At 67.0% G+C, this 55,637-nt stretch carries 58 protein-coding genes and 1 pseudogene (1 of these 59 running past the window's edge); 36 read left to right on the plus strand and 23 right to left on the minus strand.

Going from position 1 to position 55,637, the window contains the following annotated elements:
- The 12 genes from PHI64_RS08550 to PHI64_RS08605 all read left to right on the plus strand — a co-directional run.
- A partial coding sequence (locus PHI64_RS08550; protein ID WP_299881562.1) for a transporter substrate-binding domain-containing protein occupies positions 1-212 on the plus strand: 212 nt, incomplete at its 5' end.
- A 63-nt stretch (positions 213-275) separates the two neighbouring features.
- Positions 276-1,355 carry a porin gene (locus tag PHI64_RS08555; protein ID WP_299881565.1) on the plus strand — a complete coding sequence of 360 codons (1,080 nt, stop codon included), beginning with the start codon at positions 276-278 and terminating at the stop codon, positions 1,353-1,355.
- A 36-nt stretch (positions 1,356-1,391) separates the two neighbouring features.
- Positions 1,392-2,468, plus strand: coding sequence for an asparaginase (locus PHI64_RS08560; RefSeq protein WP_299881568.1), 1,077 nt, complete (start codon positions 1,392-1,394; stop codon positions 2,466-2,468).
- A 165-nt stretch (positions 2,469-2,633) separates the two neighbouring features.
- A complete protein-coding gene (locus PHI64_RS08565) occupies positions 2,634-3,374 on the plus strand; it encodes an amino acid ABC transporter permease (RefSeq protein WP_299881571.1) in 741 nt (246 codons plus the stop codon).
- Between the two features lies 1 nt (position 3,375).
- Complete coding sequence (gene gltK, locus PHI64_RS08570) at positions 3,376-4,065, plus strand: glutamate/aspartate ABC transporter permease GltK (protein ID WP_299881573.1); 690 nt, start codon at positions 3,376-3,378, stop codon at positions 4,063-4,065.
- Between the two features lie 15 nt (positions 4,066-4,080).
- Positions 4,081-4,809: an amino acid ABC transporter ATP-binding protein gene (locus PHI64_RS08575; RefSeq protein WP_299881576.1), complete on the plus strand. Its 729-nt coding sequence runs from the start codon at positions 4,081-4,083 to the stop codon at positions 4,807-4,809.
- A 168-nt stretch (positions 4,810-4,977) separates the two neighbouring features.
- Complete coding sequence (locus tag PHI64_RS08580; protein ID WP_299881578.1) at positions 4,978-6,945, plus strand: ATP-binding protein; 1,968 nt, start codon at positions 4,978-4,980, stop codon at positions 6,943-6,945.
- On the plus strand, positions 6,942-8,279 hold the full coding sequence (locus PHI64_RS08585) for a sigma-54 dependent transcriptional regulator (protein WP_299881581.1): 1,338 nt from the start codon (positions 6,942-6,944) through the stop codon (positions 8,277-8,279). The genes PHI64_RS08580 and PHI64_RS08585 overlap by 4 nt, the downstream gene beginning before the upstream one ends.
- Before the next feature lie 126 nt (positions 8,280-8,405).
- Complete coding sequence (locus PHI64_RS08590; protein WP_299881584.1) at positions 8,406-9,539, plus strand: ABC transporter substrate-binding protein; 1,134 nt, start codon at positions 8,406-8,408, stop codon at positions 9,537-9,539.
- Positions 9,540-9,819: 280 nt separating this feature from the next.
- Positions 9,820-10,173 carry a hypothetical protein gene (locus PHI64_RS08595; protein ID WP_299881587.1) on the plus strand — a complete coding sequence of 118 codons (354 nt, stop codon included), beginning with the start codon at positions 9,820-9,822 and terminating at the stop codon, positions 10,171-10,173.
- Positions 10,174-10,190: 17 nt separating this feature from the next.
- Positions 10,191-10,649, plus strand: a complete 459-nt coding sequence (locus PHI64_RS08600; protein ID WP_299881590.1) for a GNAT family N-acetyltransferase — start codon at positions 10,191-10,193, stop codon at positions 10,647-10,649.
- Between the two features lie 82 nt (positions 10,650-10,731).
- Entirely contained in the window at positions 10,732-11,142 is a 411-nt protein-coding gene (locus PHI64_RS08605) for a PH domain-containing protein (protein WP_299881593.1), read from the plus strand.
- Positions 11,143-11,553: 411 nt separating this feature from the next.
- Here the strand turns inward: PHI64_RS08605 and rsmI are convergent, their stop codons facing one another.
- Positions 11,554-12,435 carry a 16S rRNA (cytidine(1402)-2'-O)-methyltransferase gene (gene rsmI / locus PHI64_RS08610; RefSeq protein WP_366945163.1) on the minus strand — a complete coding sequence of 294 codons (882 nt, stop codon included), beginning with the start codon at positions 12,433-12,435 and terminating at the stop codon, positions 11,554-11,556.
- A 17-nt stretch (positions 12,436-12,452) separates the two neighbouring features.
- Between rsmI and PHI64_RS08615 the strand changes: the two genes are divergently transcribed.
- The 5 genes from PHI64_RS08615 to PHI64_RS08635 all read left to right on the plus strand — a co-directional run bounded on the left by PHI64_RS08615 (position 12,453) and on the right by PHI64_RS08635 (position 14,973).
- Positions 12,453-12,860, plus strand: a complete 408-nt coding sequence (locus PHI64_RS08615; protein WP_299881784.1) for a YraN family protein — start codon at positions 12,453-12,455, stop codon at positions 12,858-12,860.
- A complete protein-coding gene (locus PHI64_RS08620; RefSeq protein WP_299881596.1) occupies positions 12,850-13,230 on the plus strand; it encodes an HIRAN domain-containing protein in 381 nt (126 codons plus the stop codon). The genes PHI64_RS08615 and PHI64_RS08620 overlap by 11 nt, the downstream gene beginning before the upstream one ends.
- Positions 13,231-13,302: 72 nt before the next feature.
- Positions 13,303-13,896 (plus strand): phosphoheptose isomerase, encoded by a 594-nt coding sequence (locus PHI64_RS08625; protein ID WP_299881599.1) that lies wholly within the window; start codon positions 13,303-13,305, stop codon positions 13,894-13,896.
- On the plus strand, positions 13,893-14,522 hold the full coding sequence (locus tag PHI64_RS08630) for a BON domain-containing protein (protein ID WP_299881602.1): 630 nt from the start codon (positions 13,893-13,895) through the stop codon (positions 14,520-14,522). The genes PHI64_RS08625 and PHI64_RS08630 overlap by 4 nt, the downstream gene beginning before the upstream one ends.
- Before the next feature lie 19 nt (positions 14,523-14,541).
- Complete coding sequence (locus PHI64_RS08635) at positions 14,542-14,973, plus strand: four-helix bundle copper-binding protein (protein WP_299881605.1); 432 nt, start codon at positions 14,542-14,544, stop codon at positions 14,971-14,973.
- Between the two features lie 20 nt (positions 14,974-14,993).
- Here the strand turns inward: PHI64_RS08635 and PHI64_RS08640 are convergent, their stop codons facing one another.
- From PHI64_RS08640 to PHI64_RS08655, 4 genes are all read right to left on the minus strand, one after another.
- Positions 14,994-15,401 carry a PPC domain-containing DNA-binding protein gene (locus PHI64_RS08640; RefSeq protein WP_299881609.1) on the minus strand — a complete coding sequence of 136 codons (408 nt, stop codon included), beginning with the start codon at positions 15,399-15,401 and terminating at the stop codon, positions 14,994-14,996.
- Positions 15,402-15,458: 57 nt separating this feature from the next.
- Entirely contained in the window at positions 15,459-17,447 is a 1,989-nt protein-coding gene (locus PHI64_RS08645) for a protein kinase (RefSeq protein WP_299881612.1), read from the minus strand.
- 12 nt (positions 17,448-17,459) lie between these two features.
- A complete protein-coding gene (locus PHI64_RS08650) occupies positions 17,460-18,332 on the minus strand; it encodes a DUF3365 domain-containing protein (protein WP_299881615.1) in 873 nt (290 codons plus the stop codon).
- A 197-nt stretch (positions 18,333-18,529) separates the two neighbouring features.
- Positions 18,530-19,984, minus strand: a complete 1,455-nt coding sequence (locus PHI64_RS08655; protein WP_299881618.1) for a PLP-dependent aminotransferase family protein — start codon at positions 19,982-19,984, stop codon at positions 18,530-18,532.
- A 172-nt stretch (positions 19,985-20,156) separates the two neighbouring features.
- Here PHI64_RS08655 and PHI64_RS08660 point away from each other — a divergent pair, with 172 nt between their 5' ends.
- The gene (locus PHI64_RS08660) at positions 20,157-20,543 is read left to right on the plus strand and encodes a hypothetical protein (protein WP_299881621.1); all 387 of its coding nucleotides are present in this window, start codon (positions 20,157-20,159) and stop codon (positions 20,541-20,543) included.
- Positions 20,544-20,578: 35 nt separating this feature from the next.
- Here PHI64_RS08660 and PHI64_RS08665 read toward each other — a convergent pair whose 3' ends face one another.
- From PHI64_RS08665 to PHI64_RS08715, 11 genes are all read right to left on the minus strand, one after another.
- Positions 20,579-20,827, minus strand: a complete 249-nt coding sequence (locus PHI64_RS08665) for a hypothetical protein (RefSeq protein WP_299881624.1) — start codon at positions 20,825-20,827, stop codon at positions 20,579-20,581.
- 173 nt (positions 20,828-21,000) lie between these two features.
- Complete coding sequence (locus PHI64_RS08670) at positions 21,001-21,441, minus strand: nuclear transport factor 2 family protein (protein ID WP_299881627.1); 441 nt, start codon at positions 21,439-21,441, stop codon at positions 21,001-21,003.
- Complete coding sequence (locus PHI64_RS08675) at positions 21,438-22,223, minus strand: SDR family NAD(P)-dependent oxidoreductase (protein ID WP_299881630.1); 786 nt, start codon at positions 22,221-22,223, stop codon at positions 21,438-21,440. Before PHI64_RS08675 ends, PHI64_RS08670 begins: the two co-directional genes overlap by 4 nt.
- 8 nt (positions 22,224-22,231) lie before the next feature.
- Positions 22,232-22,759 carry a DUF3833 domain-containing protein gene (locus PHI64_RS08680; protein WP_299881633.1) on the minus strand — a complete coding sequence of 176 codons (528 nt, stop codon included), beginning with the start codon at positions 22,757-22,759 and terminating at the stop codon, positions 22,232-22,234.
- Positions 22,756-24,009 carry an MFS transporter gene (locus tag PHI64_RS08685; RefSeq protein ID WP_299881636.1) on the minus strand — a complete coding sequence of 418 codons (1,254 nt, stop codon included), beginning with the start codon at positions 24,007-24,009 and terminating at the stop codon, positions 22,756-22,758. The genes PHI64_RS08680 and PHI64_RS08685 overlap by 4 nt, the downstream gene beginning before the upstream one ends.
- Complete coding sequence (locus PHI64_RS08690) at positions 24,006-24,536, minus strand: chalcone isomerase family protein (RefSeq protein WP_299881640.1); 531 nt, start codon at positions 24,534-24,536, stop codon at positions 24,006-24,008. The genes PHI64_RS08685 and PHI64_RS08690 overlap by 4 nt, the downstream gene beginning before the upstream one ends.
- Positions 24,520-25,749, minus strand: coding sequence for a cyclopropane-fatty-acyl-phospholipid synthase family protein (locus tag PHI64_RS08695; protein ID WP_299881643.1), 1,230 nt, complete (start codon positions 25,747-25,749; stop codon positions 24,520-24,522). Before PHI64_RS08695 ends, PHI64_RS08690 begins: the two co-directional genes overlap by 17 nt.
- Positions 25,746-26,519: a DUF1365 domain-containing protein gene (locus PHI64_RS08700; RefSeq protein WP_299881646.1), complete on the minus strand. Its 774-nt coding sequence runs from the start codon at positions 26,517-26,519 to the stop codon at positions 25,746-25,748. Before PHI64_RS08700 ends, PHI64_RS08695 begins: the two co-directional genes overlap by 4 nt.
- Complete coding sequence (locus tag PHI64_RS08705; RefSeq protein WP_299881649.1) at positions 26,519-27,859, minus strand: FAD-dependent oxidoreductase; 1,341 nt, start codon at positions 27,857-27,859, stop codon at positions 26,519-26,521. Before PHI64_RS08705 ends, PHI64_RS08700 begins: the two co-directional genes overlap by 1 nt.
- A gap of 71 nt (positions 27,860-27,930) precedes the next feature.
- A complete protein-coding gene (locus tag PHI64_RS08710) occupies positions 27,931-28,491 on the minus strand; it encodes a glutathione peroxidase (protein ID WP_299881651.1) in 561 nt (186 codons plus the stop codon).
- 13 nt (positions 28,492-28,504) lie between these two features.
- A complete protein-coding gene (locus PHI64_RS08715; RefSeq protein WP_299881654.1) occupies positions 28,505-28,714 on the minus strand; it encodes a hypothetical protein in 210 nt (69 codons plus the stop codon).
- Positions 28,715-28,798: 84 nt separating this feature from the next.
- Here PHI64_RS08715 and PHI64_RS08720 point away from each other — a divergent pair, with 84 nt between their 5' ends.
- Entirely contained in the window at positions 28,799-29,734 is a 936-nt protein-coding gene (locus tag PHI64_RS08720; RefSeq protein WP_299881657.1) for a MerR family transcriptional regulator, read from the plus strand.
- On the opposite strand, the gene gluQRS is transcribed toward PHI64_RS08720, so the two are convergent.
- Positions 29,725-30,654: a tRNA glutamyl-Q(34) synthetase GluQRS gene (gene gluQRS, locus PHI64_RS08725; RefSeq protein WP_299881660.1), complete on the minus strand. Its 930-nt coding sequence runs from the start codon at positions 30,652-30,654 to the stop codon at positions 29,725-29,727. The two genes, PHI64_RS08720 and gluQRS, sit on opposite strands and share 10 nt — an antisense overlap.
- Before the next feature lie 245 nt (positions 30,655-30,899).
- Here gluQRS and PHI64_RS08730 point away from each other — a divergent pair, with 245 nt between their 5' ends.
- Positions 30,900-32,786, plus strand: a complete 1,887-nt coding sequence (locus PHI64_RS08730; RefSeq protein ID WP_299881663.1) for a sensor domain-containing diguanylate cyclase — start codon at positions 30,900-30,902, stop codon at positions 32,784-32,786.
- A 19-nt stretch (positions 32,787-32,805) separates the two neighbouring features.
- Here the strand turns inward: PHI64_RS08730 and PHI64_RS08735 are convergent, their stop codons facing one another.
- Together PHI64_RS08735 and PHI64_RS08740 are read right to left on the minus strand one after the other, a co-directional pair.
- On the minus strand, positions 32,806-33,672 hold the full coding sequence (locus tag PHI64_RS08735) for a spermidine synthase-like protein (protein WP_299881665.1): 867 nt from the start codon (positions 33,670-33,672) through the stop codon (positions 32,806-32,808).
- Positions 33,673-33,725: 53 nt separating this feature from the next.
- Positions 33,726-34,199, minus strand: a complete 474-nt coding sequence (locus tag PHI64_RS08740; RefSeq protein WP_299881668.1) for a transcriptional repressor — start codon at positions 34,197-34,199, stop codon at positions 33,726-33,728.
- Positions 34,200-34,266: 67 nt separating this feature from the next.
- Here PHI64_RS08740 and hisI point away from each other — a divergent pair, with 67 nt between their 5' ends.
- The 15 genes and pseudogenes from hisI to PHI64_RS08815 all read left to right on the plus strand — a co-directional run bounded on the left by hisI (position 34,267) and on the right by PHI64_RS08815 (position 50,505).
- Positions 34,267-34,707 (plus strand): phosphoribosyl-AMP cyclohydrolase, encoded by a 441-nt coding sequence (hisI, locus tag PHI64_RS08745; protein ID WP_299881671.1) that lies wholly within the window; start codon positions 34,267-34,269, stop codon positions 34,705-34,707.
- Positions 34,704-35,933 (plus strand): zinc metallochaperone GTPase ZigA, encoded by a 1,230-nt coding sequence (gene zigA, locus PHI64_RS08750; RefSeq protein WP_299881674.1) that lies wholly within the window; start codon positions 34,704-34,706, stop codon positions 35,931-35,933. Before hisI ends, zigA begins: the two co-directional genes overlap by 4 nt.
- The gene (locus tag PHI64_RS08755; protein WP_299881677.1) at positions 35,926-37,011 is read left to right on the plus strand and encodes a GTP-binding protein; all 1,086 of its coding nucleotides are present in this window, start codon (positions 35,926-35,928) and stop codon (positions 37,009-37,011) included. Before zigA ends, PHI64_RS08755 begins: the two co-directional genes overlap by 8 nt.
- Before the next feature lie 101 nt (positions 37,012-37,112).
- Positions 37,113-39,065, plus strand: a complete 1,953-nt coding sequence (gene thrS, locus PHI64_RS08760; protein WP_299881680.1) for a threonine--tRNA ligase — start codon at positions 37,113-37,115, stop codon at positions 39,063-39,065.
- Positions 39,062-40,393, plus strand: coding sequence for a dihydroorotase (locus tag PHI64_RS08765; RefSeq protein ID WP_299881683.1), 1,332 nt, complete (start codon positions 39,062-39,064; stop codon positions 40,391-40,393). The genes thrS and PHI64_RS08765 overlap by 4 nt, the downstream gene beginning before the upstream one ends.
- A gap of 8 nt (positions 40,394-40,401) precedes the next feature.
- Positions 40,402-40,799 (plus strand): annotated as a pseudogene (locus tag PHI64_RS08770) (6-carboxytetrahydropterin synthase).
- Between the two features lie 31 nt (positions 40,800-40,830).
- On the plus strand, positions 40,831-42,921 hold the full coding sequence (locus PHI64_RS08775) for a TonB-dependent receptor (protein ID WP_299881686.1): 2,091 nt from the start codon (positions 40,831-40,833) through the stop codon (positions 42,919-42,921).
- A 47-nt stretch (positions 42,922-42,968) separates the two neighbouring features.
- On the plus strand, positions 42,969-43,697 hold the full coding sequence (locus tag PHI64_RS08780) for an ABC transporter ATP-binding protein (protein ID WP_299881690.1): 729 nt from the start codon (positions 42,969-42,971) through the stop codon (positions 43,695-43,697).
- A complete protein-coding gene (locus tag PHI64_RS08785) occupies positions 43,694-45,106 on the plus strand; it encodes a DUF3526 domain-containing protein (protein WP_299881694.1) in 1,413 nt (470 codons plus the stop codon). The genes PHI64_RS08780 and PHI64_RS08785 overlap by 4 nt, the downstream gene beginning before the upstream one ends.
- Positions 45,103-46,488 carry a DUF3526 domain-containing protein gene (locus PHI64_RS08790; protein ID WP_299881696.1) on the plus strand — a complete coding sequence of 462 codons (1,386 nt, stop codon included), beginning with the start codon at positions 45,103-45,105 and terminating at the stop codon, positions 46,486-46,488. Before PHI64_RS08785 ends, PHI64_RS08790 begins: the two co-directional genes overlap by 4 nt.
- 37 nt (positions 46,489-46,525) lie before the next feature.
- Complete coding sequence (locus PHI64_RS08795; RefSeq protein WP_299881699.1) at positions 46,526-47,266, plus strand: ZIP family metal transporter; 741 nt, start codon at positions 46,526-46,528, stop codon at positions 47,264-47,266.
- Between the two features lie 17 nt (positions 47,267-47,283).
- Positions 47,284-47,937, plus strand: coding sequence for a DUF1826 domain-containing protein (locus PHI64_RS08800; RefSeq protein WP_299881702.1), 654 nt, complete (start codon positions 47,284-47,286; stop codon positions 47,935-47,937).
- A gap of 5 nt (positions 47,938-47,942) precedes the next feature.
- Complete coding sequence (locus tag PHI64_RS08805) at positions 47,943-48,605, plus strand: ABC transporter ATP-binding protein (protein ID WP_299881705.1); 663 nt, start codon at positions 47,943-47,945, stop codon at positions 48,603-48,605.
- Entirely contained in the window at positions 48,602-49,891 is a 1,290-nt protein-coding gene (locus tag PHI64_RS08810) for an FtsX-like permease family protein (protein WP_299881708.1), read from the plus strand. Before PHI64_RS08805 ends, PHI64_RS08810 begins: the two co-directional genes overlap by 4 nt.
- 11 nt (positions 49,892-49,902) lie before the next feature.
- The gene (locus PHI64_RS08815; RefSeq protein WP_299881711.1) at positions 49,903-50,505 is read left to right on the plus strand and encodes a DUF3299 domain-containing protein; all 603 of its coding nucleotides are present in this window, start codon (positions 49,903-49,905) and stop codon (positions 50,503-50,505) included.
- A 21-nt stretch (positions 50,506-50,526) separates the two neighbouring features.
- Here PHI64_RS08815 and PHI64_RS08820 read toward each other — a convergent pair whose 3' ends face one another.
- From PHI64_RS08820 to PHI64_RS08830, 3 genes are read right to left on the minus strand one after another with little or no spacing between them, the layout of a single operon-like run.
- Positions 50,527-51,267: a fumarate reductase iron-sulfur subunit gene (locus PHI64_RS08820; protein ID WP_299881716.1), complete on the minus strand. Its 741-nt coding sequence runs from the start codon at positions 51,265-51,267 to the stop codon at positions 50,527-50,529.
- Positions 51,268-51,322: 55 nt separating this feature from the next.
- Positions 51,323-53,302 (minus strand): fumarate reductase flavoprotein subunit, encoded by a 1,980-nt coding sequence (locus PHI64_RS08825; RefSeq protein WP_299881719.1) that lies wholly within the window; start codon positions 53,300-53,302, stop codon positions 51,323-51,325.
- A 2-nt stretch (positions 53,303-53,304) separates the two neighbouring features.
- Entirely contained in the window at positions 53,305-54,168 is an 864-nt protein-coding gene (locus tag PHI64_RS08830; protein WP_299881721.1) for a fumarate reductase cytochrome b subunit, read from the minus strand.
- 294 nt (positions 54,169-54,462) lie between these two features.
- Between PHI64_RS08830 and PHI64_RS08835 the strand changes: the two genes are divergently transcribed.
- Positions 54,463-54,915, plus strand: a complete 453-nt coding sequence (locus PHI64_RS08835) for a YaiI/YqxD family protein (RefSeq protein WP_299881723.1) — start codon at positions 54,463-54,465, stop codon at positions 54,913-54,915.
- A gap of 8 nt (positions 54,916-54,923) precedes the next feature.
- On the opposite strand, the gene PHI64_RS08840 is transcribed toward PHI64_RS08835, so the two are convergent.
- Positions 54,924-55,637: the 3' portion of a cation diffusion facilitator family transporter gene (locus tag PHI64_RS08840; protein ID WP_299881726.1), read on the minus strand. Its footprint extends 261 nt past the window's final position; only the last 714 of its 975 coding nucleotides appear in the window; its start codon lies beyond the right edge, outside the window; it ends in the stop codon at positions 54,924-54,926.

The following is a 55,637-nucleotide window of genomic DNA, read 5'->3' on the forward strand; positions in this document are numbered from 1 at the left end:
CCTACGGCTGCATGATGAGAAAGGACGACCCGGGTTTCAAAAAGCTCGTCGATGCCGCCATCGCCAAAACCATGACCTCCGGCGAAGCCGAGGCCATCTACAAGAAGTGGTTCACCCAGCCCATCCCCCCCAAGGGCCTGAACCTCAACTTCCCCCCCTCCGACGCCATGCTCAAGCTGTTCAAGGCGCCCAACGACAAGGCCTTCGAATAAGCGCATCGCTCATGCGCCCCCTCCCCCAACCCCTCCCCCCACTTGCACGAGACCAATAAAGTCATGAAGACCGCTCAGCACCTCAGCCTGGCTGCCGCAGCCACCCTCTCCGCCTTGGCCAGCCTGCCGGCCCAGGCCACCGACGTGGTGGTGTATGGCCGCCTCAACGCCACCTTCGAGAACGTTCGTGTCGAAGACGGCCACTCCCGCAACGTCGTTAATGACAACGCCTCGCGCATCGGCTTTCGCGGCACCGAAGACCTGGGCGGCGGCAACGCCGTGATCTTCCAGATCGAGAGCCGCATCCGTGTGGACGGCAGCGACTCCGGCACCACCCTGGCGACCCGCGACAGCTGGGTCGGCCTGCGCACCCCCCAGGGCACCCTGCGCCTGGGCCGCACCCTGGGCCCGATCTACTACGCCACCTATGACCACATCAGCATGCACAACCACGATTCCGGCTACTCGTCGGACGCGCTGCTGTCGTCGGCCATCCTCGGCAACTCCAATGCCGCCGGCGGGCGCATGAACAACACCATCTGGTACACCAGCCCGAAGATCGCCGACTTCACCCTGGAGGCCGCCTACGCCCTGCTCGACGAGGCCCCGGTCGCCAGTGGCTCCAAGCGCACCCCCCACCACCTGGGCCTGGTGGCCAACTACGACCGCGGCCCCCTGCACGCCGCCGTCAGCTACGCCTCCACCCAGAACACCACCGACCTGGACAGCGCCGCGCCGATCCGCTTCAACAACGACCGCGCCGTGACCGCCGGCGGCTCCTACAACTTCGGCCCGCTGGTGGTCGGTGCCCTCTACGAGCGCTCCAAGCGCAGCACCCTCACCGAAGACCTGACCCGCAACTACTGTCGTGTGGCCCTGATGGCCCCGGTGGGCGCCCACGAGTTCCACCTCAACGTGGGCATGGCCGGCGACTACAGTGGAACCAACGACACCGCCGGCAAGCAGTACACCGTCGCCTACAACTACAACCTGTCCAAGCGCAGCAAGCTGTACGCCTACTACACCAAGATCGACAACGACAGTGCCCGCAGCGCCGGCGGCGGCGGTGCTTACAGCTTCCTCGGCTCCCCGGCCGGGCTGGACATCAGCTCCGTCGCCCTCGGCATCCGCCACAACTTCTGATCGCCCCCCACCCCCAACCCAGCAAGGAACCCGATCATGACTCTCTTCAGCCTCCGCCCCATCGCCCTCTCCTGTCTGCTCGCCGCCGGCCTGGCCGGCAGCCTGGCAGCCCACGCCGCCGACAAGCCCCGCGTCGTCATCCTGGCCACCGGCGGCACCATTGCCGGCGCCGGCGCCAGCGTGGCCAACAGCGCGTCCTACCAGGCCGCCAAGGTGCCGGTGGACAAGCTTATCGCCGGTGTGCCCGAGCTCAAGAACCTGGCCGAGGTGCGCGGCGATCAGGTCTTCCAGATCGCCTCCGAGAGCTTCACCAACGAACACCTGATCACCCTCGGCAAGCGCGTCGCTGCCCTGGCCCGCCAGGCGGACGTGGACGGTATCGTCATCACCCACGGCACCGACACCCTGGAAGAGACCGCCTACTTCCTGAATCTGGTGCTCAAGACCGACAAGCCGGTGGTGGTGGTGGGCTCCATGCGCCCGGGCACTGCCATGTCGGCCGACGGCATGCTCAACCTCTACAACGCGGTAGCCGTGGCCGGCAGCAAGGATGCCGCCGGCAAGGGTGTGCTCGTCACCATGAACGACGAGATCCACACCGGCCGCGACGTAAGCAAGACGGTCAACATCAAGACCGAAGCCTTCAAGAGCCCCTGGGGGCCCCTGGGCATGATCGTCGAAGGCAAGACCTACTGGTTCCGCGCCCCCGCCAAGCGCCATACCACCGGCACCGAATTCGACATCGACCGCCTCGACAAGCTGGCCCCGGTGGAGATCGCCTACGGCTACGGCAACGCCACCCCCACCGCCTATAAGGCCTTCGCCGAAGGCGGTGCCCGGGCGGTGATCCATGCCGGCACCGGCAACGGTTCGGTCAGCGGTGCGGTGGTGCCCACCCTCCAGGAACTGCGCGGCAAGGGCGTGCAGATCATCCGTTCGTCCCGCGTGGTGGGCGGCGGTTTCGTGCTGCGCAACGCCGAACAGCCGGACGACAAGTACGACTGGGTGGTGTCCCACGACCTGAACCCGCAAAAGGCCCGCATCCTCGCCGCCGTGGCCCTGACCCGGACCAACGACAGCAAGGAACTGCAGCGCATGTTCATGGAGTACTGATCGGGCCGGGGGCGGGTCAGGCACCCTGGCCCGCCCCCTGTGGGGTCGAATTCATTCGACCTCCGCACACAGATCCCGCGACAGCCCCCTGATTGGCGTCCGAGGTCGAATGAATTCGACCCCACAGATCGATCCACCAGGATCACCGCTCCGAAAGGAACAAGCATGAGTTACCAATGGAACTGGGGCATCTTCCTGAGCCCCGCCGCCTCCGGTGACGGCACCTACCTGAGCTGGATGCTCTCCGGCCTGCAGACCACCATCCTGCTGTCCCTGTCGGCCTGGGTCATCGCCCTGGCACTGGGCAGCCTGATGGGCGTCTTGCGCACCGTGCCGGGCAAATGGCTGTCCGGGCTGGCCGCCACCTATGTGGAGGTTTTCCGCAACATCCCGCTGTTGGTGCAGCTCTTCATCTGGTACTTCGTATTGCCCGAAGTGCTGCCCTTCGGCCTCGGCGAACGTTTCAAGCAGGATCTCGACCCCGTCACCCAGCAGTTCGTGTCGGCCATGGTGTGCCTGGGCTTCTTCACCTCCGCCCGCGTCTGTGAACAGGTGCGCTCGGGCATCAACGCCCTGCCTCGCGGCCAGAAGAACGCCGGCCTCGCCCTGGGCTTCACCCTGCCCCAGACATACCGCTACGTGCTCCTGCCCATGGCCTTCCGCCTGGTGGTGCCGCCGCTGACCTCCGAGTTCCTCAACATCTTCAAGAACTCCGCGGTGTGCTCCACCATCGGCCTGCTCGAACTCGCCGCCCAGGGCCGCCAGCTCGTGGATTACACCGCCCAGCCCTACGAATCCTTCATCGCCGTGACTGCCCTCTACCTGCTCATCAATGTGGTGGTCATGACCCTCATGCGGCACGTGGAAAACAAGACCCGCGTGCCCGGCTATCTGGGAGGTAAGTGACATGCATGACTTCGACTGGTCCTCGATCCCCGGCGCACTGCCTTTTCTGTGGGAGGGCATGAAGGTGTCCCTGGAGATCACCGCCATCGCCGTCGTTTTCGGCATTCTGTGGGGCACTGCCCTGGCCATGATGCGGCTGTCTCCGGTGAAGCCTCTGGCGATGTTTGCTGCCGGCTATGTGAACCTTTTCCGGGCCATTCCGCTGGTGATGGTGCTGCTGTGGTTCTTCCTGATCGTGCCCCAGGTGCTGCGCGGCGCCTTCAACCTCGACCCCAACACCGACGTGCGCCTCACCTCGGCCATGATCGGCTTCGCCCTGTTCGAGTCGGCCTACTACTCCGAGATCATCCGCGCCGGCATCCAGTCCGTGCCCAAGGGCCAGGTCTCCGCCGCCTCGGCCCTGGGCATGAGCTACGCCCAGGCCATGCGCCTGGTGGTGCTGCCCCAGGCCTTCCGCAACATGGTCCCGCTGCTCCTCACCCAGGCCATCGTGCTCTTCCAGGACACCTCCCTGGTCTATGTCTCGGCCCTGGCCGACTTCTTCGGCGCCGCCTACAAGGTAGGTGACCGGGACGGCCGCCTGGTCGAGCTGCTGCTCTTTGCCGGTGCCGTGTATTTCGCCATCTGCTTCGCGGCCTCCCAACTGGTGCGCCGCTACCAAAAGAAACTCAACGCCCACGTGGCGCACTGACCTCAGGAGCCCGACATGATCTCCATCGACAACGTTTCCAAGCACTACGGCAGCTTCCAGGTTCTCACCGATTGCACCACGCAGGTGAAGAAGGGCGAAGTGATCGTCGTCTGCGGCCCCTCGGGCAGCGGCAAATCCACCCTCATCAAGTGCGTCAATGGCCTGGAACCCTTCCAGGCCGGCACCATCACCGTCAATGGCGTGTCGGTGGGCGACCCGAAGACCAACCTGTCCAAGCTGCGCAGCCACGTCGGCATGGTCTTCCAGCACTTCGAACTCTTCCCCCACATGAGCATCACCGACAACCTCACCATCGCCCAGGAGAAGGTGCTCGGCCGCAACAAGGACGAAGCCCGCGACAAGGGCCTCAAGCTCCTCGACCGGGTCGGCCTCAAGGCCCACGCCGCCAAGTTCCCCGGCCAGCTCTCCGGCGGCCAGCAGCAGCGTGTCGCCATCGCCCGCGCCCTGGCCATGGACCCTATCTGCATGCTCTTCGACGAGCCCACCTCCGCCCTCGACCCGGAGATGATCAACGAGGTGCTCGACGTGATGGTCGAACTCGCCCAGGAGGGCATGACCATGATGTGCGTCACCCACGAGATGGGCTTCGCCCGCAAGGTCGCCAACCGGGTGATCTTCATGGACAAGGGGCAGATCGTCGAGGACGACAGCAAGGACGCCTTCTTCGGGGCTCCACGCTCCGAGCGGGCACGCCAGTTCCTGGCCAAGATCCTGCAGCACTGAGACGATGTGTGCGTGGGGTCAGGCCGGCCAGCGGACGGACGGTGGGGTCGAGTGCCTTCGACCTCGGACTCTGGCCAGGGGTCTGTCTGTGATCAACGTGGGGAGGTCGAATGAACTCGACCCCACGAAAAGGCCCACCCCACCCCTTTTTATGCAAGCCACCGCCGTGTGATCACCCCTAACACCATGTCCGAGCCCGCCGCAGCCCCTTCAGCCCCCGCCGCCGCCCAAGCCCCCGTCGGCGGCACGGGGCTGCCGCCGTCCCGCTCCCTGTCGCCCAATCCCTTCATCGTCGCGGCCATTCTGCTGGTGATCGGGTTGATCGGCTTCGGCGGCTACCGGGCCAGCGAATACCAGGGCATGCAGACCCTGCGCACCGACGCGGGCCACCGACTCGACCTGTTTGCCGCGGCGGTGGACGGCATCGTCAATCGCTATGCCCACATCCCGGCCACCATCCAGCTCAACGAAGAGGTGCTGGGCGTGATGCAGCGCAAGCCGGGGCCGGCCAGCATCGTTGCGGCCAACCGTTTTCTGCAGCGCCTCAACGGCCACATCGGCAGCATCGCCATCTTTGTGGTGAACGAGCGCGGCATCGTCATCGCCTCCAGCAACTGGAACGACCCGGACAACAGCTTCGTCGGTGAGGATCTATCCTTTCGCACCTACTTCCTTGAGGGCCTGGCCGGGCGGGTCGGGCGGCACTTCGCCATCGGCATCACCCGGGGCGAGCCGGGCTACTTCGTCTCCCACCCCATCCGCCAGGGCAACCGGGTGGTGGGGGTGGCAGTGATCAAGATCAGCCTGGCCCAGCTCGAATCCGCCTGGGATCTCCTCGGCGCCCCGGCCCTGATCGCCGACGGCAACGGCGTGGTGATCCTCTCCTCGGTGCCTGAGTGGCGCTACACCGCCCTGTCGCCGCTGCCCATCGACACCCGGGTGGAGATCAAGATGAACCGGCTGTACAACGACGGCCCCATCGGCGACTTCCCGGTCAGTGTCGACTCCGACCCCGGCCACGAGGGCCAGATCGTGCACATGAACCTGCGAGCCCCGTCCTCCAGCAGCCCGCGCCCCCGCAGCCATGCCGAAGTGGCCGGCAGCTATCTGGTGCATGGGCGCGGACTCAAGGACGTGGGCTGGCGCCTGCTGATCTTCTCGGACCTGCGCCCGGTGCGTGCCCAAGCCTTCGGGCACGGCGCCCTGGCGGCGATAGCCACTGGCTTCGTGCTGCTCCTGCTGCTGGTGGTAGCCCAGCGCCGCCGCATCATCCGCCAGAAGCTGGAAGCCAAGGAACTGCTGGTGCAGGCCAATGCCCAGCTCGAAAGCAAGGTGGCCCGCCGCACCAAGGCCCTCACCGACACCAACGCCCGCCTGCGCAAGGAGGTGGCCGAACGCCAGCAGGCCGAGCAGACCCTGCGCGCCGCCCAGAACGAACTGGTGCAGGCGGCCAAGCTTGCCGTGCTCGGCCAGCTGGCCGCCGGCATCACCCACGAACTGGCCCAGCCCCTCGGTGCCATGCGCACCCTATCGGGCAATGCCGTGGAGTTCATGAAGCGCGGCAACCTGGCCACCGTCGAGCAGAACCTGGGCATCATCGCCCGCCTGGCCGACCAGATGGGGCGCATCATCACCCCGCTCAAGACCTTCGCCCGCAAATCGCCGGCCATCCCGGCCCCTACCGACGTGGCCCACGCCGTAGGAGCGGCCCTGTTCCTGCTCGACCAGCGCCTGAGCAAGTCGGGGGTCACCGTGGACAATCGCTGCGAAGCCGAACAGGCCATTGCCTGGTGTGACCAGAACCGCCTGGAGCAGGTGCTCATCAACCTGATCCGCAACGCCGCCGACGCCATGGCCGACAGCGAACACAAAACGCTCACCATCGAAGCCACCCCGGGCGCCGACGGCAGCCTGGAGCTGAGCATTGCCGACACCGGCTGCGGCCTGCCCGATGCCGGCGCCCTCTTCGAACCTTTCTTCACCACCAAGCCCGCCGGCGAAGGCCTCGGCCTGGGGCTCGCCATCTCCCGCGACATCGTGCGCGAGTTCGGCGGCGATCTGCACGCCGAGAACCGCCCCGAAGGTGGAGCGCGCTTCATCCTGAACCTGCCTGCCGCACCGAAAGAACAGCCATGAGCCCCGAACTCCGCGCCCTCATCATCGAAGACGACCCCGACGTGCGCCTGGGCTGCGAGCAGGCCATGATGCTGGCCGACATCCCCGTGGAGGGCATCGGCTCGGCCGAAGAAGGCCTGCAGCGCCTCAAACCGGGCTTTCCCGGTGTGGTGGTCACCGACATGCGCCTGCCCAAGGCCGACGGCATGGAGGTGCTGCACCGCTGCCAGGCCATGGATTCCGATCTGCCGGTGATCATCATCACCGGCCACGGCGACGTGACCCTGGCCGTGGAAGCCATGCGCAGCGGCGCCTACGACTTCATCCAGAAACCCTTCTCGCCGGAGCTGCTGGTAGACGTGGTGCGCCGCGCCCTGGAAAAGCGCGCCCTGACCCTGGAAGTGCTCGACCTTCGCCGTCGCCTGGAACAGCGCGAAGGCGCCGAGGCCAAGCTCATCGGCCGCTCCCCTCAAATGGCCCGGGTGCGCCAGCTGGTCACCGACGTGGCCGGCACCAGCGTGGATGTACTGGTGCGTGGTGAGACCGGCACCGGCAAGGAGCTCATTGCCCAGTGCCTGCACGAACTCTCCCGGCGCAAGGACGGCCCCCTGGTGGCCCTCAACTGCGGCGGCCTGCCCGACAACCTGCTCGACAGCGAACTCTTCGGCCACGAGGCCGGCGCTTTCACCGGCGCCCAGAAGCGGCGCATCGGCAAGATCGAGTACGCCAACAAGGGCACCCTCTTTCTGGACGAGCTGGAAAGCATGCCCATGGGCGTGCAGATCAAGCTGCTGCGGGTACTTCAGGAGCGCGTCGTGGAACGCCTGGGCTCCAACCAGCAGCTGCCGGTGGATTGCCGGGTGGTCGCCGCCACCAAGGACGACCTGAAGGACCGGGCCGAGCGCCAGACCTTCCGCGCCGACCTGTACTACCGCCTCAACGTGGTGACCATCGACCTGCCCCCCCTGCGGGAACGCCGCGAGGATATCCCCATGCTGCTGGAGCACTTCCTGCTGCAGGCCGCCCGCCGCCACGACCGCCCCCTGCCCACGGTGCCGCCGGAGCAGATGCGCAAGCTCATGGCCCACACCTGGCCCGGCAACGTGCGGGAGCTGCGCAACGTGGCCGACTGCATCGTGCTGGGGGTGGGCAAGGATCTGCTGGGCACCGCCGACGGCGACACCCCGCCGGCCTCCCTGGCCGAGTCGGTGGAGAGCTTTGAACGCAGCCTCATCGCCGCCGAGCTGCGCCGCCACGGCGGCAGCCTGGCCCGTAGCGCCGAAGCCCTGCGCATCCCCAAGACCACCCTCCACGACAAAATCCGCAAATACGGGCTGCAGGGAGGCGAGAGCTGAGACATTTAGCACAACAGCATGCGCACTGAGACATAGCGCACATTGCACCGCAACATCCGATCACAGCAGTTAGCTTTCCCATACTTCATACTGCCGCCATCAACAAATGCGATGAGGGCATAAGCAATGAAGAGGGCGACGCGGCGGCTGCTCGGCGGCCTGTTGGCAAGCAGCGTGCTGATATGGGGCACGGCACGCGCCGAGACGGTGATCATCGGCCAGTGCGCGCCCCTCTCCGGCAGCCTGGCCTCCACCGGCGAGGCCATGGCCCTGGGGGTGCGCATCGCCATTGACGCCGCCAACGCCGCCGGTGGCGTCAATGGCCACACCCTCAAGCACGTGCTCAAGGATGACGGCTACCAGACCGCCGAAACCCTGCGCCTGACCCAGGAACTCATCCGCAAGGACAAGGCCGCCGCGCTGATCGGCTATGCCGGCACCGGCAACATCGCCGAACTGCTCAAGCAGGGCGTACTCTCCGGCGGCGGCATCGCCCTGGTGGCGCCCTACACCGGCGGCGAACCCCTGCGCACCCCCTTCAACCCCTGGATCTTCCACATCCGCGCCAGCTACGGCGACGAAACCGAGGCCATGGTGCGCCAGTTTGTCGGCACCGGCCTTAGCCGCATCGCCGTGTTCCACCAGAACGACCCCTTCGGCCAGGCCGGCCTGGCCGGCGTCGAAAAGGCCCTGGCCCGCCACGGCATGAAGGTCGTCAGCAAGGGCAGCTACGAGAAGAACACCGAAGACGTGGCCCGGGCCGTCGAGGACATCGCCCGCGGCGTACCCCAAGCCGTGATCATGATCGGCGTGGTTCGCCCCACCGCCGCCTTCGTCAAGGCCTACCAGACCGCCCACCCGGGCACCCAGCTCTTCAGCATCTCGGTGGTCAACGGCCGCGAACTGCACCAGCTGGCCGGCGGCGACGCCGCCCGGGGCGTCGGCATCACCCAGGTCATGCCCTCCCCCTTCAGCGGCGTCAGCCGCATCGCCCGCGACTACCACCAGGCCCTCAAACGCTTCGCCCCCGAAGACACCCCTTCCTACACCAGCTTCGAGGAATACGTCGGCGCCCGCGTCCTGATTGAGGCGATCCGCCGCAGCAAAGGCACCCCCACCCCGGCGGCGGTGATGCAGTCGCTGGAGAACCTGGATCTGGACCTGGGGGGATTCAAGCTGCGCTTCAACCCGGGGGAACGGGTGGGATCACGCTATGTGGAGGTGACGTTGGTGGGGAGGGATGGGAATCATGTGCGGTGAGGGGTGGCCGGGCCAAAACGCGTGACGCGAGCCGAGACGGTGCGCTTGTGTGGGTTGGAATTCAATCGACCTTGGACTCCCGGCCACCGACTTGCTCATGATTCAACGATCGTTGAACCTGGCAGCATCCTGCGTCAACCAGAACCATGCCGCCCTGCTGCTTTACCCGACACCGGGGTTTCAGCCATATAAAATCAAGAAACGGACGGACAAACGCGGAAGCCGGCCCCATTGATTATGCTATTTTCGCTTAATTGAAATAGCATTTTTGCAAAGAGAGATGTTCCGCACGATTCTTCTGTTTTCTGCAGGGTTTGGGTTCGGCAATGCGCTTTTGCTGAGCGCTCTGCGCGAGTTTGGCAAGCATGAAATATGGAGTTTTGCCGGTCTTTCTGTCCTGGTGTCAGGTTTCGTTGGCTTCGCGTTCGGTTTCTCCTTTGACCGGCCAACCAGTTCCCTGCTAGTACGCAGCGTATTCGTAGCGATCGCTGTGTGGTACCTCTGGAGCCTCTTGCTGACCTACGGAATGGCATTGATCGGATTGCCGGCAATCGCCGTTGTCGTCATCACGCTCTTCGCCGGCCGGCTCCTCGGAGACCGCCTTACGTCAAGGCCTTGCGCTTTTTCCTCGTAGTTTTCTGCCTGAATACGATGAGCATCACCACAAGGGAAGCACACCCCACCGACATTACTGCGGTCGCAGAGTTGTTCGATTTGTATCGCCAGTTCTATGAACAGCCATCCGATCTGCCCCTGGCGCAGCAGTTCATCGTTGATCGGCTGAGCAACCGGGATTCGGTCATTCTTGTAGCCGAGTCCGCTTCGTCAGGCTTGCTTGGCTTCAGCCAGCTTTACCCTTCCTTTTGTTCCGTCGAGGCAAAGCCAATTTACGTGCTCTACGATCTCTTCGTATTGCCATCCAACCGAAAGGCAGGGGTCGGTCGCCTGCTTTTGCTTGCAGCCGAGGCAAAGGCAGCGGTCGAGGGCAAGGCACGCATGGACCTCACCACGGCTCGCACGAACAGGGCGGCACAGTCTCTTTACGAGTCACTGGGCTGGATGCGCGATGAAGTTTTCGTCGCCTACACTCGACGCATCAATCAGTCATGAGCGCTTCAGGCTGTGATGTGCCGCGCTCTGGCCTACTGCGTCAGTGCAAAATAGCCTCTTGAACACAGCGAGGAGCCTTTCCATGCTGTTCCGCTCGAAGATCGACCTTTGGTTGGCCATCGTCCTGATCGGCGCGGTGATCATCGCACTCGCTGCAGCATTCGCAACCCTGCAACGCGCTTCTGGCGCAGCACTCCTGCCGGTGATCATCATCGCCATCGGGGCCGTTCTACCAATCTGGACTCTCGCATCCACGATCTACATGATCGAAAACGAGGCGCTGCTTATACGCAGCGGGCCCTTCCGCTGGCGTATTCCCGTCTCGTCCATCACGCGCGTTGAGCCAAGCAACTCCGTCCTTTCGGGGCCTGCCCTCTCTCTCACACGTTTGCGTGTCGAGTACGGCACGGGGCAGTCCATCCTCATATCGCCGGCCGACCGGCAGGGTTTCCTGCGTGCGATAGCCAGCGCCAAGAGCGCGAGTACGACCTGATCGTTCGCTCCACCCTATGTTCGCCAGCCAGGTACGCCGTCTGTCGCGAGCAAGTCAGCTCAAACGTTATGAAACCGGATAGCCCCATGCGGAGACTACCTGATTGTAGAGGGCGCCTTCTTCACCTTCGTACTTTCCTTAGGTCACCAGACTTTGTCGCTATACAAAGCCACACTCCGTGATGACACAGGCACTTGGTGCGAGGAGACGCCCATCTTCGGCGAAGACACGCAGCACTTGGACGGCGCTAACGGCAAGCACTACTACGTGCAATTTCCATTCATCCCGGATGAGGAATTCTGGCCTGTGTTTCGAACCTATGAACAACTCAGGCTCGCTCAGATCGCTCATTTACGCCGCGCATAGACCTGCCCCCCCGATCAGGCTTTCGAAAATGGTCGTGGCAGGACTTCAGCCCCCCTCCCTCATCGCCAGCGCCCTCTCATACAGCGCATTCTTCGACTCCCCCGTAATCGCCGCTGCCAGCTTGGCGGCCTGCTTCACCGGTAGCTCGGCCAGCAGCAGGCCCAGCACCCGCTCCGCCTCGGGCGACAGGCCTTCAGCCACTGGCGCGGCCGACACCAGCAGCACGAACTCGCCCCGCGCCCGGTTGGCGTCGGCGGCGAGCCAGGCGGGGCCTTCGGTGATGGGCATGCGCACGATCTGCTCGAACATCTTGGTCAGCTCGCGGGCCACCACCAGCTCGCGGGTCGGCTCGAAGACGGCGGCCAGATCGTCGAGGGTTTCGGCGATGCGGTGGGGGGCCTCGTAGAACGCCAGGGTGCCGGGCACGCTGCGCAGGCCTTCCAGGCTGGCGCGGCGGGCGGCGCTCTTGGTGGGCAGGAAGCCGTGGAAGTGGAAATGCCCGTCGGCCAACCCGGAGGCGGACAGGGCCGTGATCACTGCGCTGGCGCCGGGTACCGGGACGACGGGAAAACCCGCGTCCTGCACCCGGGCCACCGCACGGGCGCCGGGGTCGGAGACGGCCGGGGTGCCGGCATCGGTGATCAGGGCCACCTGTTTGCCCTCCTCCAGCATGCGGATCACCAGCCCGGCGGCGGCCTGTTCATTGTGTTCGTGCAGGGCCACCAGGCGGGTCTTGATGCCGAAGGCATCGAGGAGGCGCTGGCTGTGGCGGGTGTCTTCGCAGGCCACCGCATCCACCGCCCGCAGCACGGCCAGCGCGCGCAGGCTCATGTCCTGCAGGTTTCCCAGGGGCGTGGCCACCACATACAATGACGATGTCTTATTGAGCGGAGACACGGAAGATGCGTCGGACGGAGCGGAAAGCATGGCAGGCCTGGGAGGGAATGGCGGGGGAGCCCGATTGTGGGGGCCGGGGGGCGCCGACGCAAGCCGAACACCTGCGCCGGGGCGAAGCGGCCGAGGCCCTGGCCGCCGCCCACCTGGAGCGCCACGGGCTGCACATCCTGGTGCGCAACCTGCGCTGCCGGGGCGGCGAGGTGGACCTGATCGCCCACGACCGGCGCAGCGTGGTCTTCGTGGAGGTGCGCCTGCGCAGCAACAGCCGCTTCGGCGGCGCCGCGGCCAGCATCACCCCGAGCAAGCAGCGCCGGGTGATCCTGGCCGCCCACTACTGGCTGGCGGGGGCCGGGCGGGCCTACGCCAGCGCGCCCTGCCGCTTCGACGCCATCCTGCTCGACAGCCTGGACCCGGCGCGCATCGAGTGGCTGCAGGGGGCCTTCGATGCGGGTTAGGGGTGGACTCAGGCTGATCCTGGCCGTCGCCCTGCTGATCAGCCCGCCGGCCCCGGCCCAGACTGTCCGGGTGCTGGTGCAGAGCTCGCCCCTGGCCGGCTTTCAGTATTACGGCGGCAAGATCCTGTGGGATGAGATGCGCGAGGGCGACCGCCTGGCCCTGATCCGCGAACCGGACAACCCCCATGACGCCCATGCGATACGCGTGGAGTGGCGTGGCGAGAAGCTCGGCTATCTGCCCCGGGCCGAGAACCGGGACGTAGCTCGGGCCATGGACCGGGGCACCCCGGTGAGCGGGCGCATCGGCCGCCTGGTACAGCACCCCAACCCCTGGAAACGCCTGCGGGTGGACGTGCTGGTGGGTTTGTAAGCGGATCTCTCGCACCGGGCGGGCGCGGCGGGCGGAATGCTAGAATCGGGGGCACTTTCCCCGGAGTTCGTGATGGATCTTGTTGCCCGCATTGCCCAGCAGTTTACCGACAGTGCCCAGACCAAGCTGGCGTCCCTGGAGTTCATGGCCGAACCCATTGCCGCCGCCATCGAGGCCATGACCCACAGCCTGATGGCCAACGGCAAGATTCTGGCCTGCGGCAACGGGGGTTCTGCGGCCGACGCCCAGCATTTCGCCGCCGAGCTGCTCAACCGTTTCGAGATGGAGCGCCCGCCCCTGGCGGGCATCGCCCTGACCACCGACAGCTCCACCCTTACCTCCATCGCCAACGACTACGACTTCACGCAGATCTTTTCCAAACAGGTGCGCGCCCTGGGCCAGCCCGGCGACGTCCTGCTGGCCATCTCCACCAGCGGCAACTCTCCCAACGTAATCGAGGCCGTCCATGCCGCCCACGAGCGCGAGATGCGCGTGGTGGCCCTGACCGGCAAGGGCGGCGGCGCCATGGCGGAACTCCTCGGCCCCGATGACATCCATCTCTGCGTTCCCTCCGATCGCACCGCCCGTATCCAGGAGGTCCATCTGATCACCCTGCATTGCCTGTGCGACGGCATCGACTGTCTCTTTCTTGGAATCGAAGAATGAAACCCATCCGCAAGACTCTCGCCTGGACGGCTCTCGCCATCGGCACCCTGAGCGTCGCCCAGGGCTGCATCCCCGTCATCGTCGGTGGCACTGGCGCGGCCGTGGCCATGGCCACGGACCGGCGCAGCTCCGGCGCCTACGTGGAGGACGAAGGCATCGAGTGGAAGACCAACAACCGGATCAACGATCGACTCGGCGACAAGGTGCATGTCAACGCCACCTCCTTCAACCGCAAGCTGCTGCTCACCGGTGAGGCCTTCAACGAGGCCAGCCGTGAGGAGGCTGGGCGCATCGCCGCGGTGGTCGAAAACGTGCGCGAAGTGGTCAACGAACTGCGCGTCGCCCCCACCAGCACCTTCTCAGCGCGCAGCAACGACAGCTACATCAGCTCCAAGGTCAAGGCCCGCTTTGTGGACCAGAAGGATTTCCGCGTCCAGCAGGTCAAGGTAACCACGGAAGCCAGCACGGTATACCTGATGGGTCTGGTCACCGAGAAGGAAGGCAATGCCGCCACCGAAGTGGCCCGGACCACCGCCGGGGTACAGAAAGTGGTGCGAGTCTTTGAGTACATCTCTGAAGAAGAAGCCCGGCGACTCGACAACATCACCGGTTCATCCACCAAGTAGATCCCCCTGAGATTCCACCATGAACCGTCGTGACGCCCTTTTTGCCACTGGCGCCCTGCTTGCCGCCGGTGCGGCCTCGGCAGCTGCCGACCACAGCCATCATCATCACGAAGGCGCCCACCCCTGGCAGGCGGTGCTCGACACCGCCGGCATCTGCATCGAGAAGGGCGAGGTATGCCTGACCCACTGCATCATGCTGATGGGCGAGGGCGACAAGAGCATGGCCGCCTGTGCCAGCAGCGTGCGCGAGATGCTCGCCTCCTGCCGTGCCCTGATCACCCTGGCCGGGGCCGAATCAAAGTTCGCTCCCAAGCTTGCTGCCCTGTGCGTGGACGTGTGCAAGGCCTGCGAGGCCGAGTGCAAGAAGCACGCCGACAAGCACAAGGCCTGCAAGGAATGCATGGAAAGCTGTGCCGAGTGCGCCAAGGCCTGCAAGGCCAAGGTGGCCTGAATATCCGCCAAAGCCCCGCGTCAGCCGCCCGGCTGGCGCGGGTACACGCTCAGCTCTGCATAACCGGTCCCCAAGTCCGGCTCACGCATGAAGCTCCAGTCGGGCAGCAAACCCAGCAGCACTTCCGCCGTGGTCCGCACCGTGCATCCGTAGGCCAGATGCCCGCCCACCACGGCCCCCGTGGCCGTCGCCATGGCCGCATGCAGGTGAGCGCCATTGGCGGCGATGCTCCCCGAGAGGGTGAGCAGTTCCAGCTTGCCCTCCAGCACATCCACATCCTCCGCGCCGGCACGGCGCAGATGGGCCTTGTCGAGGCTGCCGATGCCGGCCACCACGAAGGCCGCAGAAAAACCTTCGGCAAAGACGACGCACTCCAGCGCCCGGCGCAGATCCTGTCCCGGGGTCAGACGCAAGGGCCGCATTTCCATTCCTTTACTCCCCTTCAATCCACGGCGTGGCCCGCCGCTGGCCGTCCCGGGTCGGGCTCAGAACCCCGCATCGCTCAGGAAACGCAGGCGCTCCCCGTCCTTGTCCAGATGGCTGGCCAGGGCCCGGCACAGGGTGTCGAGACTGTTGGCGGTGCGCGACTCGCGCCGCACCAGCACCTTGGCCATGGGGCCCATGTGGCGGGCAAAGAGCTTTTCGATGCGGGCCAGGTCCGCCTCTGGAATCACCGCGGAGGCGCTTGCAACGCCGGTGCCAAGGCCTGCGCTGCTGCGCGGGGACGGTGACAGGGACGGCAGCCCGGAGCCGGCCATGGCGCTGGACAGGAAGGCCGAGCGCGGCGCCGGATCGGGGATCAGATCAGCCAGGCTCTGCAGCAACTCGGGCAGGCTGGCGGCTCGCGGCACCGTGCGACGCACCAGGATGCGGGCCATCGGGCCGATGTGCTGAGCCAGGATGCGCTCCGCGCTGTCGATGGCGGCCGGGGTGATGTCGGCGCCGGCCGCAGGGCGACTGAGAGAGGGCTCGCTGCCGGCGGCAGCCAGATGTTCACCGCTCCACAGGTACAGATCGTGGTCCCGGGCCTGGGGGTCGCGGCGCAAGCCCATGTGCCGAAAGCACTCCCCCGCATTGCGCTTGAGATGCTGGACCACCTCGTAGTAGGCCCGCGCCACCAGCACCTGCCCTGGCTCGGAAAAACGCATCACCCGGAAAGCCGTGGTAATGCCGTCGCCGAGGATGCGCGAGCGGCCGTTGGGGTCGGGGGCAATGCGCACAGGGCCCAGGTTGATGCCCAGGTGCACACCCAGGCCTTCACTGGCCGCCACATCGCCCAGCTGCACCGCCGTACGCAGAGCATCCTCCGGGTCGCCCACGTAGCACACAGCGCAGCCTTCCTTGGTATTCACCGCCAGGCGCGTGGTGGGCGGGACAGGCGCAATAGCCTGGCTGAGCATGCGCACCAGGCGAGTGCGCTTTTCGGCCTGAGCGGCCAAATCGTCAGCCGGCGAGACAACATCGGCAAACAGCACGGCGCCAATGAAGGTCCGGGCCTCGGATGCTGACAACCCCAGGGGCAGCGGCGCCTCGACGGGCGGGTCCACCGCTCCTTCTCCCCCCGTGGGCGGCGCCAGACAGGCCCGGCGGAAATCGGCCACCTGACGGGGGCGCTTGTTCTCGTCGGGGTTCAGCGCCCAGTCGATGGCGTTGAGCAGGCCCAGGCCAAACACGTCCACGTTGCCGATGCCCGCCGCCGGGGGCATGCCATCCTCGCGCAGGCGGGCAAAGGCTTCGATGGGCAGCTTGCCGGTGACCATCCAGTACATCACCCCGGCAAACGCATACAGATCGGTCCAGGGCCCCTGCTTGCCGTGGCGGTGATACTGCTCGGCCGGCGCAAAGCCGGGGGTCACCACCGCGGTGAGGGCCTGCTCCTGGCCCTCGTCGGTCTCCACCCGCCGCGCCGAACCGAAATCCAGCAGCACCGGCGTGCCGTCGGCACGCATGTAAATGTTGCCGGGCTTGATGTCCCGGTGCAGAAAGCCGGCCCGATGAATGGCCTCAAGGCCGTCGAGCAGGGGCCGCACGATGTTCAGCAGGGTCGCCCGGTCAAGGGGCAGGCGGCCGATCAGCCAGTGGTGCAGCGGCTCGCCGGTCTCGTACTCCATCACCATGTAGGCGGTTTCGTTGGCCTGAAAGTAGCGCAGCACGCGGACGATGCCCGGGTGATGGAAGCTGGCCAGGGCCCGGCTCTCCAGCAGGAATCGCTTGAGACCCCACTCGAAGCCCTTGACCGACCTGGCCGAGCGCGGCCGCACGGCGCAGTCACCGCCACGCACGGCGAGATCCTTGGGAACGTACTCCTTGATCGCTACCCGACAATCCAGGTGGGCGTCGTGGGCCAGATAGGTAATGCCGAAGCCGCCACCGCCGAGCACCCGCTCGATGCGGTACTCGTTGAGAACGTAACCCCCCGGCAGGGCAAGTTGTTCGTCCTGCCCCTCGTGGGGAGCCTGGGTGGTATCGCTCATGGGGCGGGAAGGTCAGGAGTCGATCATCTGCATGGCCTTCTCGAGACTGCGGCGCATGCGGTTGAAGGAACTGGCCAGCACCGCCACCTCGTCCTTGCCCCCTTCAGGAAACTCCGGCTGGTCGAAATCACCGGTGCTGACCTTGTCGGCCGCCGCCGACATGCGCGACACCGGCTGGATGATCAGCCAGGTCAGCATCAGGTTGAGCACCACGAAGACCGCCGCGAAGACCGCCGCCAGTGAGCCCATGAAGGTGCGGAAAGCCTGGTCGGCGTTTTCGAGGGGCACCGACATGGGCACCGACACCACCTGGGCGCCCACCACCTCATTAAGTTTCCAGCCAAAGCCGTTGGCCGTGCCATAGACCTTGGTCATGCTCGCCGGCGCCACGTCCGGCGTGCTGTGACAGGGCAGACAGGCCGCCGTCTCGATGCGGATGGGGTGGGCGATGTAGAGGGTCGGGCCGGTAGGCGTGTCGCGCTGACCGGAGATTTCCTTGCTGTCGGGGCGGTTGCGGAAGCTGTTGACCAGGTCGGCCTCCCAGTCAGCCGCCCGGTCACGGGGGTTGGTGGGGTTGAGGGTGGCTTCCTTGTAATCGTAGTTGGGGTACTTCTTGCGCAGCTGGGCAAGGGTCTCGGTGGCGGCATAGGCGGGCACCGTCTGGGGCAGGAACTGCTTGTCCATCAGCGGGTTGAGATGGGGGCGGACCTGGGCCACGGTGTAACCGCGCACCGCCATCGCCGCCTCCATTACAAGCCGGGCTTCGCCCAGCACCTGCTCGCGGGCATGGCGGTGGAGCAGATCGTGGGAGATGTAGCCCGCCACGCCAAAGCCGGCAAGAAACACCGCCAGCAAGACCAGATTGAATTTGAGTCGCAAGCCCATGGCTGTAGTCCCCAGGTACGGCCAAGCGGCCCGATGGCAAAGCAACATTTTGTCACATCGCGAAGAAAACAAGGGACTCTTGCACACTCACAACGCGTTTTCTGCCTCCCCTCCCGTGGCGGCGAGCCGCGCTGCAGGCCGCTCCTGGGGCAGCCGCCACCATCCCTACGTCATTCCTCGGCGCCGCCCCTCAGTCCTCAGACGGAGGCCACGATCTCTCCCAAGCGGGCCAGGGCGGCGTCGATCTGCGCCGAGCAGGGATAACCGCAGCTGACGCGCAGAAAGCGGTCGAAGCGCTCGGAGTTGGAGAACAGCAGGCCCGGCGCCACCCGGATGCCCTCACGCAGGGCCGCCTCGAACACCCTCCGGGACGAGCAGCCCTCGGGCATCTCCACCCACAGCAGCATGCCGCCACCGGGCATATTGAGGCGGGTGCCGGAGGGAAAGCGAGCGGCCACTGCCTCGGCCGTGCGCTCGCGCTGCGCTTTGAGCTGGCGACGCAGACGCACCAGGTGGCGGTCGAAGGCATGCCCGGCCATGAATTCACCGATGGTGATCTGGGCCAGCGCGTCGTTGGGCCGGCTCTGGGCATGCTTGAGCATGCGGATACGGTCCTGCCAGCGCCCGCCAGTCATCCAGCCCACGCGCATGCCCGGGGCCAGGGTCTTGTGGAAGGAGCCGCAGTGGATCACGTTACCGCTCCGGTCCCAGGCCTTGCAGCACGCCAGGGGCTGGTCGCTGTCACTCAGGGCGCCGTAGATATCGTCCTCCACCAGGGGCACCTGGTGCGCCTCGCACAAGGCAACCAGACGCGCCTTTTCCTCATCCGGCATCACGCAGCCCAGGGGATTCTGGAAATTGGGCACCACCACTACCGCGGCGATCTGCCCGTGGGTCTGGAAGGCCAGCTCCAGGGCCTCCACAGACAGGCCGCGACTGGGGCTGGTAGGGATCTCCAGGGCCCGCAGACCGAGGCTCTCGATGACTTGCAGGAGCCCGAAGTAAGTGGGCGACTCGACCGCGATCACGTCGCCGGGGCGGCTCACCGCACGCAGGGCAAGGTTGATGGCCTCGGTGCAACCGTGGGTCACCAGGATGTCATCCGCCGTCAGATGCATGCCCCCGGCCAGGGCACGGCGCGCCAGCACCGCCCGGAAGCCCGGGTCGCCCTGGGGCGGCACCGGGCTCACCAGCACCTCCGGGTGTCGGCGCAGAGCACGCAGGGCGGCCGTCTTGAGGGCCTCCTGGGGGTAGGCCTCAGGCGCCCCGAAAGCCAGGGCCAGGTTGGTGTGCACCGGATGGCGCTCGCACTTGGTGACAAAGTCGGAGACCCGGTCATGGATGCCGGCGAAGGCCGTCGGATCGGGCACCAGGGCCGCCGCACCCGGATCGGGCTCGCTGACCGGCTGCAGGCGGGCGCGCCGGGGACGCTGCACGAAATAGCCCGAACGCGGCCGCGCCTCGAGCAGACCTTCATCCTCCAGGGTGCGGCAGGCCTGCAGCACCGTGGACAGGCTGACCCCGTGCTGGCGCACCAGGCTGCGCAGGGAAGGCAGGCGCTGCCCCGGCGGCAGCACGCCGGACTGGATAGCCCGCCGATAGTGGGCTGCCACGCGGGAGTAAAGCAGGGTATCGGGGCGCTCGGTTTGCATGGCGCGATGATCTCCGAAGCCGGGCACAGGCCACAGGTACAGATGGGTGAGAAGCACACCATAACAGGCCTAAATAAAGGCTGCTGAACCGATACAGAAAGGCGGCCGCTGTGCCTGACGAAGCGCGCAGTGAATCCGTAATCTGCAGCCATCCCCACTCCCGGAGCCCGCCATGGACCCGACACCCCGACAACCGGACGAGACACTGCGCATCGGGCCAGCCCAGCGCCATCAGTACCAGGCCACGGCCGGCAGCCTGCTGGTGGTGGAGGAAGGCCTGTTGATCCTGGAATTACCGCCCCGCTGGACCGGCGTACAGATGCTCACCCCACGCCACCAGATCGAAGCAGGTTGCTGTCATGTGCTGGAGGAAAGCGGCTGGATCACGCTGACTGCCCCCCGGGGCGCCAGCCTGCGCCTGGTGCCGGAAAGAAGCCGGAATGAAAACGTGCTGGCCTTGCTGTTGGCGCGGCTACGCTGGCTGCGCACCCTGGAGAACCGTCTGATCGCGGCCGGAGCGGAGGCCCTGCGCCTGAGGCTGGAACGGCGGGAAAACTGAAAGGGGTCGACAGGCGGCCCGTGGATAGCTCGCGCTCAGCGGCCTCCGCCGGCGTGCTTCACGCCGTAGCCGCCATCGATATCCCACTCAGCCAGGATCTCGGCGGCCTGGCGGGCCAGCTCGGGGTCGGCAAAGCCCTCCCTGGACGGCACACGGACAAAGCTGCGAAGCAGGCGCCCGTTCTTGGCAAAGAGGTCGTACCAGCCATCCCACTTGCTGTCGTCGTCCCGACGCAGGACAGCGTAGGGTTGATAGGAAAAGTCACCGTGCATCTGCAGAGTCATGTTGAAGCTCCCTTCGACCCATGGACATACAGGCGCATCGCCACGCATGGAGTCAGATCCCAATCTTAGGGGGCCCACAGCAGCAAGGGGTTAAACATCATTACATCAGCCCGGCAGGAATCAATCGTTCACAAAACCCCGACCGGGATTGAACCGGCCCCCAAGCCTCACGTTCATCGGGCCGCCAGGCGACTCCTCAGCCAGCGCATCAGCACGCCGAGCAGGGGCAGGCGGGCAAACAGTTCTTCCCCGGTATCCCAGTAATCCCGATGGACGGCCACCCGGCCATCAGCGGCGAAGCACAGATGGGAGGCACCGCGGATGCACTGCATCTGCGCCTCCTGCCAGCCCCGGAAACGGAACTCGAACTCCCAGGCCAGCCATGCCTCGCCGACTCCGGCCATGCTGCGCGTGACCCGGAAGCGCGGGTCATGCACCTGGGTGTACATATGCCGGAAGACCCGCTCGATGGCGGCCAGCCCGCACACATCATTGAAGGGGTCCTTGAAGCGGGCGTCGGCGGCATACACCTCGGCGATGCGGGCCAGGCTCGCCGGGGACAAGGTCTCGTAGAAGGTGACGACCCGCGCCAGCGCCTGATGCGGGTCACTCACAGGCCGGTGCTCCGGGCAATCAGGCGGAAATAGAGCCGGTCGGGCAGCAAGCCCAGCAGCTTCAGGGCGCCGGTGAAGCGCCGGGGGAAGTGGATCTCGAAAGCCCCGCTGGCAAAGCCCCTGACGATGCGCGCAGCGGCGTCGGGAGCGGAGATCAGGGCCGGCATCTCGAAGTCGTTCTGGGCCGTGAGCGGTGTGGCGACGAAACCCGGGTTGATCAGGAACACCGACACACCCTTCGGTGCCAGATCGAGATACAAGGTCTCGGCAAAGTTGATCAGCGCCGCCTTGCTCGGCCCATAGGCCAGGGCCTTGGGCAGGCCCCGGTAGCCCGCCACACTGCCGACGATGGCCACCGCCCCGTGCCCTTGGCGTAGCAGTTGCGGCAGCACCGCGGCCACGCCGTCCATCACCCCGAGGAGGTTGGTGTGCACCGTGTGACGGGCGTTGTCAGCGGTGAGGTCCCAGGCCCGCAAGGGCGAATAGGTGCCGGCGTTGAGGATCACCAGGTCCACACCGCCCCAGGCTTCCAGCAACTGCATCACGGCCGGGGTGAAGGCGCCCGCGTCTGTCACATCCAGGGGCAACACCAGAGCGTCGTTCAGGGCCGCGGCCACCTGCTGCAGGCGTTCGGCACTGCGCGCCGACAAGGCCAAGCGGGCGCCGCGGGCGCCCAGCTCGGTGGCCAGGGCGGCACCAATGCCCGACGAGGCACCAACGATCCACACCCGGCGGCCCTGCCAGTCGGTGATCGGGGTGTTCAGTGGATCAAACCAGCCCATGCCCACCTCTACTCGCGCTTGCGGAAACTCAGGGTCACTTCGCCGAGCCGGAAACCGAACTTGCTCATCACCGAACGGTTGAGCATCACCCGCTCGTCCATCAGAAACATCCAGTCGTCGAAGTCCACGTTGTAAACCTTGCCGTCCACCGGCAGGGCCATCACGTACTTCCAGCGTAGTGCATTGCCGCGGGCTTCGCCGCTCGCCTCGCCAACCACGTCATCGGCCGTGCCGGTGTAGCGATGCTCATCCAGCCGGGTCAGGGTCCACACCCGACGCTGGGTGCTGCCGTCCGAGTAAGTGAAGCGCTCGTCCAGGGTGCCGGTGTTGCCCGTCCAGCGGGCATCGATGCGCACATGGAAGCGCTTCACCACCTTGCCGGAGCGGTCCTGGAAGATGCCGTCGGCGTCGAGGGTGCCGTTGAAATAGCGGGTCAGGTCGAGGGCCGGTTTCTCCGCGGCGTAGTCCGCCACCTCCACCGACGCACAGCCGCCCAGGCCCACGAAACCTGCCAGCAGGATGGCCAGTTTGCTCATTGCGTTTCTCCTTCCATGATCCGGCGCCAGCGCCACAGGGCCACGGCCGCCATTGACTTGAGCACCAGCGGCAGCACCGCATACACGGCCGACAGGGCCGCCATGGCGCCCTCTTCCCGGGCGCCCGGCGCGTAGCCGAGCCCGCCCAGCAGCGGCAGGGCCAGCCCGGCGGCGAGGGCCAGATTGGCCTTGGTGACAAAGGCCCACCAACCAAAACAGGCCCCGGCACAACCCGCCCGACGGCGCGCCAGCTGATCGGCGAGCAGGGCCGGCGGCAGAGCCAGGTCGGCCCCCAGGGCCAGCCCGGAGAGCACGCAGATCGCCCCGAAGGCCAGCGTGTCGCCAGGGCCGATCAGCGCCGCCCAGGCAAACACCGCCATCGCCAGCCCCATGCCGGCCAGCCAGGCCCGGGCCTTGCCCACCCGCCGGGCCAGGCTCACCCACAGCGGAAGGCCCGCGGCACCGGCCAGAAAATAGATGGCCAGGAAGAGCCCCGACAGATCCTCCCGCCGCACCACATCGGCCACGAAGAACAGCACCGTCGATGCCGGCACTGCGGCGGCGATGCCATTGAGGGCGAACACCCCCAGCAGCGCCGCAAAGGGCTTGTCACTCAGGGCACCCCGCAGGGCGGCCCAAGGGCTTTCGGGCCGGGCCACGGGGCGTTGGCCGGCGGGCATGCCGGGCAGGCTGACCAGCGCCACCAAGGCCAGCACCGCGACGAAGACCGCCCCCGTCCGGGCCAGCCCGGCCTCCGCATTCGAGGCCAGCAGGCCCGGCAAGGCGGCGGCGAGCAGCACGCCGAACAGCCCGAAGCCTTCCCTGGCAGCCACCAGGCGGGTACGCATGTCGCTGCCCTCCCCCAGCTCGGCGCCCCAGGCCCCGTGGTTGATGGTGGCCAGCGAATAACCGAAAGTCACCACCACCAGCAGGCCCGCCAGCCACACGCCTCCCGCGCCGGCCGGCGGCGCCAGCAAGCCACCCACCCCCACCGCCAGCAGGGGCAGGGCCAGGGCGATGAGCCGCCGCCGGCTCAGGATGCGGTCCGAAGCCCAGCCGATCAGCGGGTCGCTGAGGGCATCGACAACCCGGGTCAGGAGCAGGATCGTCCCCACCAGGGCCAGGCTCAGCCCGGCCTGATCGGCATACAGCTTGGGCACATGCACGTAGATGGGCAGGGCCGCGAAAGCCAGGGGCAGGCCCAACAGGCCATAGCGCAGGCTCAGCAGGCGGACCGGGGCGGTGTTCAAGACGGCGCCCCGAGCAGACGGCTGCGCAGGGCCGGCACCCGGGTGCGGCTGTCCAGCCAGATGGCAAAGAAGGCCCGGGAGAAAGCCGGGTCCATCACCTCGCCGGACAGGCGGCCCTGGTGATAGAAGGCGGCGCCGCGGCCAGGCAGGTGCACGCCGACGATGGTCTCGCCCGCCGCCACATCCGGAAAGACGCGCTCCAGCGCGCTCTTCCAACGGGCCAGGCGGGCTTCGTCGGCACCGCCGAGGCGGCGCATCTCGTCCAGGCTGGTGGACACCAGGGTGTCGCGGGAGAAACCCCGGGCATAGGTGAGGGCCAGGGCGAAGGGGGCATCCTCCCGGTAGGCCTGGCCACTCACCCACAGGCTGGCCCCGTAGAGGCGCAGGCCGAGGAAGCTGGCGTCGCCGCTGCCCAGCTTGCGCCAGGCGGGCGCCAGGGCCTGCACCGGCTCGGGCAGGCTGGCCTGCCCCGGCAGTGCGACCAGGGCCAGGGCCGCCAGAAGCAGGAGTTCAGCCAGCCGTCGCATGGCGGAAGGCAAACTGATGCACATCCACGCTGCCGGCGCGAAAGCCAGCCTCGCAGTAGGCCAGGTAGAAGCGCCACAGACGCACGAAGCGCTCGTCGTAACCCAGCTCGCGCACCGCGGGCAGCGCCGCCTCGAAGCGCCGGTGCCAATGCACCAGGGTTTCGGCGTAATCCGCACCGAAGGCCAGATCACCGCTCACCACCAGCCCGGCCCCGGCAGCCTGACGCCGCACCACCCCGGGGCTGGGCAGCATGCCGCCCGGGAAGACGTAGCGCTGGATGAAGTCGGTGCCCTTGCGATAGCTGGGAAACAGCGCATCGGCGATGGTGATGGTCTGCACCACCGCGCTGCCGCCCGGCTTGAGGCGGTCACGGATCTGGGCGAAGTAGCCCGGCCAGAAGCGTTCCCCCACCGCCTCCATCATCTCGATGGAGACGATGTGGTCGTAGCTGCCGCGCACGTCCCGGTAGTCGCACAGCTCGAAGTCTGCGGCCTCGGCCCAGCCGCCCTGCTCCGCCCGCTGCCGCGCCCAGGCCAGCTGCTCTTTCGACAGGGTCAGGCCGAGCACCCGGCAGCCATATTCCCGCACCGCGATCTCGGCAAAGCCGCCCCAGCCGCAACCGATCTCCAGGATGGTCTGCCCGGGCTTCGGTGCAAGCGTGTCGAGGATGTGCCGGTACTTGCGGTGCTGCGCAGCGTCCAGCGTCTCGCCGACCCCAAGACCGAGGGCGCTGGAATAAGTCATGCCCGGGTCCAGCCACAGGCGGTAGAAGTCGTTGCCCAGATCGTAGTGAGCCTGGATGTTGCGCTGGGAGCCCGCCCGGGTATTAGCCCGCAGCAAATGGGTGAGGCGGTGGCCGATCAGGCGCCAGGCCGTGCCGTGGATGGCGCGTTGCAGGCTGTCCCGGTTGCGGGCCAGCAGGGTCAGCAGGGCCGCCAGATCGGGGGTATGCCAGTCGCCGGCCATCCAGGCTTCGGCAAAGCCAATGTCGCCCTTGGCCAGAATGTCGTCGAAGACCGCTTCATCGTCCACGCGCATGTGGGCCACGCAGGGGCCGCGTCCGACGCGCCGGGTCAGGCCGTCGCGCAGATGCACGTCAATGGCACCGCCCTCGATGCTGTCGAGGAGGCCCAGCACGAGGCGGGTGCCGCGGCGCAGGTGTGCGGCCTGATCGGCGGCGGCGCCGACAAAGGGGTGTTCCAGCCGGTTCATGACGATAGCTCCTCGGTAGGCGGTTGGGGTTTGCGGAAGAAGGGAACGCGGCGCAGGGCAAGGCGCAGGGCCTGCCAGTGGATACGGGCCACCACGCCGAAGCTCATCAACGGCAGGCGCCCCAGCCAAGCCAGCAGGGCGCGGCCGCTGAGGGGCTGCTCACGGCCCGACAGGCGGGTGGCGAGCTGGCAGTGCCCGCCCTCCCAGTAGTCGATGGCGGTGCTCACCGCCCCACCCTGGCGGGAGAAGCGGAAGCGGTATTCGCCGCGCACCGGAAAGAACGGGGATACGTGAAAGACTTTGCAGGCCTTCAGCTCGTCGCCGGCGGTGATGGGGCGGTGGTCCGGGTGGGCCACCAGGTAGTTGTGATGCTCACCGAAGGTGTTGCTGACCTCGGCCAGCACGGCCCGCAGGCCACCCTGACGGTCATGGCAGAACCAGAAGCTCACCGGATTGAACAGAAAGCCGAACATGCGCGGCATGGTCTGCAGCACCACCTCGCCGTCGGCTTCGACCAGCCCTTGGCGGGCCAGCAGATCGCGTATCCATGGCAACAGGGGCGCGCCGTTGCGGGCGCCGTGATCGCGGCTGCGCAGCGAGAACACGCCAGGGCGATCCACGCCCAGCAGGGGCACGCGCAAGCCATCCAGGCGGCTGAGGGGGATGCGCAGGGTGGCCAGGGGGTAGATGAAGCGGTTGTGCACCGGGCGGGTACGCTCGTGCATCACCGCGCCCATGCACACCGTCGGCGCGAAAAGCTCGGCGGCCATCAGGCGAGCGCTCCGCTTCGCTGCCCGCTGCCCTGCCAGGGCGCCTCCACGCCCAGGGCAGCAGCCACGGCGAGGGCCGACTTGAGCCCATCCTCATGGAAGCCGTAGCCCGTCCACGCCCCGGCGAACCAGCTGTTGCGCTGACCCTGCAGGGCCGGCAGGCGGGCCTGGGCGTCGATGGCGCCCTGGTCGAAAACCGGGTGGGCGTAGGCGTAACGCCCCAGCACGGTGTCGGCCGCCGGTTCGATGAGGGGGTTGAGGGACAGGACCACCGGCGTGCTCACCGGCAGGGGCTGCAGGCGGTTGAGCAGGTAGGACACCGACACCGGCCGCTCCCCCGGTGCACCCTGGCCGGACAGGTAGTTCCACGCCGACCACACCCCAGGGCGGCGCGGCAGCAGGCGCGTGTCGGTATGCAGCCAGGCATCGTTGTGCTGGTACTTCACGGCCCCCAGAACGGCGCGTTCGGCCTCGCTGGCGTCGGCGCCGAGCAGGGCCAGGGTCTGGTCGGAGTGGCAGGCAAACACCACTTCGTCGAAGCGCTCCACGCCGCTGCGGGTGCGCAGGCTGACGCCGAAGCCCGCCTCGCGGCACACCTCCAGCACCGGGGTGGCCACGCGCACCTCGCCGATGCCCCCCAATAGCTTGTCCACGTAGGTGCGCGCGCCGTTCCTGACGGTGTACCAGCGCGGCCGGTCGAAGATCTGCAGCAAGCCGTGGTTATGACAGAAGCGTACGAAGGTGGCCAGCGGGTAGGCCATCATGCTTCGGGTCGGACAACTCCAGATGGCCGCCGCCATGGGGATCAGGTACCAGTCACGGAAGGCGTGGCTGTAGCCCTGGGTCATCAGATAATCGCCGAGGGCAATGTCGGGGGTGCGGCCCTCCCGGGCCATGCGGGTGGTTTCCCGGTTGAAGCGCCGGATGTCCTGGAGCATGCGCCAGAAATCCACCCGCAGCAGGTTGCGGCGCTGGGCGAAGAGGCTGCCCAGATCGCTGCCAGCCCACTCCAGGTCGGTGGCCGTCAGGCTCACCCCGAAAGACATCTCGCTTTCCACCGCCTCGACGCCGAGCAGGGCGAACAGGGCGCACAGGTTGGGGTAGGTGCGCCGATTGAAGACCAGGAAGCCCGTATCCACCGGAAAGCGCTGCCCCTCCACCTCCACATCCACTGTGTGGGTGTGCCCCCCAAGGTAGTCGCCACTTTCAAACAGCACCACCTCGTGCTCCCGGCTGAGCAGCCAGGCACTGGCCAGACCGGCAATGCCTGCGCCGATCACGGCGATGCGCTTGCCACCCTGGGGGCTGGGCTTGAGCCTGTCTTCCTGTCCACGGTCCATCGCGTGCTCCTGTTGATGTGAGGGTGTCGGCGTCGAGCCGTTGTCGTTCCGGGTTGAGTGCCGAGAGGTGTTCAGGGGCGCTCGGCGAGGGCTCTTTCGACGGCGTTCACCAGGGTGCGGCTGTCTGGAGGGGTGGTGCTGGGAAAGCTGAGCACCTTCCGGCCGCCGCGATCGATCAGGTATTTGTGGAAGTTCCACTTGGGCCTCTCGCCGGTTGCGGAGGCAAGCTGGCGGTAGAGGGGGTTGGTAGCCGCTCCGGTGACATCGCTCTTGGCGAACATCGGAAACTTGACACCGTAGGTGAGGCGGCAAAAGTCGGCGATCTCCTTGTTGCTGCCCGGCTCCTGGCTGCCAAAATCATTGGACGGAAAACCCACCACCACCAGACCCTGGTCCCGGTATTTGGCGTACATCTTCTCCAGCCCGTCGTACTGGCCGGTGAAGCCGCAGTAGCTGGCGGTATTGACCACCAGCACGACCTTGCCCCGGTACTGGCACAGGGACTGAGGTGCGTCGTCCTGAAGCCGAGGGAAGGTGTGGTCAAGCAAGGCCGGACAGGCCTCGGTAGCGGCGTGGGCGGCACCGGTGGCGAACACGGCGGCAGCGAGAAGGAAGTGGCGCAGGACAGGCATCATCGTCTCCCGATCACAGGCCGGCGTTCTGATGCAGGAAGATCTTGACCGTCAGATCGTCGTCCTGGACAAACACCGAAGCATCCTGAACCTCGACCGATGCGCCCAGCCCCCCGAACACATGCGGCTGGGCGGCCATACGCTGAACGCCAAAGGCCACGGCACCTAGCACCAGAAGGGAGAAGAGCACCCCAACGGGGGTTTCAACGCGTTGAGTGTTCATGGTGTTTGTCCTGGACAATTAGAGGGTACACCCCTACACTAGGATCAAATCATCGTCATGTCAACATTTTGTCCAGGACAAAATATGAACACTTCACTCCAACCTGCAGGCCTCCCGATTGCTGCGGTTGAACGTGACACAGGCCTGGCTAAAGACACCCTGCGTGTCTGGGAGCGCCGTTACGGCTTTCCGCAACCCGACCGTGACGCCAACGGGGAGCGGGTCTATCCCCTGGTACAGGTAGACAAGCTGCGCCTGCTGCGGCGTCTGATCGACCAGGGGCTGCGCCCGGCAAAGATCATTCCGCTGGAACTGCAGGCTCTGACGGCGCTGCTCGACGAGATTGGCAAACCCCGCGACGAGGGCGACCCGGAGCGCAGTGCCCAGTTCGCCGCCATCCTCAAGTTCGTGCGCCTGCATCTGCATGAGGACTTGCGCCGCAGCCTGCAGCAACTGCTGATGAAGCTCGGCCTGCAGCGCTTCGTCTGTGAGGTGGTGGCCCCCCTCAACCAGCTGGTCGGCGATGCCTGGCTGCGCGGCGAGCTGGAGGTGCCGGAAGAGCATTTGTACACCGAGCAGATCCAGAACATCCTGCGGGCTTCAATCGGTGCCCACCCGTCCCCCCGCAGCGGCCGGCCGGTGGTGATGCTGACCACCTTTCCTGAGGAGCAGCATGCCCTCGGCCTGCTGATGGTCGAAGCGGCCATCACACCAGAGGGCGCCTGTTGTGTCTCGCTGGGCACCCAGACCCCCCTGGAGGACATCCGCAACGCCGCGTCGGACGGGCGATTCGACATCGTCGCCCTGTCCTTCAGCTCGGCATACCCCACCCGCCAGGCCATTGAGGGCCTGCGCCGCCTGCGTGCAGGCCTGCCCGAGCAGGTGAGCCTGTGGGCCGGCGGTTCGGCCGTGCACGGCGCGGCGCGCAAGCTCCCGGGGATTACCGTATTTGAATCCATCGACACCCTGCCAGCCGCCCTTGCGGCATGGCGCACCGGGGCCGGCCTGAATCAGCCGTAAGCCGGCATCGGAGCGAAACGCCGCCGGGGCACCCGCGCCAGAGACCAGTTAGCCATGGCCCACTGCCACACCGCATCCAGGCCGGACTCCACCAGGCCGGCCGGCGGCGCCTGCCCCAGGAAGTCCAGGGCATCCATCAGCACCCGTGCCGGATCCTGCCCATCCACGCTGCGCGCCAGGGTCTGCTTGGACAACTTCTCACCCGCCCCATTGGTCGCCACCGGAAGATGGACGTAGGCCGGGGTCGGGTAGCCGAGCAGGCCTTGCAGCACGATCTGGCGGGCCGTCGAATCGAGCAGGTCTGCACCCCGCAGCACTTCCGTCACCCCGGCCTCGGCGTCATCCACCACCACGGCAAGCTGATAGGCAAACAGGCCATCGGCCCGCCGCAGCACAAAGTCCCCCACATCGGCCGCCACGTCCTCTTCAATCACGCCCTGCACCCCGTCGTCGAAACGGATCAGCCCCGCAGGCACCCGCAGACGCCAGGCGCGGGCCTCCCGCCCCGGTGCCAACCCGGCCCGGCAAGTGCCGGGATAACGCCGGGTGCCGTCCCGGGCAAGGGCGGAATCAGCCATTTCCCTGCGGGTGCACGCACAACCGAAGAGCATGCCGGCTGCCTCAAGGCGCTCGAAAGCCAGCTGATAGGCCGCCGTGCGCCGCGTCTGCCACACCACCTCGCCATCCCAGGCAAAACCATAGGCATCGAGGGTACGCAGGATAGCGTCGGCAGCGCCGGGAACGCTGCGCGGTGCGTCCACATCCTCGATGCGCAGCAGCCAGCGCCCGCCCCGGGTACGCACCGACAGACAGCTGCCCAGGGCGGCAACCATCGAACCGAAATGCAGCGGTCCGGTGGGTGAGGGGGCAAAACGCCCCACCAGCGGAATCGACGCCATGCCCGACGATTTATTCTCCATGCATTTTTATCCACACCAAAGACACAACGTTAAACAAATCAGTCGCTTACCCGATCCGGGCGAAACCCCTATGACTTTCGGCATATTCCGCTTCTCCACATGCCCCCGGATAATCGGCCCGGCATTTCGGGAGCACTGCCCGAGGGCATTGTGGCAGTGATCCGTCGGCCCCCCAACTCCCAGCCAGGCCCGCTGCTGCCAGCCATGACTTTCCGCCCCAGGCCGACACACCCGACCCCTACCGCATGAAACCTGGCAGCCTTTCCCTTCTCCGTACGGGTACGGATGTGCCGCACGCGGCATCCACGGGTCAGGGCAGACATCCGGATGTCCTGCGTAGCCTTCGCCGCGCCCATCTGCTTGGTCAGCTCGCCAGCGTCGTCACGGTCGTCGGTCTGTGGCCCCATATCGCCAGCCCCTGGCAGCTGCTGCTGTGGTGGTTGGGGGCAAGCATCTCCCAGGCACTCCTCGCCCGCACGATCCACCCGACGCGGTTGGCGCGCTCAGGCACACCCATCCATGACCCCTTCTTGCGCCACTACCTCCTCTCCGCCATCGCGGCGGTGGGCGGCGGCGCGTGGGGCACCCTGGCCCTGGTTGGCCCCTACGAGGCCGGCCCCCAGGCCCAGGCCATCCTGTTCATGGCCCTTGGTGGGGTCACCCTGGCCGGTGCCGGCATCCTGTTTGCCAGCCGCAGCGCCTGCGCGGTGTTCGTCACCGCCGCGCAACTGCCCCTGTTCATCCAGACCGTTGTCAACCCCCCAGCCAGCCTACCCCACGCCAGCCTCTTCCTGGGCGTGTTCGTACTCTTCGCCCTGACCCTCAACGACCTCATCGCAGCCTCCCGCGACGGTCAGCCCCAGATCGGCGCCGAAGCTGCCGAGCTCGCCAGCATCCAGCAGGCCATGCTCGACAACACCACCGAAGCCATCGTGCTGTCGCACGGGCACCGTATCCAGCGCTGGAACCAGCACTTCCCGGAAGTCATGCACTGGACGCGGGTCAACATCGCCGGGCGGCGTCTGGCAGCCTGCTTCAGCAGCCGCGCGGAATGGCGCCGGCACGCCCGCGCCGCCATCGACACCCTGGATCGAGGCGAAACCTACCGAACCGTCACCCGCCTGCGCCGCGGGGACGGCAGCGATTTCTGGGCCGAAATCTCCGGGCGGAGGGCCGGCGGCAGCGAGTTGCCGGCGCACGTCGTGTGGACAGCCTCCGACATCTCCGAGCGCGTCAGCACCGAGGCTCGGGACAACCTGGCCCACACCGAGCTGGCGGCGCTCCTCCGGCAGAGCGCCGACTGGTACTGGGAGACCGATAGCCAGCACCGACTGATGCAGATCGCCCCGCTGGCGATGGCGGCCGACGACAGCCTGCAGCATCACATCGGCCGCAGGTGGTGGCAGTTCCAGCGCAGCGGCCAAAGCGCCCGCCTGGCCCACGGCGTGCTGCGCAAGACCTTCGAGCAACGCGACGGCTTCCGCGACCTTCCGGTGGATGTGCCCGACGGCAGCCACACGCCACGGCGCCTGCAGCTCAGCGGGACTCCCCGGCACGACGAGCACGGCAGCTTCACCGGCTACCACGGCATCGCCACCGACGTCACAGAACGGATCCGCGACCGGGAGCGCATCCATTTCCTGGCCTATTACGACGCCCTCACCAGCCTGCCCAACCGCCGCCTGTTGATGGATCGGCTCGGTCAGTCCATTGCCCGCGCCCAACGTTACCAGGAGTACGTCGGCGTGATTCTGGTGGATGTGGACGACTTCAAGCGCATCAACGACCTGGCCGGCCATGGCACCGGCGACCGGATCCTGGTGGAGATGGCCGACCGGCTGCGCCACAGCGTGCGCTCCTGCGACACCGTGGCCCGACTGGAGGGTGACGCCTTCGTGATCCTGCTGCCCGAACTCGAAACCGCTGGTGCTGCCCAGCCGGTGGCCGCCAAGCTCCTGTCAATCCTGCTGCAACCCCTGGTGCAGCCTTCTCCCCGCAACATGCTGGGCGCCAGCCTCGGCATCGCCACCTTCCCCAACGACGCCAGCAACGCCGAAGACCTGCTGCGCATCGCCGACGGTCGCATGCTCCGCGCCAAGCGCCGCGGCGGGCAGCGCATCGAATGCGCCTGAGCCCGCCCGAGGGCGCATCTCAGACGTAGCGCAAACGCCGGCTGCGCTCCAGGCGCTCGGCAAAGCGCGGAAAATCGAGACCGGTGCGTTGCCGCAGAGCTTTGGCCTGATTGCCTATCTCGCGCCAGCGGGGGGCGAACCCCGGCGCCCGGATGGCCAGCACGATGTCGTTGCCGTCCGGCAGCGAAATGCTCAGCACCCGATCGTCAAAGACACCGGCGATCATGTCCAGATGGGCCTCCCGGTCGGCCCGCTCGCCGGCCAGATTGGCCACCATCAGCCCGCGCCCGGCCAGGGCGTCATGCACCGTCTGATAGAAGTGGCTGGAGCTCACCGAGCCCGACAGGCCATGGCGATCGAAGGCATCCATCATGATCACGTCGGGGCGCTCGTCCCAGCCGGCGCTCTCGATGACCGCATCGGCCCCGTCGCCCTCCCGCACCTGCAGGCGGGCATCGTCGGGCGGCAACTCGAACTCGTCACGGAAGGCGATCACCCGGGGGTCGATCTCCACCACCGTGATGCGCGCCGACCCTACGTGCCGGTAGCAGAACTTGGCCAGCGAACCGCCCCCGAGGCCCAGCATGAGCATGTGGCGCGGCTTGGGCAGGAAGAGCAGGAAGCTCATCATCGCCTGGGTGTAGTCCAGCTCCAGGGCGAAGGGGTCCTTCAGGCTCATGGTGCTCTGGATCAGGGACAGGGAGAAATGCAGGCTGCGGGTACTGCCGTCGTCGATCACGAAAGGCTTGTCGTAAGCCCCCGACACCACCTGGCCAAGCACCGCGCGGGTGTCGCAATCCGCCGGCTCAAGCAGGCGGATGGTGTCGCTGTCGGAAAAAAAAGGGCTGGGCAGTACCAGTACGGAGGGTGTTTCAGCGGGAGGCACGGCGGGGGAAGGAACGAAGGCGGGGCTGCATTGTAAGCCCGCGGCCGGAACATTCAGGGTGCCGCCCGGCAGGCCGGGCAGACCGCACCGATCTCCACCTCGGGGCTCTCCAGCTGATGCCCCGCCGCCGCCAGACTGGCCGCCAGGGCCCCCATCACCGCATCATCCTGCAACTCCGTCACCCCGTTGCAGCGCGGGCACACCAGAAACAAGCCCGGCATCTGCGCCTGGTGGCAGTGCTGGCTGCAGGCCACGAAGAGGTTCATGCGCCCGACCTTGTGGGCCAGCCCCTGCTCGATCAGGAAATCCAACGCCCGATAGACGGTGGGTGGTGACGCTCCCGGCTTGTCGGCCTTGATCCGCTCCAGCAGATCGTAGGCCTTCAAGCCCCTTGGATGACGCAGCAACAGCGCCAGCACCAGGCGCCGGATAGGCGTCAAGCTGGCGCCACGGCTGCGGCAGCTCGCCTCGGCCTGATCGAGGAAGCCGGTTTCGACAGCGTCTGGGGAGGGGGCGGCAGTATTCATGGGGGAGTTCACACGAGCAGCAGTGCAATGTTATAACATTGCGATTCAAACAGATTGTCAGGCCACCATGTTAACCCGACTTGAGTCTGCCCCTCCCGGCAGCCAGCTCCCCCTGGAGGCCGTGCTCGACACCCTGCCCTGGAACCAAGATGGCCTGATCACCGCGATCGCCCAGCAACACGATTCGGGCGAGGTGTTGATGCTGGCCTGGATGAACCGGGCGGCCTTCGCGGAAACCCTGAGCACGGGCCAGGCCTGCTACTGGTCCCGCTCCCGGCACAGCCTGTGGCGCAAGGGGGAAACCTCCGGCTGCCGGCAACGTGTCATCGATGTCCGCTTCGACTGCGACGGCGACGCCGTGCTGCTGCTGGTGGACCAGCTCGGTGGCGCCTGCCATACCGGGCGGCGCAGCTGCTTTTACAACGGCGTGCGCGGTGACCGGGTCGAAGTCCTCGACGCCCCACTCCCTGCCCTGCCCAAGCCGATTTCCGCCAAGGAGACCCCATGACCCCGTCCTCCCGGGCCAGACTGCCCGTCACCGTCCTGTCCGGCTTCCTCGGTGCCGGCAAGACCACCCTGCTCAACCACGTCCTGCACAACCGGCAAGGCCTCAAGGTGGCGGTCATCGTCAATGACATGTCCGAGGTCAACATCGACGCCCGCCTGGTGGCCGAAGGCGGCGCCGAGCTGTCCCGCTCCGAGGAAAGACTGGTCGAGATGAGCAATGGCTGCATCTGCTGCACCCTGCGTGAAGACCTGCTGGTGGAGATCCGCCACCTGGCAGAGGAAGGCCGTTTCGACTACCTGCTCATCGAATCCACTGGCATCTCGGAGCCGCTGCCGGTGGCGGAAACCTTCACCTTCCGGGACGAGAACGGCGTCAGCCTGTCCGACATCGCCCGTCTCGACACGCTGGTCACCGTCGTCGACGCCTTCAACTTCCTGCGCGACTACGGCTCCACCGACTACCTGGCCGACCGGGGCGAGAGCCTGGGCGAGGAAGACCAGCGCACCGTCGTGAACCTGCTGGTGGATCAGGTGGAATTCTGCGACGTCATCGTCCTCAACAAGACCGACCTGCTGGACGCTGCCGAGCTGGAGCGTCTGGACGGCCTGCTGAAGAACCTCAATCCCCGCGCCGACATCGTCCGCGCCCGCTTCGGCCAGGTGCCCCTGGAGCGCATCCTCGACACCGGGCGCTTTGACTTCGCCGCCGCGGCCGAAGCGCCGGGGTGGCTGGCCGAACTGCGCGGCGAGCACGTGCCGGAAACCGAGGAGTACGGCATCACCAGCTTCGTGTACCGGGCCCGGCGCCCCTTCCATCCCCAGCGTTTCCATGAATGGATCAACCAGGAGTGGCCCGGCGTAGTCCGTTCCAAGGGCTACTTCTGGCTGGCCAGCCGCCCCACCATGGTGGGCAGTTGGTCCCAGGCCGGGGCGGTGGTCCGTCACGAGCTGGCCGGGCTGTGGTGGGCCGCCGTGCCGCGGGACCGCTGGCCCTCGGACGAGGAAGGCCTCGCCGCCATCCGTGCCCGCTGGGACGACGCCGTCGGCGACGCCCAGCAGGAGCTGGTCCTGATCGGCATCGACATGGACGAAGTTGCCCTCCGCGCCCGCCTGGACGCCTGCCTGCTGAACGACGCCGAGTACGCCAGCCGTCCCGCGGCATGGACGCAGCTGGCCGACCCCTTTCCCCGCTGGGCCTTTGCCGGTCAGGAGCAAGCCCATGAGTGAGCGCGAGGAGCACGACCCCCGGGTTCCCATCACCCTGCTCACCGGCTTTCTCGGTGCAGGCAAAACGACCCTGTTGAACCATCTCCTGCGCCAGCCGGAGATGGCCCGGGCTGCCGTGCTGATCAACGAGTTCGGCGCCGTCGGCATAGATCACCATCTGGTCGAGCGCGTCGACGCGAACATCGTGGTCCTGGACTCGGGCTGCCTGTGCTGTACCGTCAAGAGCGAGCTGACCCGCAGTCTGGCCGACCTGTTCCTGCGCGCCCTGCGCAAGGAAGTCCCGGTGTTCGACCGGGTCGTCATCGAAACCACCGGCCTCGCCGATCCCGTGCCGGTGATCCAGGCACTGATGAACGATTTCTTCGTGGCCGAGCGCTTCCGTTTCGATGGGGTCATCACCGCGGTGGACGCGCTCTTCGGCCGCGACCAGATCCAGCGCCATCGGGAAGCCCTGCGTCAGGTCGTCATGGCCGACCGCCTGCTGATCACCAAGTGCGACCTGGCAGGCGGCGTCGAGCTTGCTTCGCTGGAACAGGATCTCGCCGCCCTCAACCCCGGGGCAAGCCGGATTCACGTCTCCGGCGGAGCGGTGGCGGCCTCTGCCATCATCGACTGTGGCCTCTACGACCCGGGCAGCAAAGTGCCCGACGTAGCCCGCTGGCTCGCGCCGCCCGCCGCCACCGGCATCCGCTACGCGCCCCGGACGGCAGCCAAAATACCGCCCTCCCACGATGGCAGTGTGCAGAGCTTCACCCTGGTCTTTGAGCAGCCCCTGCCCTGGGTTGGCTTCATCGACAGCCTGCGCCGCCTTCTCGACACCTGCGGCGACCGCGTTCTGCGGGTGAAGGGGCTGCTGCAGGTCACGGGCGATCCACGCCCGTGGATTGTCCAAGGCGTTCACGACATGGCCTACCCGCCCATCCCTCTGCCCCAGTGGCCCACCGAGCCTCCCTTTGATGACGGCCACAGCCGGCTTGTCTTCATCGTCCAGAACCTGCCCCGGGCGCAGATCGAGGCGGGCTTCTCGGGATTGCTCGGTGCAGCCCCGCTCGTCGCCCCAGCCCCCCTTCCAGGCTGATCCGCCGCAATCCACGCCAGCAGCATCGGCGGGCACCGACAGAGCCTCGCCGTCACCCCGCCCTGCCCTTCACCCTCCTTCTCCTACCAGGCTCACGCACCATGCCCTGCATCACCCTGCCTGACGGCAGCCAGCGCACGTTTGTGCACCCGCCAACCGTGGCCGACGTCGCCGCCGCCATCGGCCCCGACCTCGCCAGGGCCGCCCTCGCCGGCTGTGTCGATGCGCATCCGGTCGATCTCAGCTTTCGCATCGACAGGGATGCCCGGCTCAGTCTGATCACTCAGGACAGCCCTGAAGGCCTGGCGATCCTGCGTCACTCCTGCGCCCACCTGCTGGCCATGGCCGTGAAACAGCTCTTCCCTGGCGCCCAGGTCACCATCGGCCCGGTCATCGAAGAAGGCTTCTTCTACGACTTCGCCTTCGAGCGCCCCTTCACCCCCGATGATCTGACACGGATCGAAGCCCGCATGCACGAACTGGCCGCCGCCGACCTGCCCGTCACCCGGCGCGAGCTTCCCCGTGACGAGGCCATTGCCCACTTCGAACAGCAGGGCGAGCACTACAAGGCAGAGCTGATCCACGCCATCCCGGAAGGCGAGCCCCTGTCCCTCTATCGCCAGGGTGACTTCGAGGACCTGTGCCGGGGCCCCCATGTGCCGTCCACCGGCCGCCTCAAGGCCTTCAAGCTGACCAAGGTGGCGGGCGCCTACTGGCGCGGCGACGCCACGAAGGCCGTTCTGCAGCGCATCTACGGCACCTGCTGGCCCGACGCCCGGGCGCTCGCAGCTCACCTGACCCGCCTGGAGGAAGCCGGCAAGCGTGACCACCGCAAGCTCGGCGCCCAGCTCGATCTCTTTCATTTCGACGATAGCGCGCCCGGATCGGTGTTCTGGCACGCCCGGGGCTGGACCCTGTTCCAGCAGCTGATCGCCTACATGCGGGCACGCCAGGACGAGGCCGGCTACATCGAGGTCAATACCCCGGACGTGATGGACCGTGGGCTGTGGGAAACCTCCGGCCACTGGTTCAACTATCGCGACGCGATGTTCACCACCACCACCGAGGACGAGCGGGTTTTTGCCCTCAAGCCGATGAACTGCCCCGGCGCCGTCTCGCTGTTTGCCCAAGGCATCAAGAGCTACCGCGACCTGCCCCTGCGCATGGCCGAGTTCGGCAAGGTGCACCGCTACGAGCCCTCCGGCGCCCTGCACGGCCTGCTGCGGGTGCGTCACTTCACCCAGGACGACGCCCACATCTTCTGCACCCCCGCCCAGATGCAGGACGAGTGTGCCCGCAGCATCGCCCTGGTGTTCGCCATCTACCGGGATTTCGGCTTCGACGAGGTGGCCGTCAAGCTGTCCACCCGCCCCGCCCGGCGCATCGGCGACGACGCCACCTGGGACGCCCTGGAGAACGCCCTGTCGGGCGCCCTTGACCGGATGGGCATCGCCTACCGGGTCAATCCCGGCGAGGGCGCCTTCTACGGCCCCAAGCTGGAGTTCGTGCTGCGTGACGCCATCGGCCGCGACTGGCAGTGCGGCACCCTGCAGGTGGACCTGAACCTGCCCGAGCGCTTCGATATCCACTACGTGGATGAAGATGACCAGCGCCAGCGCCCGGTCATGCTGCACCGGGCACTGTTCGGCTCCCTGGAACGCTTCACCGGCATCCTGATCGAGCACTACAGCGGCCTCTTCCCGGTCTGGCTTGCTCCCTGCCAGGTGAAGGTCCTCACCATCAGCAGCGCCCAGGATGACTACGCACGCGAGCTCGTCCGCACCCTGAAGCAGGCCGGTCTGCGAGCCGATGCCGATCTGCGCAATGAGAAGATCGGCTTCAAGATCCGCGAACACACCCTGCAGAAGATCCCCTACCTGGCCATCGTCGGCGAACAGGAAAGACAGCAGGGTCAGGTCGCCCTGCGCGCCCACGACGGCACCAAGCTGGGCAGCCTCTCACGTGCAGCGTTCATGGAACAGCTCGTCCGCGCAGCCCGGTCGCCCCTGCACACCCCCCTCTCCCCCTGCGACCTCGCCCCACCCTCGCCATGACCCGACGCATCCTCATCCGCAACGCCCGGCTGGTGAACGAAGGCGGCATCGTCGATGGCGACCTGCTCGTCGCCGACGGCCGCATCGACCGGATCGCCGGCAGCATCGCCCACGCCGCGGAGATCGAGATCGACGCGGCGGGCGCCTGGCTGCTCCCCGGCATGATCGACGACCAGGTGCACTTCCGCGAACCCGGCCTGACCCATAAGGGCTGCATCGCCAGTGAATCAGCAGCGGCCGTGGCCGGGGGCATCACCAGCTTCATGGACATGCCCAACACCCGCCCGCCCACGCTCGACATGCTCGCCATCGACGCCAAGCGAGCCCTGGCGGCAGCTGGCAGCCACGCCAACTACGCCTTTCACCTGGGGGTGTCCACCCACAACCTGGACGCCGTGGCTGCCGCCGACCCGACCCGCATTGCCGGCATCAAGGTTTTCATGGGGGCCTCCACCGGTGACATGCTGGTGGACGACCCCACCGTGCTGGAGCGCCTGTTTGCCTGTGCTCCCACCCTCCTGCTGGCCCATTGCGAAGACACCCCCAGCATCCTGGCCAACGAAGCTGCCTGGCGGGCGCGTTGCGGCAATGACATCCCCTTCGAAGCCCACCCCCTGATCCGCAGCGCCGAAGCCTGCTACCGCTCCTCGTCCCTGGCGGTGGGCCTGGCCCGTCGGCACGGTACACGGCTCCACGTGCTGCACCTGTCCACCGCCCGGGAGCTGGCCCTGTTCGACGACGGCCCCCTGGCCGGCAAACAAATCACCGCCGAAGCCTGCCTCCATCACCTGCTGTTCGACGACAACGCTTACGCCGCCCTGGGCAGCCTGCTCAAGTGCAACCCGGCGGTGAAGACCCGGCAGGACCGGGACGCCCTGCGCGCCGCCGTGGCCAGCGGACGCATCGACGTGATCGGCACCGACCACGCCCCCCATACCCGGGCCGAGAAGGCCGCCCCCTACGCCACCGCCCCATCCGGCCTGCCCCTGGTACAGCACGCCCTACCAGCGCTGATGGAGCTGGTGCATGACCGGGTGCTGGATCGCCCGACCCTGGTCCGGCGCTGCAGCCACGCCGTCGCCGATCTGTTCCAGATCCGTGATCGCGGCTACCTGCGGGAGGGTTACTGGGCCGATCTGGTGCTGCTCGCCGATCAGGATCACGCCGTGGATGCCGCCCCCATCCTCAGCCGCTGCGGCTGGACCCCGTTCGCCGGCCGGCACTTCCGCTCCCGGGTTCTCACCACCCTGGTATCCGGACAGCTCGCCTGGCACGACGGCCGCCTCAACCCCGCCTGCCGTGGCGAAGCCCTTCAATTCGACCGCTGAAACCCGCCATGCACGAACTCTCCCGCGCCTTCCTCTTCGAGGCCGCCCACACCCTGCAACGGCACATCGGCACCGAGGGCAGCCGGCGCATCCACGGCCACAGCTACCGCGCCACCATCACCCTGGCCGGAGTACCGGACCCGTCACCGGCATGCTCATCGACATCGGCCACCTGGACACCCTCCTCGCCGACACCCGCGATGCCCTCGACCACCGCTTCCTCGACGACGTGCCCGGCCTGGGCCCCGCCACCCTGGAGAACCTGTGCAGCTTTCTGTGGGCGCAACTCGCCCCCCGCCTGCCTCTGCTTCACCGGGTCACGGTCAGCCGCGACCTGTCCGGCGACGCCTGCAGCCTCTCGCGACGCGCCCTCCAGCAAGTGCCCTCGCCTTGCGCAATGCCCTGACACCCCAACCCTGTTCAAGACCACGCTGCCCATGCCCGCAACCTTCCTCCGAACACCTCCCTCGCCCACCGTCCTCCTGATTGCCGCGGCCCTTTCCGGCGCGACCGACCTGGCCGTCGCCGACGACACGCCCGTCCTGCCCACCGTCCGCGTCTCCCCAGAGACCGCCCTCCCTCGGGCAGGTGCGCGGCTCAAACTGAGGAATGACAGCACAGCCCTCCCCTCCGCGGTCTCCGTCGTCACCGCCGATGAGCTGGAGAGCATCAATGTGGGGCGAGACATCGCTGCCATCTACCGACGGGTGCCCGGCGTCGTCGCCAACAACATCGACCAGGGCGATACGGGCGTCGGCTTCCGGATGCGGGGCTTTACCACCCAGGGCACCCACGGGGCCGACACCGCCGTTTATGTGGACGGCGTGCCGCAGAACATCCCGTCCAGCCAGAGCGGAGCTGGCCACGGCCCGGTCTTTCTCGAATGGCTCACCCCCGAGATGATCGAACGCATTGAGGTCATCAAAGGGCCGATTTCGTCCCTTCACGGTGATCAGAACCGTGCCGGCGCCGTCGACATCACGACGGCGAAAGGCGGCGACCAGCCCTCCAGCGTGGGCATCACGCTAGAAAGCTACAACGGCAAGCGGGCCAATCTGGTCCTGTCGAACACGCTCGAGAGCGTGGATTCCCTGTTCATTGCCGACCTGTACCGCGCCGACGGCTACCGCCATGCCTCCCGAACCGAGCGGGACAGCTTCTTCTGGAAGCTCTCCACCCGCCACCAGGGCACAGACTACGCGCTGCGGCTGAGTCACTACCGCTCGGATTTCGAAGCCGCAGGCTACCTCCTGTACTCCGACCTCAAGGCCGGGCTGGACCCGCGCTCGACCCAATTCGACAACCCCGGATACGGTTCGGCCGAGCGCACATCCCTGGTCTTCAATGCCGCTCCGGCCCAAGGCCCGGACGGCATCCATGGCAGCGGGTACATCGAACAGTTCGAGCGGACCCGAGCCATCGCCGCCAGCAACACCGCCCATAACGTCACCACCGATGACCGGGTGATCATGGGAGGGCGCCTGTTCAATAGCCTGACCCTGGCGCAGAACACCCTGCTGACGTTCGGAGGTGAGCTTCGCCGCGACAACGGCGATGCCTTCCGACAGCGCTACAGCAGCGGACAGGCCACCGCCAGCTACCTGAACAACTACGACATGGACCTGCTGACCTACGGGCTGTTTGCCCAGGGTCAGTATCGTCCCTGGCCTACGTTCAAGCTGCTGGGCGGCCTGCGCCACGATTGGTTCGACTACGACATCCGGAACCGCAAGCTCCCCGGCGCATCGACCTCGTACCAGGGCAGCGTCACAACACCCAAGCTCGGCGTGGTATGGCATGCAACAGAGGCCCTGGAACTCTTCGCCAATGCGGCGGAAGGCTTCCGCTCCCCCTATGCCGAACAGATCTCGCCCGCAGGCACCCTCGGTCCCCTCGGGAGTCCGGGCGGCAAGCTGAACACGGACATCGGCGCCTCCAAGGTCCGCTCCTACGACCTGGGCTTCACCGCCAGCCCACGCCCTGGCTGGACGCTGTCCGGCACGGCCTACCAGATCACCAACCAGGACGAGATCGTCATGATCTCCGCCGACACCTATGCTTCCGTCGGTGAAACCACCCGCCGGGGCTTCGAGGTGGAAACCCGAATGACGCTCACGTCCGCGCTGTCGGCCTACGCCAACTACGCCCGCATCACCGAAGCGCGGATCCGCAATCCCCTGCCAAACACGGGCGCCCTGCTGTCGGTTCCCGGACATCAGGTGAAGGCCGGCGTGGAGCACCGCAACACGCTTCTGGGCGGGCGTCTGACCGTGAACGCCGATGTCTATGCCTTCTCGGATGTGCCCTTCTACCAGGGCACCCCACAGACCCACGTGGCAGACATGCCCGCTTACGTCCGCTATGACCTCAGGGCCCGATTCGAGAGCGGCCCCTATCAGGTGGCCACCTATCTGGTGTTCCAGCCCAATGCCTATGCCAGCGACGCCGCCTACGGGGCCAGCGCCGGCCTGATGGTCTCCCCCATGCCTCGCACCCTGATCGGCACGTCACTCCGCTATGCATTCTGAGGCCCTGAGATCGCGCATCACCGCGCCCACGGAACCGAGGCTGCGCCATGGCTGATCCGGTACTGAACGTCGAACAACTCGTCGTCGAGTTCCAGGGAAGCCGGGCGGTCGATGCCATCGATCTGAAGGTATCTGCCGGTACCGTCTATGCCCTGCTGGGTGGCAACGGGGCAGGCAAGACAACCACGCTCAACTGCCTTCTCGGATTCGTACGCCCCACGAGCGGCCGGGTCAGCGTCGGCGGCATCGCCCTCTCGGAGACCCCCTCTGCCGCGCGCCGGCTGCTGGCCTACCTGCCTGAGAACGTCGCACTCTATCCGTACATGACAGGCGAAGAGAACCTGCGCTATTTCTGCGAAATTGCCGACCTGAAGATGGACCGCGCCCGCCTCCGTCAGCATCTGACAGAGGCGGGGCTTGCCTCTGCAGCCCACTCGGTCAAGCTCGGGAAGTACTCCAAAGGCATGCGCCAGAAGGTGGGGCTGGCCATTGCCCATGCACGCCGTGCCCAGGCCATGCTGCTCGACGAACCCACCTCCGGACTGGACCCGGGTGCCGCCAATGAGCTCAGCCGACGCCTGCGCCAGTCGGCAAACAGCGGCATGGCCATCCTGATGGCCACCCACGACCTGTTCAACGCCAGGCAGGTAGCCGACAGGATCGGGATCATGCAGCGGGGGCGCCTGGTTGCCGAATTTGACGCATCGTCAGTCACCCACGAAGAACTGGAGCACACCTACCTTACCCACGCCGGCACAGCCCGGGAGCGACCATGACGATGCTGCTCAGCAAGGAAGTCTGGGCGATTGTCCGCGATGGCCGTCTGGTGACGCTGGCAGTTGCACTCCTCGTCATCCTGGCCGGCGCCCTGCACGCATCGAGCCTGCGCGAGCACGAGCAGACCCGCGAGCGGACGGAGATCGAACGCATCACGCGTCAGCAATGGGACAACCAGGGGCATCAGCACCCCCATCGGGGGGCCCATTTCGGCATCTATGTGTTCCAGCCGAAGGCCCCGCTATCGGTGATCGATCCGGGCATCCTGGACTATGTGGGACAGGCGCTGTGGCTGGAACCCCATCGCCGTAACTTCATGCGCTTCCGTCCCGCCGTGGACGCGCCCCCCCACACCCGGCTGGGTCTCCCCACACCCGCCTTCCTGCTCACATCCATACTGCCTCTGCTGATCATTGGCTTTGCATTCAACGCCGTCTCGGAAGAGCGGGAGAGCGGCACCCTGCGCATGCTTCACGGGGCCGGACTTGCGCCGGTCCGGCTGATTGTGGCCAAACTTGCGGCACAACTGGGCGTCCTCGCCCTCTGGCTGATCTTTCTGCTGGCCGTCACCTGGGTCGTCTTTGTGCAGGCGCCGCCAGACGGCGATGCGCTGCTCCGTACCGCAGCCCTCGGCATCGGCTACTTGCTGTACTACCTGACCTTCTGTGCGCTCGCACTGGCGGCCTCGACACTTTTCCGCCACAGCCGGACGGCCCTGCTGACCCTGATCGTGATATGGGCCCTGTTCGCACTCGTCGTCCCCCGCCTGGGCAGTGCTGTCGCCAGCGCAGGCACGCCGCTCCCAACCGCCGAGCAATTCTGGACACAGATCCGGCACGACTACGAACACGGCCTGCCGGGAGACCTCAGCCTGGCCGACCAGGTGGCACAGTTCGAAGCCGAGCAGTTGCGCCAGAACGGAGTCGGCCGCGTGGAGGACCTGCCCTTCGGCATCAATGCAGTGCGCCGCCTGTTCCGCGACGCTTACAGTGACAAGGTACACACCCATCACTTCGAGCGGCTCGGCCGGGCCCATGATGCCCAGACCCAGGCCTTGCGGTGGACAGCCTTGTTCAGCCCCAGCCTGGCCATGCAAGCCTTCTCCGCAACCCTGGCCGGCACGGACATGGCCCATCAGCGGCATTTCGAACACGCCGCCGAGGCCTATCGGCGCTACATCAACACCACGATAGACCGCTGGGATGCCGACAACACCCATGGCGTCAGCTCATTTGATGCGCGCTACGCCGACAACCAGCTCTGGCGGGCCATCAAACCTTTCGAGTACCACCCGCCCGACGCAGCCTTCGCCTGGCGCGCAGCCTGGCCGGATCTCCTGACGCTGCTGGGCTGGAGCACGCTGGCGACGGCTCTTCTGATCATTCTGGGCCGGAGGCTCACACCATGATCCGACCACTCATGCAGGCGGAATGGCTCCGCTTCCGGAGCCATCCGGGCAATCGCTGGATCATCGCGACCTTTCTTCTCGTCTTTCTGCTCAACGCGGCATGGTCGGGCTGGACTGCCCGCGAACATCGCCACCAGCAGGTGGCCGAGGCACAAGCATGGCGAACGATGCTCGAACACGAGCGAAGCGGCTTGCTCGGCACGCCCAAGGCCGGGGAAAGCCTCGAACAGAAAGCGCGCACTGCCTTCGAATTTGCCCGGCACGGCTCGCCCCCCGCACAACTCCCCACCCTTGGAGGGCTGACGCTCGGCACCACTGCGCTCAAGCTGCTCAGCCCGGTGAGCCACGTCACTGTGACCAATCGTCAGGCCGATGATCGGAAAAGTGAGACATTGACCAATCCCCGGCTTGAAGCGATCGGCGAGATCGACTTCGCCACGCTGACAGCGCTGCTGCTCCCCATCCTCTGCATCTGCCTCTGCTACGGTCTGCTGCAGGAAGACAGGGCCAGCGGCATCTGGCGCCTGACCACCATGACCCATCCACAGGCGTGGCAGGTACTGGGTGCCAGCCTCCTCATTCGCTGGTGCGTGGTGCTCCTCTGCCTGGCTCTGCCGTCGGCCCTGGCCTTCGGCCTTGATCCAGGGGCATCGCTCCTCGCCTATCTGAGCTGGATCGCCGCCGGGGCCGGTTTTGCGGCCATCTGGATCATTCTGGGCGGACTGGCATGCCTCCTCCCGGTCAGCGCAGGCGCATCGGCATCGGCACTCCTGGCAGTGTGGATCGTCAGCAGCTTTGTGCTGCCTGCCACCCTCAGCGTTCAAGGCGACGCAAAGGCCCCCTCGCGGATGGCCAGCATTGCCGCCCTGCGCGTGATCCAGCTCGACGTGGACGAGCAGGCGCCCGCCCTCCTGGCACAGTGGTACGCGCAGAACGCAGATACCACCGTGCCCCGCCAGTCTCACGTTTGGCCCGTCAGCTTCATGCCGCGCTACACCGAGGAGAGTCTGCGCGCCCGCGCAATATTCCGTCGCTTCGACGCCTACCGGGCGACACGCGACTCGCGACTCGCAGCGTGGGCCTTGGTATCGCCGCCGATCGGCCTGCTGGATATCGCCGACCGTCTGGCCGGCATCGACGCCGCCCGCTACCACCGCTACGCCCTGGCAGTGGATGACTACGAAGACCGATGGCGCGACTACCTCACCCCAAGAATCATGTTCTACCGCGGCCTCACCCCGGCTGACCTGGATGCCCTGCCCACCTTTGCCTTTTCCAGCGCCCCCACCTCCGTGGCCTGGCCCCTGGTCCGTCTGTGGGTGTCGGCCCTGGTGCTGCTCCTCACCTTCCTGCTGTTCCGGCATCACGCGAATACACCATGACATCCCCCCCTTACCCTAGCTCGGAGCCCAGCCGCTGATGCATCCCCTCACCCACACCCTGGCGGCCTGTGCCGTCGGGGGCCTTCTCAGCATGGGGGCTGCCGCGCTGCTGACCTTCGGACTCCCCCGCCGCTGGCTGACGCGCATGGTCAGTTTCTCCACCGGTGTGCTGCTCGCCACCGCCTTCCTGGATCTGCTGCCGGAGGCCGCCGAGGCCGGTGTGGAGACCCACACCCTCTTTGCCCTGCTCCTCGCTGGCCTGCTTGGCTTCTTCTTTCTTGAAAAGGCCGCGCTATGGCGCCACAACCACGAGGCCCCCGCACACAGCCATGATCTGGCCCGAACGGTGCCGATCATCCTGCTGGGCGACACCGTGCACAATTTCACTGACGGCCTGATGCTGGCAGCTGCCTTCCTGGTAGATCCCCACCTGGGCTGGGCCACGACACTCGCCATCGCCGCCCACGAGATCCCCCAGGAGGCGGGCGACTTCATCCTGCTGCTCGCCGCCGGCTGGCGCCGGAGCCAGGCTTTGCTGTGGAACGGTCTGTCCAGCCTTGCCTCCATTCTGGGCGGCCTCATCGGGTACTTCTGGCTGAGCGACGCCGGGCGCTGGCTCCCCCATGTTCTCGTCATCGCCGCAGCCAGCTTCATCTATCTCGCCGTCTCCGACCTGATGCCCTGGTTACGCCAGGAAAAGGGCGACCTTGCCTGGCACGGAGGCTTCATGGCGGCCGGCATCGCCCTGCTTTCGGCCGGCATGGCCTTTCTCCACTGATCGCCACGGAGCCCACCATGAACGCACGCCACGATCTCCCCGCTCACGCCATTCATACCCTCGTCACCCACTCTCCGGCTGCGCTGGTCGGCATCTTCGAGCCGGACGTCCAGCTCGCCATCTGGCAACGCCCGGCAGATCCGCTCATCGCCGGCTACCTGGAGGCATCGAGACATGGCCTCGGACGCGGGCTGCGAACCACTCTTGAGGCCGGGCGATGCCCTGAGCTGGGGGAACTCCCCGACCACCCCGGCCGCGCGGCCCTGGCCAGGGACATCGGCCAGCTCGCCGAACTGCTGGGCGATCTGCTTGACTGCCCCCATATTGGCCTGCGCCTGGAGGTGATCGACAAAGCCATGTGCCCGCGCCTGCATGTGGACCGGGTCGGCATCCGCCTGCTGTGCACCTACCGGGGGCCGGGCACGGAATGGCTGGACGACACCGGCACCGATCGCAGCAAGCTGGGCAGTGGCGCGGGCGGCCTGCCCGACGACCAGTCTGGCCTGCTCGGCGCCGGGGCACAGATCCAGCGCATCCCCGGCTTCGCCGTGGCCCTGCTGAAGGGCAGCTTGTGGCAGGGCAATGGCGGCCGCGGAATCATCCATCGCTCTCCGGCGGTTCCGGCAGACGCCTTTCCCCGCGTGGTGCTGGCCGCGGACGGGGTATGGTGAGCCCCATGGCCCCGGCCATCCACATCCGCGACCTGCGCTTCGCCTGGCCAGGCCAGACGGCACCGTGTCTCACCCTGCCCGCTCTGGACGTGGATCAGGGTGAGCAAGTGTTCATCCAGGGGGAAAGCGGCGCCGGCAAGAGCACCCTGCTCAACCTCATCGGCGGCGTGCTGCTGCCCCGGGAAGGGCGCGTCCAGATCCTCGACCAAGCCCTGGACGCCCTGTCGGCCCCCGCCCGGGACCGTTTCCGGGTCGATCACATCGGCTTCATCTTCCAGCAGTTCAACCTGCTGCCCTATCTGTCTGCCCTCGACAATGTTCTCCTGCCCTGCCGCTTCTCCGCTACCCGGGCCCAGCGGGCCGGCCCCCGGCCCGTGGAGGCGGCACGTCGGCTCCTGGATGCCCTGGAGGTGGATGGCAGCGACGCAGCCCGGCCGGCGAACACCCTGTCCGTCGGGCAGCAACAGCGGGTGGCCGCAGCCCGGGCGCTGATCGGACGGCCGGCACTGATCCTCGCCGACGAGCCCACCTCGGCCCTCGACCCGCGCCGCCAGGACGCCTTCATCACGCTGCTGGGCAAGGAGGTGGCCGCCCATGGCAGCAGCCTTGTCCTGGTCAGCCACGACCCGCGCCTGGCATCCCGTTTCGATCGGTGCATCGCCCTATGAAGACCCTGCTATCCCTGGCCTGGGCCAGCGCCTGGAACCGGCGCCTGAGCCTCGCCCTCGCCGCCCTGTCCATCGCCCTGGCGGTCACCCTGCTGCTCTCCGTAACCCGGGCCCGTGAAGCCGCCCAGACACAGTTTGCCCAGTCGGCAGCCGGAGTGGACCTGGTGGTAGGGCCTCGTGGCAGCCCGGTGCAGCTGCTCCTGCACGCTGTCTTCCACCTGGGAGACGCCAGCCATACCCTGGCGTGGAAGAGCTATCAGACCCTGGCTGCAGACCCGCTGATTGCCTGGAGCCTCCCCCTCTCCCTGGGCGACTCCCACCGGGGCTTCCCGGTGCTGGGCAGCACACCCGAGTTCTTCCGCCACCTCGGAGACGGACAGCAGCAAGGCCTTGCTTTTGCCGATGGCCAGCCCTTCGCCGGTCTCTTCGAAGTTGTCATCGGCGCCGAGGTGGCAGCCCGCCTTGGCTACCAGACAGGCCGGCAGATCACCCTGCAGCATGGAAGCAGCCACCTGGACGCCCATCATCACGACGACGATGCCGCCCACCCCGAGCACGCCGACAAGCCCTTCCGGATCGTCGGCGTCCTGGCCCCCACCGGCACCCCCGTGGACCGGACCCTCATCGTGAGCCTGCCGGCACTGGAAGCGATCCACCTGGACTGGCAGGGCGGGATGCCCACGCCGGGCCTGAGCATTCCGGCCGATGCCGCAAACAAGTTCGACCTCACCCCCAAGCACCTCAACGCCGTACTGATCGGCCTTCATCAACGCACCGATGTGTTTCGCGTGCAGCGCCAGATCAATGCCTTTGGTGGCGAGCCTTTGATGGCCATCCTGCCGGGCCTGGCCATGGACGAGCTGTGGCAGCTCATGGGCAGTGTCGAACGCACCCTGCACGGACTGGCCTGGCTGGTGATGGCTGCAGGGCTGGCCGGGCTGGTGGCGGTGATCGTCGCCGGCCTGGGCGAGCGGCGGCGCGAACTCGCCATCCTGCGCTCGGTGGGCGCGGGCCGGCGCCACATCGTCGGGTTGCTGGTGCTGGAGGGCGCGCTGGTGACGGTCGCGGGAACTGCCCTGGGCGTGATGGTGGTGGAAACCGCCGGCCACCTGCTGGCCCCCTGGCTGAGGGCTCGCCTCGGGCTGGACCTTTCCGGTGCAACCCTGTCAATGGAGGCACTCCGAATCCTGGCCGTGGTGCTGGCCACCGGCCTCGCGGCGAGCCTGCTCCCGGCCTGGCGTGCCAGCCGGATGGCCCTGGCCGATGGCCTGCTGCCCCGGCTGTAATGGTGCTCATCATGCGCCACATCCGCCTTGCTGCCGGCCTGCTTGCTATTTCACTTGCCAGCGCCCATGCCCAGACACCCCGTGGAGACGTGGGGTTCCGGATCGGAGAACGTCTGCCCGGCAGCGGCGCCCAGCGCGAAGCCAACTACCGGGACATCACCTGGGACGATCTGCTGCCCAAAGACTGGAACCCGATGGCAGCCTTCAAGGGGCTCGACTTCTCCCGCCTCAAGGACAACGACCCGCGGGCCATCGAGGCGCTGGAGAGGATCAAGCGGGCCTGGGACGAGGCCCCCGTCAGCACTACGCTGCAGGGGCAGCGGGTCCGGTTGCCGGGCTTCGTGATCCCCCTGGAACGCCGGGGCAAGCTGACCCGCGAATTCCTGCTGGTCCCCTACTTCGGCGCCTGCATCCACGTTCCGCCACCGCCCGCCAACCAGATGATCCACGTGATCGCCCGCAGACCGGTGGCCGGGCTCAACACCATGGACCCGGTATGGGTCAGTGGCACCCTGAGCATCCACCGCGCCGAAACGGGCATGGGCATCGCCGGCTACCGGCTTGCCGGTGACACGACCCTGCCCTATACCGGCACCGGCACCGGCAAACCTTGATCCTGCCCGACGCGCTGCGGCTTAAAGGCCGCTAGCCACCATCTTGCGGCGCAGGAAGGCAATCTGGGTCTGCAAGGGCAGGCCCTTGGGGCAGACGTCCTGACAGGCCAGCAGGCTCATGCAGCCGAACACGCCGGTGTCGTCACCGATGAGCTGATAGAAGTCGTCGTCACTGCGCTCGTCGCGGGGGTCGAGGCGGAAGCGGGCGATCTTGTTGAGGCCGATGGCACCGACAAACTCCTCGCGCATGCGCAGGGTGCCGCAGCCGGCCACGCAGCAGCCGCACTCGATGCAGCGGTCGAGTTCGTAGATGGCCTCGGCCAGCTCGGGCTCCATGGGCGCCTCAAGGGCCGTGAGATCGGCCTCCTGGCTGCTGTGGACCCAGGTTTCGAGACGTTCGGCGGTGCCACGCATCCACTTGCCGGTGTTCACCGACAGATCGCCGATCAGTTCGAAGACCGGTAGCGGGGCCAGGGTGATGAGCGGGTCCAGATCGCGGGTCAGGCTACGGCAGGCCAGGCCGGGCTTGCCGTTGATGAGCATGCCGCAGCTGCCGCAGATACCGGCGCGGCACACGAAGTCAAACTGCAACGCAGGGTCCAGGGTTTCGCGAACCTCGTTGAGGGCGATGAACAGGGTCATGCCCTCGGCCTCTTCAAGGTGGAAATCCTGCCAGTGGGGGGCGACGCCCTCGGTCGGGCTGCTACGCAGGATGCGCAGAGTCAGGGCACGATGCCCGCTGCTCACGGCATTCTTCTTCATGATCCATACCCCTTGCGGGTGTCGTCATCATGGGAGGGGGCGGAGGTCGGGGCGATCATGACGTTTCTCCAAGTCGTGCATTGCGGCCACGGAAGCGCGACGGGATCAGGTGATCGAAGGGCATCAGGGCCTGCTGAACGGTAAAACGGTCGGCATGCCCGAAAGCACTGCGGATGGCGCTGATTTCGGCGGCACGACCGGCAGTGGCCGGGTGTTCGATGGCGTTGCGGGCGCCATAGCCGCGCCAGCCCGGCGGCAGCTCCATGGCGGTCACATCGAGGGCTTCGTAGTCGAGAGTCGGCAAGGTCTGGAAGTCATCGTGCCAGGTGGCCAGGGTGCGCTTCAGCCAGCTGGCGTCGTCGCGGCGGGGATAGTCCTCGCGGAAATGGGCACCCCGGCTCTCGGTACGCTGCAGGGCGCCATAGGCCACGCAGAGGGCCAGCTTGAGCATCTTCTGCACCCGGTAGGCAGTGACCAGCTCCGGGTTGGCCCCCGGCCGGCGGGTACGCAGGCCAATGCGCCGGCTGCGCACCAGCAGGCCCTGCAATTCCTCCACGGCCGAATGGAGCAGCTCGCCCGTACGAAAGATGCCCACCTTGTCGGTCATGATGTCCTGCATGCGGCGCATCAGCTCGGCACCGCTCTCGGTTCCATTGCCGTGCAGCAAGGTGTCGAGCTTGGCCTGCTCGGCATCGAGGCACTCCCGCACGAGAGCGGTGCTCACCTGCAACTCGCCGGCAGCGGACTCGACGAAGTCAGCCATGTTCTCGCCCACGATCATGCCGGCCACCACGGTTTCGGCCACCGAGTTGCCGCCCAGACGGTTGAAACCGTGCAGATCCCAGCAGGCCGCTTCGCCACAGGCGAACAGCCCCTTCAGGCCCCGGGCGTGGCCGCGGGCATCGGTGCGGATGCCGCCCATGGAATAGTGCTGGGCCGGGCGCACGGGAATCAGGTCGCGGGACGGGTCGATACCCAGGAAGTGCTGGCAGATCTCCTTCACCTCCCGCAGCTTGCCGTCGATGTGCGCGGCACCAAGCAGGGTGATGTCCAGCCACAGGTGCTCACCGAAGCGGCTCTTCACCCCGTGGCCGGCGCGGATGTGCTCCTCCATGCGCCGCGACACCACATCGCGGGAGGCCAGCTCTTTCTTCTCCGGCTCGTAGTCAGGCATGAAGCGATGCCCTGCGGCGTCCTTCAGCAGCCCGCCATCGCCGCGGCAACCCTCGGTGACGAGGATGCCGGCGGGGAAGATGGTGGTGGGGTGAAACTGCACCGCCTCCATGTTGCCCAGGCAGGCTGCACCGGTCTCCAGGGCGATGGCGGCGCCGATGCCCTCGTTGATCACCGCGTTGGAGGTGACCCGGTAGATGCGCCCGAAACCACCGGTGGCGATACAGGTGGCCTTGGCCACGTAGGCCGTCAGCTCGCCACTCACCAGGTTGCGCACCACGGCGCCATGGCAGCGCCCGCCTTCGTGGATCAGGGCCAGGGCCTCCATGCGCTCGTGCACCGGGATGCTCTCCGCCACAGCCTGGTCGCTGACCGCGTACAGCATGGCGTGGCCGGTGCCGTCGGAGACGTAACAGGTGCGCCATTTCTTGGTGCCGCCGAAATCCCGGGCAGCGATCAGGCCGTGGGCCGCCTGCCCCTCGGTGAGGGTCACGCGCTTGCCGTCCATGATCACCTCCCGGTCACCGGCCTTGATCCGGTTCCAGGGCACGCCCCAGGCCGCCAGCTCGCGCACCGCCTGGGGAGCCGTATGCACGAACAGGCGTGCCACGTCCTGGTCACAGCCCCAGTCGGAGCCGCGCACGGTGTCTTCGAAATGCACGTCCTCGTTGTCGCCCTCGCCTTTGACGGTGTTGCCCAGGCTGGCCTGCATGCCCCCCTGGGCGGCAGCCGAATGGGAACGCTTGGGTGGCACCAGGCTGAGGATGATCACGTCGTGGCCGCGGCGGCGTGCCCCCACGGCAGCACGCAGGCCAGCCAGGCCACCGCCCACGACCAGCACATCGGTATAGATGATGCGCATGTTCAGCCCCCCGGACGCCGCGACAGGGCGAACTCCAGCTCGCCGAGCTTCACTGCCGAGGCCCGCTGCGGTACGTAACGCTCGCCAGCCTTGTCGGCATGGGCGATGCCCAGCTGCACGTAGGCCAGCAGGCTGGCCAGGCCTAGGCCCAGGAAGAACACGCTGAAGGCCGTCTTGGCCGCCCGCAGGCGGCGCCGGGTGGCGGCCGGGTCACGCCCCTCCAGCCAGCCCCATTTGAGGGCCAGGCGATACAGGCCGATGCTGCCGTGAATCTCTACTGCGAACAGCAGCAGCAGGTAGAGGGGCCACATATTGCCAGTCCAGATCCGGTCAGCGGACTCATAGGGGCCGATCAGCTCGGGCTGGGTAAGCATGCCGTACAGGTGCACCGTGCCCAGGAAGAACAGGGCAAAACCGGTCCACAACTGGATCCACCACAGGCCGGTGTCGCCGTGGCGCAGTTGCGCCTTGTGCTCGGCAAACACCTTGTATTGGCGGAAATTGGCCGGAAACTTGCGCATCGCCAGCCAGGCATGGGCGACGAACACCGTCAGCACCACCCCGACCACCCCGGACACCAGCCAGGGCCGAGGCTCAGCCAGAAAGTAGGCGCCTTCGAAGAAGCGCGCCACGGCGTAGAAGGCCTCCTTGCTGATCAGGATGGACGAGACGAAGAACATATGGCCAACCAGGAACAGGGCCAGAAACAGGCCGGAGGCACTCTGCAGCAGGTCGAGGCGGGCCGGCCAGCGGCTCTTGCGCGTACGCACCTGCACAGCCTGAGCCGAGCGGGCCGCGGCCTCGGGCAGCGGGCGCACCGGCGCAAGGGGGCGGGCAATGCCCGAGGAATCGAAGGAGCTATCCATGATGGGGAGACCTCGTAAGACACCTCCCCCGACGGGGAGGGGGTGAAACCGGCCGACGGCCACGTCCGGCAGGCGCCGTACCGGCCCCTGCCGGGCCCGGACACACCGGAACCCTTGTCTCCTCTGTCTTTGTTGTACGTGGCAAGGCTGTTGTGGATTGAATGTAGCACAGCTTGCTGCGCTGCAACATGCCTGCATGTTGCAGCGCATGCCGACCGCCACGCCCGGGCCCGCCCCACCGGCAAGCCCTCCGGTGACGCTACACTGGGGCTCCCTCAGCCCTCAAGCACCATCATGCACATCTGGATCGATGCGGACGCCTGCCCCGGCGTCATCAAGGAAATCCTCTTCCGCGCCGCCGAACGCCTGCATATCGACACCACGCTGGTCGCCAACCGCCTGTTGCACACGCCGCCCTCGCGTTTCATCCGCGCCGTCCAGGTGCCCGCCGGCTTCGATGTGGCCGACGCCCACATCGTCGAGCAGGTGGTCAGCGGCGACCTGGTGATCACCGCCGACATCCCCCTCGCCGCAGCCGTCCTCGAACGAGGCGCCCACGCCCTTAACCCCCGGGGCGAGATGTACACAACGGCCAACATCGCCGAGCGCTTGTCGATGCGGAATTTTCTGGAGGAGTTGCGCAGCAGCGGGGTACAGACCGGTGGCCCGTCCGCATTCAGCCAGGCCGACCGCCAGGCTTTCGGCGCTGCCCTGGACCGCTTCCTGGCCCGACTGCCGCGCCCTTGAGCGCGCCCTCAGCCCACCACGTGGGGCGCCGGGCAGCCGTCGTCGATACCGTCGATTTCGATCTGGATGGTGGGATGATGGATGCGGAAGCGCTGGGCCAGCACCTGCGCCAACTCGGTGAAGAAGGCGTCGCCGGGGTGGCCGGCGGGCATTACCAGATGTGCAGTCAGAGCCACCTCGGACGTGCCCAGGGCCCACACGTGGAGGTCGTGCACCCCCGTAACGCCTGGCAGGCTGCGCAGCCAGGCATGCACCTCAAGCAGGTCGATGCCCTCTGGCACACCGTCGAAGGCCAGATGCAGGGACTGGCGCAGCAGACCCCAAGTGCCCAGCACGATCACCAGCGCAATCACCAGGCTCATCACCGGGTCGAGCCAGGCCCAGCCGAACAGCAGGTAGAGCACGCCCGCAGCCACCACCCCCAGGGACACCAGGGCATCGGCTGCCATGTGCAGGAAGGCGCCCTGTATGTTGAGATCATCCTTACGGCCCGCCATGAACAGGGCGGCGGTAATGCCATTGACGAGCACACCGATGGCGGCCACAACGATCACCGTCCACCCAGCCACCGGCTCCGGGGCCTGCAGGCGCTGGAAGGCCTCGACGGCCAGCGCCCCCATGGCCACCAGCAGCAACACGGCATTGGCCAGGGCGGCCAGGATCGACGCCCGCTGCCAGCCGTAGGTGCGCCGCCGGGTCGGCGCCAGACGGCCAGCCAACGC

The organism is Zoogloea sp., from assembly GCF_028689785.1.
Taxonomy (GTDB): Bacteria; Pseudomonadota; Gammaproteobacteria; order Burkholderiales; family Rhodocyclaceae; genus Zoogloea.

Coding starts and splice junctions, on each gene's coding strand:
- PHI64_RS08835 (WP_299881723.1), top strand. CDS start 54,463: ATGCACATCTGGATCGATGCGGACGCCTGCCCCGGCGTCATCAAGGAA.
- PHI64_RS08710 (WP_299881651.1), bottom strand. CDS start 28,491: ATGCCTGTCCTGCGCCACTTCCTTCTCGCTGCCGCCGTGTTCGCCACC.
- gluQRS (WP_299881660.1), bottom strand. CDS start 30,654: ATGGAGAATAAATCGTCGGGCATGGCGTCGATTCCGCTGGTGGGGCGT.
- PHI64_RS08830 (WP_299881721.1), bottom strand. CDS start 54,168: ATGGATAGCTCCTTCGATTCCTCGGGCATTGCCCGCCCCCTTGCGCCG.
- PHI64_RS08625 (WP_299881599.1), top strand. CDS start 13,303: ATGGATCTTGTTGCCCGCATTGCCCAGCAGTTTACCGACAGTGCCCAG.
- PHI64_RS08785 (WP_299881694.1), top strand. CDS start 43,694: ATGACGATGCTGCTCAGCAAGGAAGTCTGGGCGATTGTCCGCGATGGC.
- PHI64_RS08825 (WP_299881719.1), bottom strand. CDS start 53,302: ATGCGCATCATCTATACCGATGTGCTGGTCGTGGGCGGTGGCCTGGCT.
- zigA (WP_299881674.1), top strand. CDS start 34,704: ATGACCCCGTCCTCCCGGGCCAGACTGCCCGTCACCGTCCTGTCCGGC.
- PHI64_RS08800 (WP_299881702.1), top strand. CDS start 47,284: ATGAACGCACGCCACGATCTCCCCGCTCACGCCATTCATACCCTCGTC.
- PHI64_RS08690 (WP_299881640.1), bottom strand. CDS start 24,536: ATGCGACGGCTGGCTGAACTCCTGCTTCTGGCGGCCCTGGCCCTGGTC.
- PHI64_RS08645 (WP_299881612.1), bottom strand. CDS start 17,447: ATGAGCGATACCACCCAGGCTCCCCACGAGGGGCAGGACGAACAACTT.
- PHI64_RS08555 (WP_299881565.1), top strand. CDS start 276: ATGAAGACCGCTCAGCACCTCAGCCTGGCTGCCGCAGCCACCCTCTCC.
- PHI64_RS08620 (WP_299881596.1), top strand. CDS start 12,850: ATGCGGGTTAGGGGTGGACTCAGGCTGATCCTGGCCGTCGCCCTGCTG.
- PHI64_RS08720 (WP_299881657.1), top strand. CDS start 28,799: ATGAACACTTCACTCCAACCTGCAGGCCTCCCGATTGCTGCGGTTGAA.
- PHI64_RS08675 (WP_299881630.1), bottom strand. CDS start 22,223: ATGGGCTGGTTTGATCCACTGAACACCCCGATCACCGACTGGCAGGGC.
- PHI64_RS08680 (WP_299881633.1), bottom strand. CDS start 22,759: ATGAGCAAACTGGCCATCCTGCTGGCAGGTTTCGTGGGCCTGGGCGGC.
- PHI64_RS08775 (WP_299881686.1), top strand. CDS start 40,831: ATGCCCGCAACCTTCCTCCGAACACCTCCCTCGCCCACCGTCCTCCTG.
- PHI64_RS08765 (WP_299881683.1), top strand. CDS start 39,062: ATGACCCGACGCATCCTCATCCGCAACGCCCGGCTGGTGAACGAAGGC.
- PHI64_RS08755 (WP_299881677.1), top strand. CDS start 35,926: ATGAGTGAGCGCGAGGAGCACGACCCCCGGGTTCCCATCACCCTGCTC.
- PHI64_RS08695 (WP_299881643.1), bottom strand. CDS start 25,749: ATGAACCGGCTGGAACACCCCTTTGTCGGCGCCGCCGCCGATCAGGCC.
- PHI64_RS08740 (WP_299881668.1), bottom strand. CDS start 34,199: ATGAATACTGCCGCCCCCTCCCCAGACGCTGTCGAAACCGGCTTCCTC.
- PHI64_RS08650 (WP_299881615.1), bottom strand. CDS start 18,332: ATGGGCTTGCGACTCAAATTCAATCTGGTCTTGCTGGCGGTGTTTCTT.
- PHI64_RS08805 (WP_299881705.1), top strand. CDS start 47,943: ATGGCCCCGGCCATCCACATCCGCGACCTGCGCTTCGCCTGGCCAGGC.
- PHI64_RS08705 (WP_299881649.1), bottom strand. CDS start 27,859: ATGGACCGTGGACAGGAAGACAGGCTCAAGCCCAGCCCCCAGGGTGGC.
- PHI64_RS08655 (WP_299881618.1), bottom strand. CDS start 19,984: ATGCAAACCGAGCGCCCCGATACCCTGCTTTACTCCCGCGTGGCAGCC.
- PHI64_RS08600 (WP_299881590.1), top strand. CDS start 10,191: ATGAGCATCACCACAAGGGAAGCACACCCCACCGACATTACTGCGGTC.
- PHI64_RS08630 (WP_299881602.1), top strand. CDS start 13,893: ATGAAACCCATCCGCAAGACTCTCGCCTGGACGGCTCTCGCCATCGGC.
- PHI64_RS08665 (WP_299881624.1), bottom strand. CDS start 20,827: ATGACTCTGCAGATGCACGGTGACTTTTCCTATCAACCCTACGCTGTC.
- PHI64_RS08810 (WP_299881708.1), top strand. CDS start 48,602: ATGAAGACCCTGCTATCCCTGGCCTGGGCCAGCGCCTGGAACCGGCGC.
- PHI64_RS08820 (WP_299881716.1), bottom strand. CDS start 51,267: ATGAAGAAGAATGCCGTGAGCAGCGGGCATCGTGCCCTGACTCTGCGC.
- PHI64_RS08700 (WP_299881646.1), bottom strand. CDS start 26,519: ATGGCCGCCGAGCTTTTCGCGCCGACGGTGTGCATGGGCGCGGTGATG.
- PHI64_RS08730 (WP_299881663.1), top strand. CDS start 30,900: ATGAAACCTGGCAGCCTTTCCCTTCTCCGTACGGGTACGGATGTGCCG.
- PHI64_RS08635 (WP_299881605.1), top strand. CDS start 14,542: ATGAACCGTCGTGACGCCCTTTTTGCCACTGGCGCCCTGCTTGCCGCC.
- PHI64_RS08560 (WP_299881568.1), top strand. CDS start 1,392: ATGACTCTCTTCAGCCTCCGCCCCATCGCCCTCTCCTGTCTGCTCGCC.
- PHI64_RS08780 (WP_299881690.1), top strand. CDS start 42,969: ATGGCTGATCCGGTACTGAACGTCGAACAACTCGTCGTCGAGTTCCAG.
- PHI64_RS08590 (WP_299881584.1), top strand. CDS start 8,406: ATGAAGAGGGCGACGCGGCGGCTGCTCGGCGGCCTGTTGGCAAGCAGC.
- PHI64_RS08640 (WP_299881609.1), bottom strand. CDS start 15,401: ATGGAAATGCGGCCCTTGCGTCTGACCCCGGGACAGGATCTGCGCCGG.
- PHI64_RS08815 (WP_299881711.1), top strand. CDS start 49,903: ATGCGCCACATCCGCCTTGCTGCCGGCCTGCTTGCTATTTCACTTGCC.
- PHI64_RS08795 (WP_299881699.1), top strand. CDS start 46,526: ATGCATCCCCTCACCCACACCCTGGCGGCCTGTGCCGTCGGGGGCCTT.
- rsmI (WP_366945163.1), bottom strand. CDS start 12,435: ATGCTTTCCGCTCCGTCCGACGCATCTTCCGTGTCTCCGCTCAATAAG.
- PHI64_RS08715 (WP_299881654.1), bottom strand. CDS start 28,714: ATGAACACTCAACGCGTTGAAACCCCCGTTGGGGTGCTCTTCTCCCTT.
- PHI64_RS08790 (WP_299881696.1), top strand. CDS start 45,103: ATGATCCGACCACTCATGCAGGCGGAATGGCTCCGCTTCCGGAGCCAT.
- PHI64_RS08615 (WP_299881784.1), top strand. CDS start 12,453: ATGGCGGGGGAGCCCGATTGTGGGGGCCGGGGGGCGCCGACGCAAGCC.
- PHI64_RS08595 (WP_299881587.1), top strand. CDS start 9,820: ATGTTCCGCACGATTCTTCTGTTTTCTGCAGGGTTTGGGTTCGGCAAT.
- PHI64_RS08605 (WP_299881593.1), top strand. CDS start 10,732: ATGCTGTTCCGCTCGAAGATCGACCTTTGGTTGGCCATCGTCCTGATC.
- PHI64_RS08565 (WP_299881571.1), top strand. CDS start 2,634: ATGAGTTACCAATGGAACTGGGGCATCTTCCTGAGCCCCGCCGCCTCC.
- PHI64_RS08660 (WP_299881621.1), top strand. CDS start 20,157: ATGGACCCGACACCCCGACAACCGGACGAGACACTGCGCATCGGGCCA.
- thrS (WP_299881680.1), top strand. CDS start 37,113: ATGCCCTGCATCACCCTGCCTGACGGCAGCCAGCGCACGTTTGTGCAC.
- hisI (WP_299881671.1), top strand. CDS start 34,267: ATGTTAACCCGACTTGAGTCTGCCCCTCCCGGCAGCCAGCTCCCCCTG.
- PHI64_RS08575 (WP_299881576.1), top strand. CDS start 4,081: ATGATCTCCATCGACAACGTTTCCAAGCACTACGGCAGCTTCCAGGTT.
- PHI64_RS08585 (WP_299881581.1), top strand. CDS start 6,942: ATGAGCCCCGAACTCCGCGCCCTCATCATCGAAGACGACCCCGACGTG.
- gltK (WP_299881573.1), top strand. CDS start 3,376: ATGCATGACTTCGACTGGTCCTCGATCCCCGGCGCACTGCCTTTTCTG.